Annotated in this window: 50 protein-coding genes (1 of these 50 cut by a window edge); 23 read left to right on the top strand and 27 right to left on the bottom strand. The window is 62.7% G+C overall.

Going from position 1 to position 56,431, the window contains the following annotated elements:
• On the top strand, positions 1-3,855 hold the 3' portion of the coding sequence (locus BM321_RS22875; RefSeq protein ID WP_092444920.1) for a dermonecrotic toxin domain-containing protein. 117 nt of this gene lie to the left of the window's left edge; the window shows 3,855 of its 3,972 coding nt (coding positions 118-3,972); the start codon falls outside the window, past its left edge; it ends in the stop codon at positions 3,853-3,855.
• A gap of 80 nt (positions 3,856-3,935) precedes the next feature.
• Here the strand turns inward: BM321_RS22875 and accC are convergent, their stop codons facing one another.
• From accC to BM321_RS22850, 5 genes are all read right to left on the bottom strand, one after another.
• Positions 3,936-5,291, bottom strand: coding sequence for an acetyl-CoA carboxylase biotin carboxylase subunit (gene accC, locus BM321_RS22870; protein ID WP_092331083.1), 1,356 nt, complete (start codon positions 5,289-5,291; stop codon positions 3,936-3,938).
• Positions 5,292-5,308: 17 nt separating this feature from the next.
• Positions 5,309-5,773, bottom strand: coding sequence for an acetyl-CoA carboxylase biotin carboxyl carrier protein (accB, locus tag BM321_RS22865; protein WP_053118072.1), 465 nt, complete (start codon positions 5,771-5,773; stop codon positions 5,309-5,311).
• A 48-nt stretch (positions 5,774-5,821) separates the two neighbouring features.
• Positions 5,822-6,274 carry a type II 3-dehydroquinate dehydratase gene (gene aroQ, locus BM321_RS22860; protein WP_092331086.1) on the bottom strand — a complete coding sequence of 151 codons (453 nt, stop codon included), beginning with the start codon at positions 6,272-6,274 and terminating at the stop codon, positions 5,822-5,824.
• Positions 6,275-6,720: 446 nt separating this feature from the next.
• Positions 6,721-7,614, bottom strand: coding sequence for a methyl-accepting chemotaxis protein (locus BM321_RS31375; RefSeq protein ID WP_371856645.1), 894 nt, complete (start codon positions 7,612-7,614; stop codon positions 6,721-6,723).
• A 1,105-nt stretch (positions 7,615-8,719) separates the two neighbouring features.
• On the bottom strand, positions 8,720-10,390 hold the full coding sequence (locus tag BM321_RS22850; RefSeq protein WP_092444916.1) for a GGDEF domain-containing response regulator: 1,671 nt from the start codon (positions 10,388-10,390) through the stop codon (positions 8,720-8,722).
• Positions 10,391-10,674: 284 nt separating this feature from the next.
• On the opposite strand from BM321_RS22850, the gene BM321_RS22845 reads away from it, so the two are divergent.
• The 6 genes from BM321_RS22845 (at position 10,675) to BM321_RS22820 (ending at position 17,322) form a co-directional block, all read left to right on the top strand.
• The gene (locus BM321_RS22845; RefSeq protein WP_092444914.1) at positions 10,675-11,742 is read left to right on the top strand and encodes a DUF2333 family protein; all 1,068 of its coding nucleotides are present in this window, start codon (positions 10,675-10,677) and stop codon (positions 11,740-11,742) included.
• A gap of 3 nt (positions 11,743-11,745) precedes the next feature.
• Positions 11,746-12,303, top strand: a complete 558-nt coding sequence (locus BM321_RS22840) for an NUDIX hydrolase (protein ID WP_092444912.1) — start codon at positions 11,746-11,748, stop codon at positions 12,301-12,303.
• A gap of 169 nt (positions 12,304-12,472) precedes the next feature.
• Positions 12,473-12,844 carry a translation initiation factor Sui1 gene (locus BM321_RS22835; protein WP_003197435.1) on the top strand — a complete coding sequence of 124 codons (372 nt, stop codon included), beginning with the start codon at positions 12,473-12,475 and terminating at the stop codon, positions 12,842-12,844.
• A 211-nt stretch (positions 12,845-13,055) separates the two neighbouring features.
• Complete coding sequence (speA, locus tag BM321_RS22830) at positions 13,056-14,969, top strand: arginine decarboxylase (protein WP_060739342.1); 1,914 nt, start codon at positions 13,056-13,058, stop codon at positions 14,967-14,969.
• A gap of 254 nt (positions 14,970-15,223) precedes the next feature.
• Positions 15,224-16,531, top strand: coding sequence for a type VI secretion system Vgr family protein (locus BM321_RS22825; protein WP_092444910.1), 1,308 nt, complete (start codon positions 15,224-15,226; stop codon positions 16,529-16,531).
• Positions 16,528-17,322: a DUF4123 domain-containing protein gene (locus BM321_RS22820; RefSeq protein ID WP_092444908.1), complete on the top strand. Its 795-nt coding sequence runs from the start codon at positions 16,528-16,530 to the stop codon at positions 17,320-17,322. The genes BM321_RS22825 and BM321_RS22820 overlap by 4 nt, the downstream gene beginning before the upstream one ends.
• A 2-nt stretch (positions 17,323-17,324) precedes the next feature.
• Here the strand turns inward: BM321_RS22820 and BM321_RS22815 are convergent, their stop codons facing one another.
• Positions 17,325-18,674, bottom strand: coding sequence for an MATE family efflux transporter (locus BM321_RS22815; protein ID WP_092331102.1), 1,350 nt, complete (start codon positions 18,672-18,674; stop codon positions 17,325-17,327).
• A gap of 179 nt (positions 18,675-18,853) precedes the next feature.
• Positions 18,854-19,147: a hypothetical protein gene (locus BM321_RS22810; RefSeq protein ID WP_060739338.1), complete on the bottom strand. Its 294-nt coding sequence runs from the start codon at positions 19,145-19,147 to the stop codon at positions 18,854-18,856.
• 164 nt (positions 19,148-19,311) lie between these two features.
• On the opposite strand from BM321_RS22810, the gene BM321_RS22805 reads away from it, so the two are divergent.
• The 4 genes from BM321_RS22805 to BM321_RS22790 are packed head-to-tail and all read left to right on the top strand — an operon-like array spanning position 19,312 to position 21,584.
• Positions 19,312-19,617, top strand: coding sequence for a MazG-like family protein (locus tag BM321_RS22805; RefSeq protein WP_060739337.1), 306 nt, complete (start codon positions 19,312-19,314; stop codon positions 19,615-19,617).
• Positions 19,614-20,363, top strand: coding sequence for a methyltransferase (locus tag BM321_RS22800; RefSeq protein ID WP_092444906.1), 750 nt, complete (start codon positions 19,614-19,616; stop codon positions 20,361-20,363). The genes BM321_RS22805 and BM321_RS22800 overlap by 4 nt, the downstream gene beginning before the upstream one ends.
• A 25-nt stretch (positions 20,364-20,388) precedes the next feature.
• Entirely contained in the window at positions 20,389-21,006 is a 618-nt protein-coding gene (locus BM321_RS22795; protein ID WP_092331107.1) for a DUF4136 domain-containing protein, read from the top strand.
• Between the two features lie 20 nt (positions 21,007-21,026).
• Positions 21,027-21,584, top strand: coding sequence for a DUF4136 domain-containing protein (locus BM321_RS22790; RefSeq protein WP_092171282.1), 558 nt, complete (start codon positions 21,027-21,029; stop codon positions 21,582-21,584).
• Positions 21,585-21,704: 120 nt separating this feature from the next.
• Here the strand turns inward: BM321_RS22790 and BM321_RS22785 are convergent, their stop codons facing one another.
• Both BM321_RS22785 and BM321_RS22780 read right to left on the bottom strand, forming a co-directional pair.
• Positions 21,705-22,559, bottom strand: a complete 855-nt coding sequence (locus BM321_RS22785; protein WP_092444904.1) for a MaoC family dehydratase — start codon at positions 22,557-22,559, stop codon at positions 21,705-21,707.
• Between the two features lie 2 nt (positions 22,560-22,561).
• Positions 22,562-23,914, bottom strand: a complete 1,353-nt coding sequence (locus BM321_RS22780) for a 3-oxoacyl-ACP reductase (protein WP_092444902.1) — start codon at positions 23,912-23,914, stop codon at positions 22,562-22,564.
• Between the two features lie 193 nt (positions 23,915-24,107).
• On the opposite strand from BM321_RS22780, the gene BM321_RS22775 reads away from it, so the two are divergent.
• Positions 24,108-25,385: an acetyl-CoA C-acetyltransferase gene (locus tag BM321_RS22775; RefSeq protein WP_092444900.1), complete on the top strand. Its 1,278-nt coding sequence runs from the start codon at positions 24,108-24,110 to the stop codon at positions 25,383-25,385.
• Here the strand turns inward: BM321_RS22775 and BM321_RS22770 are convergent.
• Positions 25,372-26,400 (bottom strand): bile acid:sodium symporter family protein, encoded by a 1,029-nt coding sequence (locus tag BM321_RS22770; RefSeq protein ID WP_092444898.1) that lies wholly within the window; start codon positions 26,398-26,400, stop codon positions 25,372-25,374. The genes BM321_RS22775 and BM321_RS22770 overlap by 14 nt on opposite strands.
• Positions 26,401-26,480: 80 nt before the next feature.
• Between BM321_RS22770 and BM321_RS22765 the strand changes: the two genes are divergently transcribed.
• On the top strand, positions 26,481-27,272 hold the full coding sequence (locus BM321_RS22765) for an AraC family transcriptional regulator (RefSeq protein ID WP_092205106.1): 792 nt from the start codon (positions 26,481-26,483) through the stop codon (positions 27,270-27,272).
• 240 nt (positions 27,273-27,512) lie between these two features.
• Positions 27,513-28,406, top strand: a complete 894-nt coding sequence (locus tag BM321_RS22760; protein WP_072410317.1) for a PA4780 family RIO1-like protein kinase — start codon at positions 27,513-27,515, stop codon at positions 28,404-28,406.
• A 147-nt stretch (positions 28,407-28,553) separates the two neighbouring features.
• On the opposite strand, the gene cueR is transcribed toward BM321_RS22760, so the two are convergent.
• The 3 genes from cueR to BM321_RS22745 all read right to left on the bottom strand — a co-directional run bounded on the left by cueR (position 28,554) and on the right by BM321_RS22745 (position 31,922).
• Positions 28,554-28,955, bottom strand: a complete 402-nt coding sequence (cueR, locus tag BM321_RS22755; protein ID WP_092444896.1) for a Cu(I)-responsive transcriptional regulator — start codon at positions 28,953-28,955, stop codon at positions 28,554-28,556.
• The gene (locus BM321_RS22750; protein ID WP_092444894.1) at positions 28,952-31,345 is read right to left on the bottom strand and encodes a heavy metal translocating P-type ATPase; all 2,394 of its coding nucleotides are present in this window, start codon (positions 31,343-31,345) and stop codon (positions 28,952-28,954) included. The genes cueR and BM321_RS22750 overlap by 4 nt, the downstream gene beginning before the upstream one ends.
• Before the next feature lie 193 nt (positions 31,346-31,538).
• A complete protein-coding gene (locus BM321_RS22745) occupies positions 31,539-31,922 on the bottom strand; it encodes a hypothetical protein (protein WP_092171257.1) in 384 nt (127 codons plus the stop codon).
• A 147-nt stretch (positions 31,923-32,069) separates the two neighbouring features.
• On the opposite strand from BM321_RS22745, the gene BM321_RS22740 reads away from it, so the two are divergent.
• Together BM321_RS22740 and BM321_RS22735 are read left to right on the top strand one after the other, a co-directional pair.
• Complete coding sequence (locus tag BM321_RS22740) at positions 32,070-32,267, top strand: heavy-metal-associated domain-containing protein (RefSeq protein ID WP_092444892.1); 198 nt, start codon at positions 32,070-32,072, stop codon at positions 32,265-32,267.
• 95 nt (positions 32,268-32,362) lie between these two features.
• Positions 32,363-33,565, top strand: a complete 1,203-nt coding sequence (locus BM321_RS22735; protein WP_092444890.1) for a multidrug effflux MFS transporter — start codon at positions 32,363-32,365, stop codon at positions 33,563-33,565.
• A 1-nt stretch (position 33,566) separates the two neighbouring features.
• Here BM321_RS22735 and BM321_RS30585 read toward each other — a convergent pair whose 3' ends face one another.
• Both BM321_RS30585 and BM321_RS22730 read right to left on the bottom strand, forming a co-directional pair.
• Positions 33,567-33,737 (bottom strand): hypothetical protein, encoded by a 171-nt coding sequence (locus BM321_RS30585; protein WP_175459516.1) that lies wholly within the window; start codon positions 33,735-33,737, stop codon positions 33,567-33,569.
• Positions 33,738-33,959: 222 nt separating this feature from the next.
• A complete protein-coding gene (locus BM321_RS22730) occupies positions 33,960-34,973 on the bottom strand; it encodes a zinc-binding alcohol dehydrogenase family protein (RefSeq protein WP_092331137.1) in 1,014 nt (337 codons plus the stop codon).
• Between the two features lie 114 nt (positions 34,974-35,087).
• Between BM321_RS22730 and BM321_RS22725 the strand changes: the two genes are divergently transcribed.
• The 3 genes from BM321_RS22725 to BM321_RS22715 all read left to right on the top strand — a co-directional run bounded on the left by BM321_RS22725 (position 35,088) and on the right by BM321_RS22715 (position 38,394).
• Entirely contained in the window at positions 35,088-36,017 is a 930-nt protein-coding gene (locus tag BM321_RS22725; RefSeq protein WP_092444888.1) for a LysR family transcriptional regulator, read from the top strand.
• A gap of 141 nt (positions 36,018-36,158) precedes the next feature.
• On the top strand, positions 36,159-36,893 hold the full coding sequence (locus BM321_RS22720; protein ID WP_092444886.1) for an ArsR/SmtB family transcription factor: 735 nt from the start codon (positions 36,159-36,161) through the stop codon (positions 36,891-36,893).
• A gap of 118 nt (positions 36,894-37,011) precedes the next feature.
• Positions 37,012-38,394 carry an MFS transporter gene (locus tag BM321_RS22715; protein ID WP_092444884.1) on the top strand — a complete coding sequence of 461 codons (1,383 nt, stop codon included), beginning with the start codon at positions 37,012-37,014 and terminating at the stop codon, positions 38,392-38,394.
• Between the two features lie 118 nt (positions 38,395-38,512).
• Here BM321_RS22715 and BM321_RS22710 read toward each other — a convergent pair whose 3' ends face one another.
• From BM321_RS22710 to BM321_RS22700, 3 genes are all read right to left on the bottom strand, one after another.
• A complete protein-coding gene (locus BM321_RS22710) occupies positions 38,513-39,466 on the bottom strand; it encodes an adenosine deaminase (RefSeq protein ID WP_060739317.1) in 954 nt (317 codons plus the stop codon).
• Between the two features lie 84 nt (positions 39,467-39,550).
• On the bottom strand, positions 39,551-40,516 hold the full coding sequence (locus BM321_RS22705; protein ID WP_092331148.1) for a 2-oxoglutarate and iron-dependent oxygenase domain-containing protein: 966 nt from the start codon (positions 40,514-40,516) through the stop codon (positions 39,551-39,553).
• A gap of 146 nt (positions 40,517-40,662) precedes the next feature.
• Positions 40,663-41,745, bottom strand: coding sequence for a BMP family ABC transporter substrate-binding protein (locus tag BM321_RS22700; RefSeq protein WP_092331151.1), 1,083 nt, complete (start codon positions 41,743-41,745; stop codon positions 40,663-40,665).
• Positions 41,746-42,036: 291 nt separating this feature from the next.
• Here BM321_RS22700 and BM321_RS22695 point away from each other — a divergent pair, with 291 nt between their 5' ends.
• Positions 42,037-43,128 (top strand): calcium:cation antiporter, encoded by a 1,092-nt coding sequence (locus BM321_RS22695; RefSeq protein ID WP_092444882.1) that lies wholly within the window; start codon positions 42,037-42,039, stop codon positions 43,126-43,128.
• 35 nt (positions 43,129-43,163) lie between these two features.
• Here BM321_RS22695 and BM321_RS22690 read toward each other — a convergent pair whose 3' ends face one another.
• The 3 genes from BM321_RS22690 to BM321_RS22680 form a co-directional block, all read right to left on the bottom strand.
• Positions 43,164-44,522, bottom strand: coding sequence for an 8-oxoguanine deaminase (locus BM321_RS22690; protein ID WP_092444880.1), 1,359 nt, complete (start codon positions 44,520-44,522; stop codon positions 43,164-43,166).
• A gap of 246 nt (positions 44,523-44,768) precedes the next feature.
• Entirely contained in the window at positions 44,769-45,455 is a 687-nt protein-coding gene (locus BM321_RS22685; RefSeq protein ID WP_092444878.1) for an SDR family oxidoreductase, read from the bottom strand.
• A gap of 25 nt (positions 45,456-45,480) precedes the next feature.
• A complete protein-coding gene (locus BM321_RS22680) occupies positions 45,481-45,831 on the bottom strand; it encodes a MerR family transcriptional regulator (RefSeq protein WP_053118143.1) in 351 nt (116 codons plus the stop codon).
• Between the two features lie 80 nt (positions 45,832-45,911).
• Here BM321_RS22680 and BM321_RS22675 point away from each other — a divergent pair, with 80 nt between their 5' ends.
• The gene (locus BM321_RS22675) at positions 45,912-46,340 is read left to right on the top strand and encodes a hypothetical protein (RefSeq protein ID WP_092444876.1); all 429 of its coding nucleotides are present in this window, start codon (positions 45,912-45,914) and stop codon (positions 46,338-46,340) included.
• Positions 46,341-46,416: 76 nt separating this feature from the next.
• On the opposite strand, the gene BM321_RS22670 is transcribed toward BM321_RS22675, so the two are convergent.
• The 6 genes from BM321_RS22670 to BM321_RS22645 all read right to left on the bottom strand — a co-directional run bounded on the left by BM321_RS22670 (position 46,417) and on the right by BM321_RS22645 (position 52,825).
• Complete coding sequence (locus tag BM321_RS22670; protein WP_092444874.1) at positions 46,417-47,343, bottom strand: ABC transporter permease; 927 nt, start codon at positions 47,341-47,343, stop codon at positions 46,417-46,419.
• Complete coding sequence (locus BM321_RS22665) at positions 47,343-48,449, bottom strand: ABC transporter permease (RefSeq protein ID WP_092444872.1); 1,107 nt, start codon at positions 48,447-48,449, stop codon at positions 47,343-47,345. Before BM321_RS22665 ends, BM321_RS22670 begins: the two co-directional genes overlap by 1 nt.
• A gap of 11 nt (positions 48,450-48,460) precedes the next feature.
• Positions 48,461-50,014 (bottom strand): ABC transporter ATP-binding protein, encoded by a 1,554-nt coding sequence (locus tag BM321_RS22660; RefSeq protein WP_092331166.1) that lies wholly within the window; start codon positions 50,012-50,014, stop codon positions 48,461-48,463.
• Between the two features lie 535 nt (positions 50,015-50,549).
• Positions 50,550-51,131 carry an IMPACT family protein gene (locus BM321_RS22655; protein WP_092444870.1) on the bottom strand — a complete coding sequence of 194 codons (582 nt, stop codon included), beginning with the start codon at positions 51,129-51,131 and terminating at the stop codon, positions 50,550-50,552.
• A 7-nt stretch (positions 51,132-51,138) separates the two neighbouring features.
• Positions 51,139-51,789 (bottom strand): TetR/AcrR family transcriptional regulator, encoded by a 651-nt coding sequence (locus tag BM321_RS22650; protein ID WP_060739307.1) that lies wholly within the window; start codon positions 51,787-51,789, stop codon positions 51,139-51,141.
• A gap of 115 nt (positions 51,790-51,904) precedes the next feature.
• Positions 51,905-52,825: a LysR family transcriptional regulator gene (locus tag BM321_RS22645; RefSeq protein WP_092331171.1), complete on the bottom strand. Its 921-nt coding sequence runs from the start codon at positions 52,823-52,825 to the stop codon at positions 51,905-51,907.
• A 123-nt stretch (positions 52,826-52,948) separates the two neighbouring features.
• On the opposite strand from BM321_RS22645, the gene BM321_RS22640 reads away from it, so the two are divergent.
• Both BM321_RS22640 and BM321_RS22635 read left to right on the top strand, forming a co-directional pair.
• Entirely contained in the window at positions 52,949-54,298 is a 1,350-nt protein-coding gene (locus tag BM321_RS22640; RefSeq protein WP_092444868.1) for an omega-aminotransferase AptA, read from the top strand.
• Positions 54,299-54,369: 71 nt separating this feature from the next.
• Entirely contained in the window at positions 54,370-55,863 is a 1,494-nt protein-coding gene (locus BM321_RS22635) for a CoA-acylating methylmalonate-semialdehyde dehydrogenase (protein WP_072410360.1), read from the top strand.
• Positions 55,864-56,431 lie beyond the last annotated feature (568 nt).

Below are 56,431 nucleotides of genomic sequence, written 5' to 3'. Positions count from 1 at the left end.
GACGCGCGACTGCACACCCAGATGAGCCTGCTGGAGGTGCTGGAAGAATACTTGCTGGTCGAGCTGCGCACCTACCATTACCAAGGCAACATCGATCCGCACTTCCTGGGCACCCTGCTCGATACCGTGCTGCAGCGCATGATCGACCAGGCGCCTTTGGTGTATGACGAGGAGCAGGACGCGCCCTACCGTTGGCCCGATGGGCCGGACTTGGGTTTTGCGGCCGAGCGCCGGGCGTTCGTTGTCCAGGCGGTGGAAGGCGCGGCCTCGAGGTTTGTCGATCACTACAAGGACTATCTGCGGCGGCATTGGCGAATGACTGCGTACGATGCCTCCCTCGAAGACGTGGTCAGGCAAAAACTGGATGAGCACAGGGTCGCGGTCGACGAGCTGTTCCGGCCTGACCGTCTGGCTGGCCTGGGTGTCGATGAGTTGCGAGAGCAGATCGAAGCACTCCAGGACGCCTGGCGCCGGACGAGTCGCTTGACTGTATTGGCAACCACGGCCGAGCGCCGGGACCTTGGCGCGCTGGCGCGATTGCAATTGCCGCATTGGCTGCGGGGGCTGAGCCCTCCTGATCGTGAATCGTTGCGGGCTTTCGAGAGCCAGGCCGCGCTGGCGCAGGCGCTGGTGGATGAGCGGGTCGATGGCCTGGGCTCGCTGCGGGCCTTCGCTCGGCAACTGGCCAGGGACTATGTCAGGCAGGAGTTGGACATGGGGGTCGAGCCGGACAGCATTCGTGTGCAGTTGCAGTGGCGAACGGTCGTTGGTCAGCCCGTACGCACCTACAGCCTGAGTGAACTGGTGGCGGCAGGCCCGGTCCGGCCGGACGCGGTGTCGGTGTTCCTGGTCGAGAACGGCGGCATGCTCCGTAACCAGCCTCTTTCACCGGCCTTCATTGCGCAGTTGTTGGCCAGCGTCGACGCGCCTGCCGGGTACTTGCCAGCCTTGGCCGAGCGGTATGAGGCGGGGGACCTGAAGGACGCCATGCTCGATTGGTTTGTGGCGCGGTTGCAGCACAGTGCGTTTGTCGCCCGTTGTGCGGGCCAGTTGTCGGTGACCAGCCATGACCGCCTCGCAGCCCTCTGGGAAGGCGACATCGCGACGCCCATCGCCGGCGGGTTGCGTGTCGCCAGCCTAGTGCTCCCCAATGGCCTGAAGTGTGCCGATCTACTGGTGTTTTATCGTGAAGACGGGGGCGGTGCTGTCAGTGGCCTGCTGCTGTTTGCCCCCGGCAAACCCGATGGCCAGGAATGGATCGAGTTGCCTTCGCTGCGGGCCCTGAGCGGCGAAGTCGGGGCCTGGACCCAACACCAGGCCGGTCGCGAGTACCTGTTGCAGCAACTCTCGCCGACTGATCGTGGACAGGCCCGGGCGTACTTTGCCCGTGTGATGGAAAAACCGGTCTCCTGGGATCTGGAACAAGACCTCAGGGGCGCGCAGGCAAGTTTCAAGGCCTGTCTGCAGAACGCTGTCTCGACCGGCCTGGCCAATAACCTGGCACACGTGGAGCTGAGCGAGTCGCCTCGCTGGTACTCGGCATTGCCGCTTGAGTCCCGGCGCAACATCAGCGGCCTGAGCCAGGAATTCTTGGTTCAGCGGCAAGTATTCGATGAGCAGTTCGTGGGCTATGAAGTGTTCATGGACTTCGCCAAGCGTACCTTCGCCGACATGATCGGGCCCTACATGCGCAGCAAGGGGGTGCTTGAGGCGGTCGATCCGGCCACGGTCTTCATCGACTACATTCCGGGGCTGGCCGCCGAGAAAAAAACCACCAGCCTGCTGGACCTGGCCATCTACGGATACGAGCGCAACGCGGACATCGACGACCCCGCCAAGGGCGTGCGTTCCTCTGTCGGGCAGGATTTGGCGCAGGTTCGCAGTGCCGATCTGGCCTCCTACATTCGGGTGGCCTACCTGGGCGAGCGATATGCCAGGCACATCCGTGCCGGATTCCTCGACGCCACGGCGCCCGAGTATGCCAAGCGCCGCGAGGCTTACTGCTACATGCTGTTGGCCAGGATGGACCGCGACCTGCGTGTGGCCTACGGCAAGTCGATGTTGAGCGCCGAAGTGTTCCAGTGGCTCACCCGGCAAGTCACGCTATTGAGCGACGGGCGGCCTGCAAACAGCGCCACGTACCCCGGTGTCGCCGTGACGCGCGAAGGCGTGATCAAGCTGACCGTCGCCGGTCATGTGGTGTTGGGCGTCTACGTGTTCACCTACTTCGATCCGAAGGCTTCTTACTGGTTGTACACACCCGACGCGCCGGACGGCATCCTGTTTCGCCCGTACCTGGCGTTTTCCGGGAGCATCGCCGCGCAACTGCACGATTACGTACTGGAGCGGGTCGCACTCGCCGCCCGTGCCGCCGTGGAGCGGACACTGTTGGCGCTGGCGGCCGGGACCACTCGCGTCGACACATTGCGTGAACTCAATCGGCTGATGGATATCCGTGCCGAGTTCGATGCAGGCATCGAGCGCGCTGTCACCGATGTGGAGGACATCACCACCAGTCGTGCCGAAATGATCCGCAACCAGGTATTCCAGGGCCTGGTCTTCGCGGCCGTTCCGGTGTGCATGGTTTATCCGCCCTTTACCTTGTTGCTGGACATCGGCCTGATTGCCGTCAGCGCCAGGCAGGCCATCCAGAGACACGTGCAAGGCGACACGGAGGGCGCGCTCGGTCATTGGCTGATCGCGACCTGGGGAGCGCTGTTCGCCACGCTCGGCGCCGCCAGCATGGCCACGGCACTGGGGCACGCGACCAGGCACTTGCAGCGTGCCGTGAAGCCCTTGTCATTGTCTGCGCAACGCTTGAGAAGCACCTCATCGGTGGTCGCCAAAGAGTCCGGGCCGCTGGTTCCGGCCATACGCCTCAAGCCGCAGCAGGCGGTCGGCAGAACGCCAGGGGATCTGCAGTTGGTGACGGAGGAGGGGATTTTTTTCGGCACCTATCGCAGCCCGCCCAGCGCTTCGCAACCGCAGAGCACTTACTACATCGCGAGCGGGGGCAGGTACTACCAGGTGAAGAGGGACCCTTACTTTGGCGGCCTGTGCCTGGTGGATGCCCGGCGTCCCGGCGCGTTTTACAAATTGCCCATTCGCAGGATGGCGAATGGCAAGTGGACCCATAACAGAGTCGGGTTGAGCGGTGGCAATGATGAGGTGCGCAATCTGGGGCGCATAGGCGATTTGCGCGAGGCGTTCCCCGGGCATGTCTCCCCGGACGTGACAAGGGGGGCGTTGCAGGGCGAGGCCGTGGTGGCGAAGTTCAGCGAGGCGGCGGACAACTACCTGTTCTCGCTCAATGCACAGACGTGCGTGATCGCTTCGTTGTACAACCCGACCACCCGGGTCGGGGCGGTCATTCATTTCGATCACAACATCCGTGCGCTGATCGAGCGAAGTGTCCGGGATGTGATGCGGCGCCTGGGGGGATCGGCCAAGGATGTCCGTGCCACCCTGGTCGGCGGGGACTGGTTGACGGGGGCTGACATCGGCGAGCCGGTCAGGCAGGTGATGAGGAGGCATGGGCTGCGACCGACCTGGGATCACTGGTCGTATTCTTCCTGCCTGGGCAATAACTATGGCGTGTCACTGGATTTGCGCACGGGGGTCACGTCGGTATTCAAGACGTCCGGCAGCCAGGTCGAACGCTTTTACATACCTGTCCTGGCGCGAGCGAAGAACAACACGGATCCGGTGTCCATGCGGGCTCGCGGATTCATGGCGCGCATGCGCAGCGACATCCTGGTGGAAAATGCCAACGGCGTCGTCCTCACCCAGCAGGGGAGGCGGGCGAATGCTGCGAAGATCGAATCACACGCCTACTCCATGGTGGCGTTGAAGTGATCCGTCACTTGCGCCTTTGAGGCGCGCGCAAAAAAAGACCCCGGCCAATGGACCGGGGTCTTTTTACATCACGTGAGGCATCAGTGCTGGTTGCCCAGCTTGTGCTCCAGGTAATGGATGTTGACGCCGCCTTTGCAGAAGCCTTCGTCACGTACGAGATCGCGGTGCAGCGGGATGTTGGTCTTGATCCCGTCTACCACGATTTCGTCCAGCGCATTGCGCATGCGCGCCATGGCTTCTTCACGGGTCGCCCCGTAGGTGATCAGCTTGCCGATCAGCGAATCGTAGTTCGGCGGAACGGCATAACCGCTGTACAGGTGCGAATCGACGCGAACGCCATTGCCGCCCGGGGCATGGAAATGCTTGACCGTGCCTGGGCTTGGCATGAAGGTTTTCGGGTCTTCGGCGTTGATCCGGCATTCCAGCGCGTGACCGCGGATGACCACGTCATCCTGGGTGAACGACAGCTTGTTGCCGGCGGCGATGCTGAGCATCTCCTTGACGATGTCGATACCGGTGACCATTTCCGAAACCGGGTGCTCCACCTGAACACGGGTGTTCATTTCGATGAAGTAGAAACGACCGTTCTCGTACAGGAACTCGAAGGTACCGGCGCCGCGATAGCCGATGTCGATACACGCCTTGACGCAACGTGCCAGGACTTCCTCGCGCGCTTTCTCGTCGATGCCCGGTGCCGGCGCTTCTTCGAGGACTTTCTGGTGACGACGTTGCAGCGAGCAGTCGCGGTCGCCCAGATGGATGGCCTGGCCCTGGCCGTCGGACAGCACCTGGACTTCGACGTGACGCGGGTTGGTCAGGAATTTTTCCAGGTAGACCATCGGGTTGCCGAACGCCGCGCCCGCTTCGGAGCGGGTCAGTTTCGCCGAGGAAATCAGGTCTTCTTCCTTGTGTACCACGCGCATGCCGCGACCACCGCCGCCGCCAGCGGCCTTGATGATCACCGGATAACCGACTTCGCGACCGATGCGCAAAGCGGTTTCTTCGTCTTCAGGCAGCGGGCCGTCGGAACCCGGAACGGTCGGTACACCAGCAGCGATCATGGCGTGCTTGGCCGAAACCTTGTCGCCCATCAGGCGGATGGTGTCGGCTTTCGGGCCAATGAAGGCAAAACCGGAGTTTTCCACCTGTTCGGCGAAGTCGGCGTTTTCCGCCAGGAAACCGTAGCCCGGGTGAATGGCGGTGGCGCCGGTCACTTCGGCAGCGGCGATGATCGCCGGGATGTGCAGGTAGGAGTGCGCAGCCGACGCCGGACCGATGCAGACGGATTCGTCCGCCAGGCCCAGGTGCATCAGTTCTTTGTCGGCCTTGGAGTAAACGGCGACGGTCTTGATGCCCATCTCTTTGCAGGCACGCAGAATCCGCAGGGCGATCTCACCGCGGTTAGCGATCAGAACTTTTTCCAACTTCGCAGTCATCAAAGGCTCTCCGCGGTTCAAACGATGGTGAACAGCGGTTGGTCGTACTCAACCGGCTGGCCGTCTTCGACGAGGATGGATTCGATCACACCGCTGGTTTCAGCTTCGATGTGGTTCATCATCTTCATGGCTTCGACGATGCACAGGGTGTCGCCTTTCTTCACGGTCTGGCCGACTTCAACGAAGGACGGCGAGGATGGCGAAGACTTGCGATAGAACGTGCCCACCATTGGCGAACGAGCGACAGTGCCGTTCAGCGTCGGTGCCGCCGGTGCGGCTGGCGCTGCGGCGGCAACCGGGGCTGCTGCCGGAGCAGGCGCGGCGGCCGGAGCCTGCATCGGGGCCGGTGCATAGAACTGCTGGGCCGGGGTCTTGCTGTGGCGGCTGATGCGTACGGACTCTTCGCCTTCCTTGATCTCAAGCTCGTCGATGCCGGACTCTTCCAGCAATTCGATCAATTTCTTAACTTTACGGATATCCATGAATCATCAACTCCCAAGGGTCGGTCAGGGGCGTTTAACGCTTGTTGTTCAAGCTGGTGCCTGTTTATCAAGCTGTTCTAGGGCGGCCTCCAGGGCCAGTCGGTAACCGCTGGCGCCAAGGCCGCAGATCACTCCCACTGCTACATCGGAGAAGTAGGAGTGATGGCGGAAAGGTTCGCGTTTGTGCACGTTGGACAAGTGCACTTCGATGAATGGGATGCTCACCGCCAGCAGCGCGTCACGTAATGCGACACTTGTATGTGTAAAAGCTGCTGGATTGATCAAAATGAAATCCACGCCTTCGCCGCGCGCGGCATGGATGCGGTCGATCAGTTCATATTCGGCGTTGCTTTGCAGGTAGAGCAAATGATGGCCGGCGTTGCGGGCCCGCTGTTCCAGGTCCTGGTTGATCTGGGCCAGTGTCACGGCGCCGTAGACGCCCGGTTCACGGGTGCCCAGCAGGTTCAGGTTGGGTCCGTGCAGGACCAGTAGGGTCGCCATCTGCTGTTCCTTGTTATCTGTGAGCAGGTATCAGAACCCGGCGACTATGCCGCAAAGCCTTAATGACTGTCCAGTTCTCGGCAATAGCCAGCACGATGAGCGATGTTTGCGCGAAATTTGTGACCCGGGTCTCTGATCCGGTCATGCGGTTGGATACCGCCCCCTGTGGCAGCCTCAATTCCCGGGTACCCGCCAATCAATGTGGGAGCGAGCCTGCTCGCGATGACTGCGGCACATCCAGCATCGATGCAAGCTGATCCACCGCTTTCGCGAGCAAGCCCGCTCCCACAGGGTGGACTGCGGTGAGCGGTAATTCCCGGGCCTCCCGAATCAATGTGGGAGCGAGCTTGCTCGCGATGACGGCGGCACATCCGACATCGATGCAAGCTGATCCACCGCTATCGCGAGCAAGCTCGCTCCCACAGTGATTCATGCAGTCTGTGGCTCTAAACCCGAAATGCCTGCACGGCGGTGTGCAAACGTCCGCCCAACACCAGTAGGTTATCGCCCTGTTCCCGGCCCTGGCCGATGCGCAGCAGGTTGTCTGCGCCCAGTTGGTGAATCCGCTCGCTGTGATCGCGGATTTCGCTGACGGCGCCGCTTTGCTGGGCGGTGACGTCGGCGATGCGTACCGCCGTGTCGGAGATGGTCTGGATGGCGCCGACGATCTCATCCAGCGCGCCGTCGGCCGCTTGCGCCTGGTTGGCGGTGGCTTCGGCGTGTTCGACCTGGGCGCGCATACCGTCCACCGATTGGCGCGCGGCCAGTTGCAGGCGGGCGATCAGTGTCTGGATTTCGGCGGTGGCGCCCGCCGTGCGCTGGGCCAGGGAGCGGACTTCCTCAGCCACCACCGCAAAGCCGCGGCCCATTTCCCCGGCGCGAGCCGCTTCGATGGCCGCGTTGAGCGCCAGCAGGTTGGTCTGGTCGGCAATCGAGCGAATCACCGTCAGCACGCCGCCGATGGTGGCCGATTCCTCGGCCAGTTGCTCGATCATCTGCGCGTTGCCTTGCACTTCCCCCACCAACGCGTGCAGGCCCGTGAGGCTCAGGCCGATGACTTTCTGCCCTTGCTCCACCGCTTGCCCGGCGCTGCGACTGGCGCCTGCGGCCTGGCTGGCATCGTCGGCCACTTGCTGGATCGTCGCTTCCAGCTCGCTGAGGGAATCCCGGATCAGCGCCGTATCGTCGGCCTGATCCTCCGCACCACTGTGCAGTTCGCCGCTCAGCTCGGCCAGGGCCCGGCTGCTGCCGGCGACCTGTTCGGCGTTCACCCGAATGGTGCCCACCAGGTCCACCAGGTAAGCGCGCAGGCGATTGAGCGAAGCCTCGATGTCCTGCATTTCGCGGTTGCTGGCGCCCACGTGGATGTCCCGGCTGAAATCTCCCTCGGCCCAGGTCGACAGAGCTGGAGCCAGGTGCGTCAGGGTACGGGCCAGGCGCCGCTGCAAGGTGTCGATGAGCAGCGCGATCAGCAGGATCAGGCCGATCATCACCCCCTGGATCATGCGAACCTCCCCCTGGATCTGCCCATGCTGGGCCCGTACCGCTGGTTCCAAGGTATCGATCGCCGTTTGCACGTCGGCGATTTTCAGGTGCGTGGCATTGCTCAACTCGGTGCGTTTCTGGATCAGTTCGCGGGTGCGGGTCAATTCCGCCGGGTAACGGCCGAGCAAGCTGTTGAGTTCGCGCTTGAGGGCGATGCCCGCATCTTCGGCGGCGGTTTTTTCCTGGGTCTCCAGGCCCATCAGCGCGGCGAAATCATCGCTGCCCGATTCGCTGCTGGCGGTGACACCCAACAGGGGCAGGCTGTCGAGGCGTTCGGCCTCGACACGGATGCTCGCCAGTTCCCGTTCGACATCGGCGGCCAATTCGCTGCGGCCGCTGCTGACCAGTTTGTCCCGCGTGAGGGACAACCGACCCAGGTGCTGCGAAGCGGCAAACAACGGAGGCAGGTAGGCCGGGGCACCATTGGCGTATTGGGCCAGTTGATCGAGGCTGGCGCTCAGTTCACGCTCGGCCTGCAACAACAGGGCCTGCGGATCGCCAGCCAGTTTGCCGGCGGCCAACAGATCGGTCTTGCTGAAACCGTCGAGGTTCGACAGGCTCGGGCGCAAGGTCTTGGCCAGCTCCGGGGGAAACTGGTCGAGGTCTTTCTGCAGCGTTTCCAAGGCCTGGGTGGCCGCGCTCAGGCGCAAGGCGTCGCCGCTGGCCAGGTAGTCCTCGGTGTTGCGCGCCACTTCGCCCTGGAACTGCCGCGACAGGCCCAGGTAGCGCTCCATCAGCATGTAGGGGCGCTCCAGGGCGATTTGCGACCACCACAAGGTGGCTCCGAGGCCCAGGCACACGGCAACTAAAAGAACGGTGTTGAGATTGGTCAGCAGCTTCAGGCGCATCAAGGGTCTACCGAGGGCAGAATCGTAAGTGCCTGAAGTTATTGCGTTTGCGTTACAGGTTTATGACCGAGTCAGTCGATTCCGATGAAAAGGTGGCACTTTGCTTTGATTGCCGGGCGCTTTGTACCCGGTTGCGTCCGGCGTGCTTGGCACGGTATAGCGCTTCATCCGCCTGGCTGGCCATCATCAGGCTGTCGGAGTCATCGCTCATCTCCACCACGCCAGCGCTGAAGGTGCACCACAAATCCTGGGGCTGGGCCGGATAGTGGATTTCGGCAAAGCGCTGGCGAATTTCATCCAGCACTTTGCAGGCGGCGTCGATATCGGTGTCGGGCATGACGATGGCGAACTCTTCGCCGCCGTAACGGCCGATGAAGTCGGTCTTGCGCAGGCGTTGCTTGAGAAACAGCGCCAGGCTCTTGATCACCCGGTCGCCCATGGGGTGGCCGTGGCTGTCATTGACCCGTTTGAAGTGATCGATGTCGAGCATGGCGAAGCTCAGGGGCTTGCCTTCGCGACGGGCGCGGAAGCTGCAATCCTCGAGCAGTTGCAGGATATGGGTGTGGTTGTACAGGCCGGTGAGGCTGTCGCGCACCATCCGCGCCTTGAGGTTGCGCGCCCGGGCGGCACGGTTGCGCACGGTGGTGATCAGGTGCCGGGGTTTGATCGGTTTGGTCAGGAAGTCGTCGCCACCTTCGCTCATGGCGTCGAGTTGCTTGTCCAGGTCGTCTTCGGCGGACAGGTAGATGATCGGCACGCTGACATAGCGGTCATTGTGACGGATGACCTTGGCCAGTTCCGTGCCGGTGCAGGCTGGCATGTACATGTCGAGGATGATCAGGTCGGGCTGGAAATCCGCCAGTTCGGCCATGGCCTGGATCGGCTCGATCAGCGTACGGGTGATGATGCCGGCGCTGTTGAGCAGGCGCTCGGTGTGCAAGGCCTGGGCGCGGGAGTCATCGATGATCAGCACTTTGTAGGGGTCGTACTGGGCAACGCAGGTCAGCACTTCGATCTTTTCCAGCAGGCTCGAGGCTTCGAGGGTGCCGGTGAGGAATTCCTGCCCGCCGGCGCGTACCGCGGCCAGGCGTGTCGGAGTGTCGGTTTCCAGCAAGCTGAAGAACAACAGCGGCAACGGTTGTTCCAGGCCTTCCTGGGCTTCGGCGGCCAGTTTCAGGCCGGTGCCCGGGCCGCTGAAGTCCACGTCCATGACAATCGCCGCCGGCAGGCGCTCGATCATCGAGGCCCGGAACGCCGCGACACTGTCCAGTGCCTGGGCGCTGAGGCCGAAGAACGCCAATTGCTTGGCCAGGCGTTCGGCGCGGTCATGGTCCTGCAGCATCACGTAGATGGGTTTGCGCAGCGGCGGCAGGAAGGTCTGTTCGAGCTGGTCGCCGTGGCGCAGGCCGGTGCGAGACAAGCGCTGCATCAGTCGGTTGAGTTCGGTGATCAGCTGGCTGCTCAGGCGCCCGCGATTGGCGTCCACCGCTTGCAGCGACTGGCTGATGTCTTGGGCCAGTTGGGAATGCTCGGGCTGTTCGAAGCGCTCGGCAAAGCGCAGCAAGCGCAGATTGGCTTCGCTGAGCTCCGACAGATCGGTGCTTGACCACTCACTGCGTTGCAGGCGCTGCCAAATCTCCAGCATCTGGCGAGCCTGATGAATTACCCGCTGGGCAAAGTGGTGCTTGAGGCGCTCGCGGCTGGGGTCTTCTGGCTCGGTCATATCCTGACTACTAGTTAGGGTGCATGCTGAGGTCGACTGGTGGCTCTATGCTAGCATCTCTTTTCCTCCTTATGAGTGTCATACGTCAATATTCTGTCCAGTCGCCTGATTCAGTTTGTGACCGGACAGTCTCGTAGGCCGATGACAACGCTTCCTTTATAGTGCTGTTCGATTGCCCTGTCGCGCCCGGCATGGTTGGCGCCGCATTATCGCGTTTCAAATCAGGCACGATGGCGTAGGGTTGTGGTCGAATCGAGAACTCAAGTGATTGAAGGAACATCGCCATGCTGGACTGGAAAAACCGCGCGGGCAGCGCGCCTGAACGTGCCACCGAGCCGAAATCGGACACCCGCAGCTACCTGGGTGGGCTTTTTTTCAGCCGCGCACTGGCCACGCTGATCGGCCTTTACCTGCTGGTGACCATTGCCCTCGGCTGGTACTGGAGCCAGGAGCCCGCGTTGTTCCCCGTGCAGCAGAACGCCCAGGCCGCAGCCGAGAGGGATGGCCGGCAAATGGTGGTGGGCTACACCACGGTCGAGACGCTCAAGACCGTGGCCGGGACCCTGCTGACCAAGCAAGGCGGCTACATTTCCAACGACCGCTTCCCGCCAGGCCTGTGGATGGACAACATGCCGAGCTGGGAATACGGCGTGCTGGTGCAGGTTCGCGACCTGAGCCGCGCCCTGCGCAAGGACTTCGCCCGTTCCCAGTCCCAGTCCGCCGAGGACGCCGACCTGGCCAAGGCCGAGCCGCGCTTCAACTTCGACAACCGCAGTTGGGTGCTGCCTTCCAGCGAATCCGAATACCAGGAAGGCATCAACTCCCTGAGCCGCTACCAGGCCCGGCTGTCCGATCCGAACCAGAAAAGCGCGCTGTTCTATGCCCGTGCCGACAACCTGAACAACTGGCTGGGGGACGTCGGCACGCGCCTGGGCTCGTTGTCCCAGCGCCTGTCGGCCAGCGTTGGCCGGGTCAAGCTCAACACTTCGCTGAAAACCGAAGTCACGGCCCCGGGCCAAGTGCCGCAGGTGGACGAAGAGGTGGTCGAGACCCCATGGCTGCAGATCGACAACGTGTTCTATGAAGCCCGCGGCCAGGCTTGGGCACTGTCGCACCTGCTGCGCGCCATCGAAGTGGACTTCGCCGATGTGCTGGCGAAAAAGAACGCCACGGTCAGCGTGCGGCAGATCATTCGTGAACTGGAAGCGTCCCAGGAACCGGTCTGGAGCCCGATGATCCTCAACGGCAGCGGCTTCGGTGTCTTGGCGAACCACTCGCTGGTCATGGCCAACTACATTTCCCGGGCCAACGCAGCGGTCATCGACTTGCGGCAACTGCTGAACCAGGGCTGATCCATGAGCGAAAGCCCCCGGGAGGTTGCTCACCGAGCGGCCTCGGATGCCGAGTTGATCGCGTGGGTCGACGAGCACGACAACCTGCTCGGCAGCCTGGTGCGTTCGCAACTGCGCGAGCGCGGCCTGATCGGGCGTGGCACCTACATCATGCTGTTCAATTCGGCCGGTGAGCTGTGTGTTCACCGGCGCACCCTGAGCAAGGCCATCTACCCGGGTTTCTGGGACGTGGCGGCGGGCGGCATGGTCCAGGCCGACGAGACCTACGCCGAGTCGGCCGCTCGTGAGCTGGCGGAAGAACTGGGCGTGAGCGGCGTGGAACTGACCGCCCACGACCATTTTTATTTCGAAGACCCCAGCAGTCGCCTGTGGTGCTCGGCGTTCTCGGCGGTGTGGGACGGCCCGCTGGTCCTGCAGCCTGAAGAAGTCCTCGAAGCGCGTTTCCTGCCGCTTGAACAGGTGCTCGATGAAATCCAGCGCATGCCTTACTGCCCGGACTCCCTGGCGGCGCTTGAACGCTATTTGCGTGCCCAGGGTGGCGACGTCGCAAAGAAGCTATAAATTGGCGCTGATTGGCCCTTAGCAAGTCGGCTTTTTGCCGTTACACTGCGCGACTTTTCAAGCTGAACCGCGTCTGCGGTCCAGTAGCGCTGCCCCTGCCTGAGTGGGGTTTCGCGGTCGAGGCACGTTCTCCCCTCGACCAGTCTTTGTCCTCCCAAGAGGATTGCCGGTGGCCAAAAAAGCCGCATCCTTCGCCGCCCTGGGCGGCCTGGTATTTTCTACCGACGCCGGTCGTCATTGTCCTGATTGCCGTCAACCGGTGGATGCCTGCATCTGCAAACAGACCGCCATCCCTGCCGGTGACGGCATTGCCCGTGTGCGCCGTGAAAGCAAAGGTCGCGGCGGCAAGACGGTGACCACGATCACCGGCGTGCCGTTGGCCGAAGACGCGCTCAAGGAACTGGCCACCACATTGAAGAAACGTTGTGGCACCGGTGGTGCGTTGAAAGACGGCATCATCGAGATCCAGGGCGATCATGTCGAGCTGCTGCTGGCGGAACTGGTCAAGCACGGCTTCAAGGCAAAGAAGTCCGGCGGCTAGCAGCTTCTGTGAAAACCACCCTCGGCTTGACCCGGACCCGACGTTGGAGGTCGCCCGCATGGTTTTCACAGAGCCTGTTCTGAACGGGTTTCTAAACTCACCGCTGGGAGCAGGGTCTACCTTGCTAACAGGCAATTCGTCATTTTCACTCTCTAGACTGCCCCAGCCTCCGACCGGATGGTGCATTTTGACTTCTTTATAGGGGACTTCGATGTCCGTACGACGCACACGCAAAGACGATGGCAGCCAATGGACAGTTGCGGACAGCCGCAGCGTTTACGGGATTCGCCATTGGGGGGCCGGGTATTTCGCGATCAATGAAGCCGGTCGCGTCGAAGTCCGTCCGAACGGTCCCGGCAGTTCGCCCATCGACCTGTTCGAGCAAGTCGACCAGTTGCGCCAGAGCGGCCTCTCGCTGCCCTTGCTGGTGCGCTTTCCCGACATCCTGCAAGACCGCGTGCGCCAGCTGACCGGCGCGTTCGACAGCAACATCGCGCGCCTGGAATACCAGAGCAAGTACACCGCGCTCTACCCGATCAAGGTCAACCAGCAGGAAGCGGTGATCGAGAACATCATCGCCACCCAGAACGTCTCCATCGGCCTGGAAGCCGGTTCCAAGCCGGAGCTGCTGGCGGTACTGGCCCTCGCGCCGAAGGGCGGCACCATCGTCTGCAACGGCTACAAGGACCGCGAATTCATCCGCCTGGCGCTGATGGGCCAGAAGCTGGGTCACAACGTCTTCATCGTCATCGAGAAAGAGTCCGAAGTCGGCCTGGTGATCGAAGAGGCCGCGGTGCTCAAGGTCAAGCCACAGGTCGGCCTGCGCGTGCGCCTGTCGTCCCTGGCGTCGAGCAAGTGGGCCGATACCGGTGGCGAGAAGTCCAAGTTCGGCTTGTCGGCTGCGCAACTGCTGTCGGTGGTCGAGCGCTTCCGTGCCGCGGGCCTGGACCAGGGCATTCGCCTGCTGCACTTCCACATGGGCTCTCAGATCGCCAACCTGGCGGACTACCAGCACGGTTTCAAGGAAGCGATCCGTTACTACGGTGAGCTGCGCAATCTCGGCCTGCCGGTGGATCACATCGACGTCGGCGGTGGCCTCGGCGTGGACTACGACGGCACGCACTCGCGCAACGCCAGTTCGATCAACTACGACATGGACGATTACGCCGGTGTCGTGGTCGGCATGCTCAAGGAGTTCTGCGATGCCCAGAGCCTGCCGCACCCGCACATCTTCTCGGAAAGCGGCCGCTCGCTGACCGCCCACCACGCGATGCTGGTGGTGCAGGTGACCGATGTCGAAAAACACAACGACGACGTTCCGGTTATCGACAACAAGCAGGAACTGCCGGAAACCGTGCAATGGCTGGTTGACCTGCTGGGCCCGACCGACATCGAGATGGTCACCGAAACCTACTGGCGCGCCACGCATTACATGAGCGATGTGGCGACCCAATATGCCGACGGCAAGCTGACCCTGGCGGAAAAAGCCTTGGCCGAGCAGTGCTACTTTGCCGTGTGCCGTCGCCTGCACAACTCGTTGAAGGCCCGCCAGCGCTCGCACCGCCAGGTACTGGATGAGCTCAATGACAAGCTGGCCGACAAATACATCTGCAACTTCTCGGTGTTCCAGAGCCTGCCGGACACCTGGGCCATCGGCCAGGTACTGCCGATCCTGCCGCTGCATCGCCTGGACGAAGAGCCGCTGCGCCGCGCCGTGCTGCAGGACCTGACCTGCGACTCCGACGGCAAGATCAAGCAATACGTCGACGAGCAGAGCATCGAGACCAGCCTGCCGGTTCACGCCCTCAATCCGGGTGAAGACTACCTGCTGGGTATCTTCCTGGTGGGCGCCTACCAGGAAATCCTCGGTGACATGCACAACCTGTTCGGCGACACCGACTCGGTGAACATCTACCAGAACGCCGATGGCAGCGTGTACCACGCCGGTATCGAAACCCACGACACCATCGAGGACATGCTGCGCTACGTGCACTTGTCGCCGGAGGAGTTGATGACTCACTACCGCGACAAATGCGCCAGCGCCCGTATCAGCGCCGCCGAGCGCACCCAGTTCCTCGATGCGCTGCGCCTGGGGCTGACGCGTTCGTCGTACCTGTCTTCCTGATGGAGGGATAGCGCCAATAGCCGTCCCCTCGATGCCCACCGGGGCTGTCAGAAAACGCACCGCACATTGCGGGTTTTTTCGGATAGTCCCGGAGGGCATTTTTATTTACGCCACGGCTATTTCTTCACACCGGTGCATTTAATCGGTGATGTCCTTATTTCGTGTAGTCCCTTTCCTAACCTGTACTTGGCCCCTCTACTCGGCCATGGCGGTCGGCGAGAATCCCCGGCCGCCCCTCCTGTAGAGAAACGCCGATGTCCGATCCAGCCTGCGAGCCAGCATTTCGTCTGGAGATAGCCGGTCTGCCCGAGCCTGTTGACGTGGTGGCCTTCACGGGTAGCGAAGCCATTAGCGAGCCCTTTGTCTATGAAGTGGAGCTCCTGTTGCACGATGCGAACCTGGACTTGGCGAGCCTGCTGTACCGCAGCGTCTGGTTGAGTTTCGGGCCCCCGGGCCGGGGCATTCATGGACAGCTCCATGAGTTGGTCCGACACCGTCACGGCGCCGGTTGCCGGGTGCGTATCGGGCCGAAGCTGGCCTGTCTGGCGCAGCGCTTCAGCCAGCGGGTATTCAGTGCCCGCTCGGTGCCGCAGATCATTCGTCAGGTGCTCAAGGCCCATGGCATCAGCGGCCGTCGCCTGTGCCTGGACTTGAGCGGCGATTATCCCCCCCAGGATTTCTGTACCCAGTATCGGGAATCGGACCTGCAGTTCCTCCAGCGCGTGTGCGCCCGGGCGGGTATCCACTTTCATTTCGAACACACGCGGGACGGGCATTGCCTGGTGTTCGCCGACAACCCCCACAGTTTTCCCCCCGCTGGCAAGGCGGTCTACGTGGACGACGGGTCGGTTGCCGCGGTGCGGACCTTCAGCGTCCACACCGATGTGTCGGGGCAGCAGGTCGCCCAGGGGCGCAGCGAACTGACGAGCCTGCGCAGTGGCCAGGTGCTGACGTTGACGGACCATCCGTTTGCCGGCTGGAACCGGCGCTGGCTGTTGACGAAGGTCGAGCATCGCGGCCAGGCGGGTGTGTATGGCAACCATTTCAAGGCCATTCCGCGGGGCGTGCTGTTCGTGCCGGACAGCGTCCCGGCCAAGCCACGCATGGTGAGCCGGCAACGCGGTTGGGTCGTGGCGGTGGACGAGCCGCCGGAACTGGGAGCGGGGCGCGTGGCGGTGGAATTTGACTGGGTCTACCAGGGCGAAGGTTCCAGCCCCAGTCATTGCTGGCTGCCCTTGGCGCCGGAGCTGGCTGCCGGCGGGGCGGCCGCGCTGTGTGACGGTACCGAGGTGCTGGTGAGCTTTATCGAAGGTGATCCGGATCGGCCGTTGATCAGTGCCTTTCTGAACACGCCTGCCTCGACAGCGGTCGTGGATGAGTCATCCTCAGGCGAAACACTTGGGCGGTCGGTTGTCGATCCGGTGCTGTTGTCGGCGATGCGGGAGGCCGAGCCGCTGGTCTTGTTGTGCCTGTTGCCCGAAGGCGGGCCTTTCAACCCCTGCGGCCAACCGCTGTGCACCTGCCGTATGCTCATGGGGCACGGCGCGGGCGTTGCTCGATGAGCGCGGCCGTGCCTGGATCAACGCCGCAGTGGTTGCTGCTGGACGTACCGAGTGCGCCTGAGGCGGTGCGGCTGGTGCATGCGCAGTTCGCCGAGGCCCGGCGTTTTGCCCTGTTCGAAGGCACCGAGTTGCATGGGCTTCGCGAGCACGGCCCGCTGTTGGTGGATCTGCGTCAATCACCCGCGCTGGTCAGCCTTTGTCACCTGGACCCGCGCGCCTGGCCGGGGTTGTTGTTGGCCAGTCCAAAGCCCGTCGTGCAATTGCTCACGCATCTGCGGCGCATGCTGACGGTGACATTGGGCCTGCATCACAAAGCCCTGTTGAATTACTACAACCCGCACACCGCCAGCTATTTTTTCGACGGTTGCGATTCCCATGAGCTCAGTTGCTGGCTGGGTCCGATCAGCCTGGCGCGCTGGTTCGGTGGCACATGGGCCGACCGGGCGATCGGCAGCCAGGGCTGGCAACAACTGTCCAACCCGGGACTGCCGGTGGCGGCGTTGGAGAAAGAACACGGCCTCAGCGACCGACAGCAGGGCCAGTTGCAACGATGCCTGTTGGAGCGCCACGCGTGGCAATGGTGCCGCTCCACCGGGCGTGATTACCGTCGGCTGTGGGAGGATTTGCAGCAGGGGCTGGCGTTGGGATTCACCGAGCGGACGGTGCTCGATGACTGGCTGTGGCTGCGCCTGCAATACCCCGATGCCCGGCCCATCCCAGGGCCGGAGGGAGGCTCGCAGCGCGAGCGTCTCGATCACCTGCGGCGGCGGTGGCAGGGTCGCCAGGATTGAAGTTATGGGGGCGGCGCGCCGAGCCAACGGTCGCGCCGCTGCAAGTGCCAGGCAAACCCACCGAGGGTCAGGCTGCGCAGGGCCATGAACAGCAGGAAGGTGATCCACAGTCCATGGTTGCCCAAGCCCAGCAGCATCCAGGCGATGGGCGACACGAGCAGTAGGGTCAAGACCATGCCGTTGCGCATTTCCCGGGCGCGGGTGGCACCGATGAACAGGCCGTCGAGCAAGTAGCTCCAGACCGCGATCAGCGGCAAGGTCGCCAGGTAGGGCAGATAGACGTAAGCGGTGGCGCGCACGTCGGGGATATCGGTTTGCATGTCGATGAACAAGTGGCCGGCGAGCAGGAACAACAGGGCAAAGCCGAGGCTTGCAATCAGTGACCAACCGCCGGCCACCACCAGCGAGCGGCGCAGGGCCAGGCGGTCGCGGGCGCCAATGGCATGGCCGCACAGGGCTTCCACGGCGTGGGCCAGGCCGTCCAGGGCATGGGCGGTCAGCAGCAGGCCGTTGAGCAGCAAGGCATTGGCCGCCACGGTGGCGTCCCCCAGGCGCGCGCCTTGCACCGTGATCAGGAAAAACACCGCTTGCAGTGCCAGGCTGCGAATGAAGATGTCCCGGTTCACCGCCAGCAGCGGACGCCAGTTCTGCCACACGCCCAGGGCCGCCCAGGCCATCTGCCCGGGCCAGGCCCGCAGTGTCTTGCGAGCCAGGGCCAGGCCGACCAGCGCTCCGGTCCACTCGGCAATCACCGACGCCCGGGCCGAACCGGTCACGCCCCAGTCCAGGCCGATCACGAACCAAAGGTTCAGGGCGATGTTGACCAGGTTGGTCACCAACAGGATCGCCAACGGTGCCCGGGCATTCTGGGCGCCGAGGAACCAACCCACCAGCGCATAGCTGGCCAGCGCCGCTGGCAAGCCGAAGAGCCGGGTGTGAAAAAAGTCGCGGGTCAACTGGTTGAGCTCGGCGGACGGCTGCATGAAATGCAGCGCCACGTCGCTCAACGGCACGCCGACGGCACCGAGCAGCAGCGCCAGCCCCATCGCTAAGAGCAGTCCTTGCCACAACACTTGCCGCAACGCCGCCCCGTCACCCCGCCCGGCGGCCTGGGCGGCGAACCCGGTGGTGCCCATGCGCAAGAAGCCCATGGCCCACGCCAACACCGTATACAAGCTCGCCCCGACCGCCACGGCGCCCAACTGATGGGCATGGGGCAAATGGCCGATGACGGTGCTGTCCACCAACGCCACCAGCGGCACGGAGATGTTCGAGAGAATCATCGGCGCAGCCAGTGCCCAGACCCGGCGATGGGTCAGGCGGTCGCGCCAGTCGGTGATCAGGTTGGACATGCGGGCTCCTTGATGGAGCGCGATTGTAGCGGGTTCTTGATCGTGCCCACGTCCCGCGTGGAAATGCCTCCATAAATCTGTGGGAGCAAGGCTTGCCCGCGATGAAGATGACGCGGTCTTTCAGGGAACCGAGGCGCCTGTATCGCGAGCAAGCTTTGCTCCCACAAGTGCTCTGGACCCTAGTGAATGATCCAACTCAACAACCACAACCCCAGCACCAGCCAGATGATGCCCATGACGATCGAGGCCCGCATGAAGGCGCGGATGGCCGAGTACAGCAGCATCAGCCCGAGGATCAGCGCGATGATGCTGATGATCGAAGTGTCCATGCCCAAGGTGCGTGACAGCCCATCGACGAAGTTGCCGCCGGCGTTGGCCAGGATGTTGAAGAGGCCGCTGAGCAGGTCGACGATGAAACGGATTACCGAACCGAGCGCCTGGCCGAGCCATTCGAAAAAGCTTTCTACCTGCATATGTGCATCCTGATGGGAGGGAATCCGAACTGAGCCGTTGGCTCCTGATTGTAGGAGCTGTGGCGGCCGAGTTGGTTCGATTATGGGGCAAACCGTTGCTTCGTACCGAGACGCTTGCCTTCCCCGATCATCCCCCTGAAGCTATGCGCATTCAGGAGAACCCGATGAACCTTGTTGAACTGACCGCACGCCTGCATGCCATTCGTGACCATAACGATTGGCGGCAATTCCACAGCCCGAAAAATCTCGCCATGGCCGCCAGTGTGGAAATGGCCGAGCTGGTGGAGATTTTCCAGTGGCTGACCGAGGACCAGTCGCGCCAGTTACCGGCGGACAAACTGGCCCACGCCGGGCAGGAAGTCGGTGACATCGTGTTGTACCTGTTGCTGCTTTGCAGCGAGCTGGGCCTGGACATGGACGCCGTGGTGCGCAGCAAGCTGGCCGACAGCGAACGGCGGTTCGGCCAATGAGCGACCGTCATTTCGATCTGCTCGCCACGCGCTTCGCGGAAAAAATCTACGGCGGGGCCAAGGGGGCGATCCGCCTGGCGGTACTTCAGGCCGATCTGCTGGAAACCTTGCCGCGCCGTCCATTGCGTGTGCTGGACATCGGCGCAGGCCTGGGCCACATGTCGTCGTGGTTGGCCGAGCGCGGTCACCAGGTGACCCTGGCCGAGCCGGCCGAGCCCATGCTCGAAGGCGCCCGCCAGCGTTTTGCCGAGGCCGGCCAGCAGGCCACGTTCATCCAGGCACCGTGGCAGGACCTGCTCGGCCAACTGACCGAGCCTTACGACCTGGTGCTGTGTCACGCGGTGCTGGAGTGGCTGGCCGAGCCCCACGCGATCCTGCCGGTGCTGCATCAACTGACGGCGCCTGGCGGTTGGCTGTCCCTGGCGTTCTACAACCGCGACGCGCTGATCTATCGCAATCTGCTCAAGGGGCATTTCCGCAAGTTGCGCAAAAATGACATGGCCGGCGAAAAACAGAGCCTGACGCCGCAACAACCCCTTGATCCGCGAGATTTGGCGACGCAACTTGAAGGCTTGTGGCAGGTCGAAAGCCAGAGTGGCGTACGGGTTTTCCATGACTATATGCCGGTGGAGTTCCAGGGCCGCGTGGAACTTGCGCAGTTGCTGGAAATGGAACTGGCCCACCGTCGCCATCCGGCGTTTGCCGGGTTGGGACGTTATCTGCACTGGATCTGCCGTCCCCTCTGATCCGCACGTGCAATTGGAGCGCGAAATGAAAGGTCGTTCAGGGTTGTTGGTGCTGTGCCTGGGGCTGGTGGCCTGCCAGGGCAGCAACCCCTATGTCGCCACCTCCAATCCGTTGCCGCCGGCACCACCGCAGGCCGCCACGGTGTTCGACCGCAGCGCCTACCCGGCGCCGCCTCGTGATTACGGGCGCTATCGCAGCTGGGCCTGGCGCGACGGGCGCCTGCCGCCGGGCACTGCCTGGGCGGATTCGGCCCAGGTGGCCGAAGCGGTGAGCAATGCCCTCGACCAGCGTGGCCTGCGGCCGCTGCATGACAACCGGCCCGCCGACCTGTTCGTCAGCGCCGACCTGCGCCTGGAGACCCGCGTGCGCCAGGTCCGGGATGATTATGATGCCGGCTATTACGGCGGCTATAACCGTTATGACCGCTACGGTCCGGGCTATGGCGTGTACCATCCGGTGCCGATGGTGCGCACGTATCGGGAGCAAGTCGTGGTGGTTCGGGTGGACCTGTTCGATGCTCGCACCGGTCAGCCGGTGTGGAGCGCCAGCGCCGAGACGGGCCAGCGGGGCAGCCAGAACGAACGCACCGATGCCATTCGCGAGGCAGTGGAAAAAGCCATGTCGGCGTATCCCCCAAGTTGATTACGCAACGGAGAAAAATCATGTTTCGCCGTCTTGCTCTATTGGCCTTCACCCTGTTGCTGGGAGCGTGTGCCTCTAACCAAGTCAACCATGACTTCGACACCAGCCGTGACTTTGCGGCGTATCGCAGTTGGAGCTGGAAAGACCCGGCGCTGCAATATCGCCCCGACGACCCACGCATCAAGAGCGACCTGACCGAACAGCGGATCCGCCAGGCGGTGGCCGATCAACTCGACCAGCGCGGCTTGCGCCCGGCTGCGGCGGGCGGGCGCGGCGATGTGCTGGTCCAGGCCTATTTGATCGTCGAGGACCGCCAGCAGCAGGTCACCACTAACTACGGCGGCGGTTGGGGTGGCCCATGGAATGGCTACTGGGGTGGGCCGATGTACAACGAAACCCGCAACATCAGCTACAAAGTCGCCACCGTGCAGATCGACCTGCTCGACGGCAAGGACGGCAAGTTGGTGTGGCGTGGCAGTGATGAACAACTGCTCAGCAATTCCCCCAACCCGGCCGACCGCAACACGGCTGTGCGCGAGACGGTGGGGCGGATTCTGTCCAACTACCCGCCGCGCTGACCACGGCGAATTCAAGATGGGTGGAGGCTGAGCCGCCGCCATTGCGAGCAAGCTCGCTCCCACAGGGATTGGCGGCGGACATCGTATCTATGAACACCCAGAACAAACTGTGGGAGCTGCTCAGGTCACCGGCCGCCACTCTCCCACCATATGCTCCAGCGCCCCGGTCCCCACCAGTTGCAGTTGTCCACTGGAGCCCACCGCGCTGGACAGCAGGGTCACTTCGCTGGGCAGGCGCACCGGTTTCTTGAAAGTCACCTCGATCTCGATGTTGTCTTCGGGCAGGTGGTCATCCAGCGCTGCCAGGGTCCTGGCCTTGTTCCACAAGCCATGGGCGATGGCGGTGGGGAAGCCGAACAGCCTGGCGCTGATACCGCTCAGGTGAATCGGGTTGTAGTCGCCGGACACCTTGGCGTACTGCCGGCCAATGTCGGCCGGCGCGGTCCAGTGCGCCACCTCCATCAAGGGCAGGCTGATGTCTGGCCGGTCTTCCACCAGCGCGCCGTCAAGCTGGACTCCCTTGCACAGCATCTGGCTCTCAGCCTCCCATAAAGGGCCCAACTGGTCATCGACGCGGGTCACGAGATTGAACACCGCGCCCTTGGGATGGGCTTGCAGGTTCTCGACATGGACGCTGGCCCGCACCTGGCCGACCCCGCCCATGGGCCGCAATACGCGAATGCGGTTGCTCAAGTGGATCAGCCCCAGCAGCGGAAAGGGAAAGTCCCGCCCCGTGAGCAATTGCATCTGCAGGGCAAACGCCAGAACGTGGGGATAAGTCGGCGGCAGCAGTCCGTTATCGACGAAACCGCACACTTTGCGATAGGCCGCCAGCCGTTGCGGGTCGACCTGAAGCACCTGGCGCAGGCCTTCCTCGGGCAAGGTCGTTCCGGTGACCTTGCGCCGCGTCGCCGCTTTTGAATAGAGCCCGGACATGGATGGCGGGCTGCTGACCTCATGCCATTGGATCGTCATGGTCATGCTCCCAAAAGGCTTTGCCCACATACCCGCAGGGCCTGCCCGGTCACGGCGCCCGTGCCCGGCTGCGCGAGCCAGGCCACGGCTTCGGCGACATCTTGAGGCAGGCCGCCCTGGCCGAGGGAACTCATGCGCCGCCCGGCCTCGCGCAAGGCGAAGGGGATCTCGGCGGTCATGCGGGTTTCAATGAAGCCCGGCGCCACGGCGTTGATGCTGATGCCCCGGGGTTGCAGCAGCGGGGCCCAGGCCTGGGCCAGGCCGATCAGCCCGGCCTTGCTCGCCGCATAGTTGGTCTGCCCACGGTTGCCGGCAATGCCGCTGATGGAGGCCAGCAGAACGACCCGGCCATTGTCGCGCAGGGTGCCGCTGTCGAGCAGGGCCTTGGTCAACACTTGCGGGGCGTTGAGGTTGACGGCCAACACGGCGTCCCAGAATTCCGGGGTCATGTTGGCGAGGGTCTTGTCCCGGGTGATGCCGGCGTTGTGTACCACGATGTCGACGCCGTCGGGCAGGTGCTCGATCAACTGGGCGGCGGCATCTTCGGCGCAGATATCCAGCGTGACGCTGCGCCCGCTCAAGCGCGCCGCCAGGGCATCGAGGTCGGTCTTGGCCTGGGGAACGTCGAGCAGGATCACGTCGGCGCCATCGCGGGCCAGGGTTTCGGCGATGGAGGCGCCGATCCCGCGGGCCGCGCCAGTGACCAGCGCCTTGAGCCCCGTGAGCGGTCGGGTCCAGTCCTGGACCTGGGTGCCACAGGCGTCGAGGCGAATGACCTGCCCGGAAATGAAGGCACTCTTGGGCGACAGGAAAAACCGCAGCGCACCTTCCAACTGGGCTTCGGCACCGTCGCCGACATACAACAGTTGCAGCGTCCCGCCGTGGCGCAACTCTTTGGCCAGGGAACGGCTGAAACCTTCCAACGCCCGCTGGGCACTGGCGGCGAACGGATCGCCAAGGCTTTGCGGCGCGCGTCCCAGGATGACGACATGGGCGCTGTGGTCGAGGTTCTTCATCAGCGGCTGGAAAAATTCCCGCAGCTGCTTGAGCTGGTCGACCTGCACCAAATGGCTGGCGTCGTACACCACTGCCTTGATTTTCGGGCCGTGGCCGGGGATCCACTCGGTGGCCACGGTTGGTTCGCCGCCGTAGATGAAAATGGTGTCGGTCAGGCGCTTGGCAAACGTGCCGATCTGTTCGGTCAACGGCCCGCCGCCCAGCAGCAGTGCGCCTTCGATCGGCCGTAGCCGCCCGGCTTGCCAGCGTTCCAGGCGTACCGGCGATGGCAGGCCGAGGGACCCGACCATGCGCCGACCAATGGGCGAATTGGCGAAGTCGATATAACGGTCAGACATGGAACACACTCCGGCTGATGAGGTTCCAAGTGTGGACCATGATTGGCAATCAGTCGTTCGATCGGCGAGATAAAGCCTAAGCTTGAGCGGGGGCGCTTTGTCCAGGGCACCGACCCCCTGTGGGAACCAAGCTTGGCTCCCACAGGGGGCGGTTGAGTTTTCTTAGTGCATCAGACCTACAGGGGAGTTCTTCATGACACAACCACGCCGCGTCGCAATCATCGGTGGTAACCGCATTCCCTTCGCCCGCTCCAACGGGCCCTATGCCACCGCCAGCAACCAGGCGATGTTGACGGCTGCTCTCGAGGGGCTGATCGAGCGCTACAACCTGCATGGCCTGCACATCGGTGAAGTGGCCGCCGGCGCCGTGCTCAAGTTTTCCCGGGATATGAACCTGACCCGTGAATGCGTGCTCGGTTCGCGGCTGTCGCCCAGCACGCCGGCCTATGACGTCCAACAGGCCTGTGGCACCGGGCTGGAAACGGTGCTGCTGGTGGCCAACAAGATCGCCCTGGGCCAGATCGACAGCGCCATTGCCGGCGGTGTCGACACCACGTCGGATGCGCCAATCGGGGTCAATGAAGGGTTGCGCAGGATCTTGCTGCAAGCCAATCGCGCCAAGACCACCGCTGAGAAAATCAAAACTTTCCTGCAATTGCGCCCCCAGCACTTGGTGCCGGACTTGCCGCGCATCAACGAGCCGCGTACCGGCCTGAGCATGGGCGAGCACTGTGAATTGATGGCCCAGACCTGGCAGATCCCCCGGGAGGCCCAAGACCAGTTGGCCCTGGAAAGCCATCAGAAAATGGCCGCGTCCTACGCCGAAGGTTGGCAGAACGACTTGATGACACCGTTTCTCGGCCTGACCCGGGACAACAACCTGCGCCCGGACCTGACCCTGGAGAAACTCGCCTCCCTCAAGCCGGCCTTCGAAAAAAGTGCCAAGGGCACGCTGACGGCGGGCAACTCCACGCCACTGACCGACGGCGCCTCGTTGGTGCTGCTGGGCAGTGAAGAATGGGCCAAGGCCCGGGGCCTGCCGATCCTGGCGTACCTGCGCGACGGTGAAACAGCGGCGGTGGATTTCGTCAATGGCGCCGAAGGGTTGCTGATGGCCCCGGTCTACGCCGTGCCGCGATTGCTGGCGCGCAACGGCCTGACCTTGCAGGACTTCGATTACTTCGAGATCCACGAAGCGTTCGCCGCCCAAGTGTTATGCACGCTGAAGGCCTGGGAAGACCCGGACTATTGCAAGACCCGTCTGGGCCTCGACGCACCACTGGGGTCCATCGACCGCGGTCGGTTGAACGTGAAGGGCAGTTCCCTGGCCGCCGGGCATCCGTTTGCCGCCACGGGCGGGCGCATTGTCGCCAACCTCGCCAAGTTGCTGGATGCCGCCGGGCGAGGTCGCGGGTTGATTTCCATCTGCGCCGCCGCCGGCCAGGGTGTGACGGCGATTATCGAGCGTTGACGAGGGCGCCCTCCTGGCGGGACGCCAGTGCCTTGTGCTGGCTGGCGTAGCGCTCGGCCAGGATCGAGCAGACGATCAACTGCATCGGGTGGTAGATCATGATCGGCAGCAGAATCAGCCCAAGGCCGGGATGGTTGCCGAAAATCAACGCCGCCATCGGCACCCCGGCGGCGAGGGATTTCTTGCTGGCGCAGAACACCGCGGCGACTTCGTCGGCGCTATTGAATTTCAGGGCGCGGGCGGTGCGGGTGGTCGCCCACAGGATGATTGCCAGCAGCACGGCACTGCCCACCACTGCGCTGAGCAACACGCCGTTGCCTTGCTGGCGCCAGATGCCGGACACCATCGAGTTGCAGAAGGCCGCGTAGACCAGCAGCAGGATCACCAGCTTGTCGATGACGCTGGTGTAGCGTTTGTACCGACCGAAAAAACCGGCCAGCCAACGCCGCAGGAACTGCCCCAGCACCAGCGGCAGCAGCAACATCATGCACAGGTCGAGCAAGGTCGAACCCAGGTCGATGCCACCGGCGCCGCTGCCGACCACGAAACTGACCAGCAACGGTGTCAGGAAAATGCCCAGCACGCTGGACAGGCTCGCGTTGAGAATCGCCGCCGGCACGTTACCTTTTGCACTGCCAGTCAGGGCCACCGAGGAAGAAATCGTCGAGGGCAGGGCGCACAGGTAGAAGAACCCCAGCATCAGCAGTGCCGGCACATGGCTGCCCAGCAGCCAGTTGCTGAGCAGCCAGAGCAACGGAAATACGCCAAAGGTGAAGGCCTGCACCATCACGTGCAGCCGGATGTTCTTCAGGCCATGGCGGATCTGCTCGCCGGACAGGTTGACCCCGTGCAGGAAGAACACCACGAAGATGCCGATGTTGACCACCCATTCGGCATGCATGGCACCGCCCGTGGCACCAAAGGTGGGAAAGAAGTACGCCAGCAGCGTGGCGAGCACCATGCCGCACAGGAACCAGTCGGTCGCCATGCGTTTGAGGTGTCTGAAGATATGCATAGGGCACCGCATGTTGTAAGAAAAGTCGACTTAGCCTAACGTCGCCCCTATTCAGTCGTCTTGCGACATAAGGCCAATCAATGCCGCCTAACGGACATCAGCAGCTGGAACGACGTATCCCCGACCTGGCGCAATTGCCGAGGCCGCTGTACGCCCGTGTCGAAAGTTTGAGCGCCGGTTCCTGGACGCAGGCCCATCGCCATGACTGGGTGCAATTTTCCTACGCCATCAGCGGCGTTCTCGGCGTACACACCGCCGCCGGCAGTTTCTTCGCCCCACCACAACGGGGTATCTGGATCCCCGCCGACCTGGAACATCAGGTGGTGACCTCCACCCGGGCGGAAATGCGCAGCCTGTATGTCCATCGTCACGCCTGCCCCTGGGCCGATGAGCGCTGTCGGGTGCTGGAAGTCACGCCACTGGCCCGTGAGTTGATCAAGGTGTTCTGTCAGCTGCCGGTCGATTATCCCCAAGGCGATACCCAGGAAGAACGGCTGGTGCAGGTGTTGCTGGACCAGTTGGCGACGTTGCCGGAAGTGGGATTTTCCCTGCCACTGCCGCGACATGCCCGCTTGCTGGCGCTGTGTAACGAATTGATCGAACAGCCTGAACAGAACGTCACCTTGCAAGCCTGGTCTGAACGTCTGGGCACATCGGAAAAAACCCTGATGCGTCTGTTCCAGCGTGAGACCGGCCTGAGCTTTCGTGCCTGGCGCCAGCGCATGCGCCTGTTGTCGTCCCTGGGCTCGTTGGAGAAAGGGGACAGCGTCACCAGCGCCGCGTTGTCGTGTGGGTACGATTCAACGTCCGCATTCATTGCCGCGTTCAAGGGGATGTTCGGGTATACGCCGGGGGAGTTGTTCAAGCATTGAGCTGGCGCACTTGCCTACGGCTGGCGGTAGACATGACTGTCAGCTCTTGTCGCAAATACCTGGATATTCAGTTGCCAACGCCAGCGCCGGTCTCGGCTATGATTCGACGCTGTCGATTGATCCGGCACATTGTGTGCATCACAGGTTCATAGGTCGGCAACCCCTCCCCGTGGAGGAAGGATTGCCGTATAACGACTGTCATTCGCGTGTTTGGTAATAAAGGACCCACAATAAAAGCTGATGAAGACTCCAAAACGCATTGAACCCCTGATCGAGGACGGTCTGGTCGACGAGGTGCTGCGCCCACTCATGAGTGGTAAAGAAGCAGCTGTTTATGTGGTGCGCTGCGGCAACGAGCTACGTTGCGCGAAGGTCTACAAGGAGGCGAACAAGCGAAGTTTTCGTCAGGCGGCCGAGTATCAGGAAGGCCGTAAGGTGCGCAACAGCCGTCAGGCCCGGGCCATGGCCAAGGGCTCGAAGTTCGGGCGCAAGGAAACCGAGGACGCCTGGCAGAATGCCGAAGTGGCGGCGCTGTTCCGCCTGGCAAGCGCGGGTGTGCGCGTGCCCAAGCCGTACGACTTCCTCGAAGGCGTACTGCTGATGGAGCTGGTGGCCGACGAGTACGGCGATGCGGCGCCGCGCCTGAACGATGTGGTGCTGGAGCCGGACCAGGCCCGTGAATATCACGCCTTTCTGATTTCCCAGATCGTGTTGATGCTGTGTACCGGTCTGGTGCACGGTGACCTGTCGGAGTTCAACGTGCTGCTGACGCCGACGGGGCCGGTGATCATCGACCTGCCGCAAGCCGTGGATGCCGCGGGTAACAACCATGCCTTCAGCATGCTGGAGCGGGACGTGGGCAACATGGCGTCCTACTTCGGTCGGTTTGCCCCGGAACTCAAGCGCACCAAGTACGCCAAGGAAATGTGGGCGCTGTACGAAGCTGGTACCCTGCACCCGGCCAGCGTGCTGACCGGCGAGTTCGACGAGCCGGAAGAACTGGCGGATGTCGGTGGGATCATGCGTGAAATCGAGGCCGCCCGCCTGGATGAAGAGCGCCGTCAGGCCGTCCGCGCCGCCGACGATGCCCCACCCGGCAAGACCGAAGAACCACCGCCGCCGTGGATGCAATGATCGGTTGAACAGAAACCCGGCCAACAGCCTAGTGCCAGTCAGTTAAGCCCCCAAACGACACAAAACCTGTGGGAGCAAGCTTTGCTCCCACAGGTGTGGGGCTTAACTGACTGGCATTAGGCTAATGGTCGGTTTTTTTTGTGGACATCAACTCTTGCAGCACCCCGACGCCAGTTCCTTGAGGATCGGGCAATCCGGACGGTGGTCGCCGTGACAGTGCTCGACCAGGTCTTGCAAGGTGTCGCGCAGTTCGGCCAGTTCGCGGATTCTCTGGTTCAGTTCATCGATGTGTTGCCGGGCCAAGGCCTTGACGTCGGCGCTGGCGCGTTGGCGGTCTTGCCAGAGAGCGAGCAATTTGCCGACCTCTTCCAGGGAAAACCCCAAATCGCGGGAGCGCTTGATGAACGCCAGGGTGTGCAGGTCATCGGCGCCGTAGATCCGGTAGCCGCTGTCGGTGCGATGGGCGGCCTTGAGCAGGCCGATGGATTCGTAATAGCGGATCATCTTCGCGCTCAGGCCGCTCTGGTGGGCCGCTTGGCCGATGTTCATCGCTTGTCCTCCAACTGCTTGGGTGTCCAGAACTTCAACAGTAACGCATTGCTCACCACGCTGACGCTCGACAGGGCCATGGCCGCGCCGGCCAGCACCGGGTTGAGCAAGCCGAATGCCGCCAGGGGGATGCCGATCAAGTTATAGACGAACGCCCAGAACAGGTTCTGGCGGATCTTGGCGTAGGTCTTGCGGCTGATGTCCAAGGCCGCCGGCACCAGTCGTGGATCGCCACGCATGAGGGTGATGCCCGCGGCATGCATCGCCACGTCGGTGCCGCCGCCCATGGCAATGCCAATGTCGGCGGCGGCCAGGGCCGGGGCGTCGTTGATGCCGTCGCCCACCATCGCCACCACCGAGTGGCGCTTCAATTGTTGGACGATGGCGGATTTATCCGCTGGCAGTACCTCGGCATGAACATTGGAAATCTCCAGCGCCTGGGCCACCACCCGGGCGCTGCCTTGGTTGTCGCCGGTGAGCAGATGGCTGACGATGTGCTGTTCATTCAAGGCCTGTACGGCGGCGAGAGCGCCGGGCTTGAGGGTGTCACCGAAGGCGAACAGGCCCAGCACCCGCGGCGTCGCGCCTTGTTCGAGCAGCCAGGACAATGTACGGCCTTCGGTTTCCCAGGCCTGTGCGGATTCGGCCAGCGAGCCGGGGTCCAGGCCCAGTTCGTCCAGCAGACGGCGATTGCCCAGGGCCAGGCGTTGCCCGGCGAGGTTGCCAGCAATGCCGCGCCCGGCCAGGGACTGGCTGTCGCTGACATCCGGCACATCCAGGCCGCGCTCGGCGCAGGCGTCCAGCACGGCTTTGGCGAGCGGGTGTTCGCTGCCGCGTTGCAGCGCGCCGGCCATTTTCAGCAACGCATCTTCATCGCCGTCCAGGGCGGTCAAGTGGGCGATGCGCGGCGTGCCGGAGGTCAGCGTGCCGGTCTTGTCGAACACCACGGTCGTGACTTCATGGGCGCGTTCCAGGGCCTCGGCATCCTTGATCAGAATCCCGTGGCGCGCCGCCACGCCGGTGCCGGCCATGATCGCCGTGGGCGTCGCCAGGCCCAGGGCGCAGGGGCAGGCGATCACCAGCACGGCGACGGCGTTGATCAGCGCGGTTTCCAGTGGCGCACCATACAGCCACCAGCCGATCAACGTCGCCAGGGCCAGCACCAGCACCACCGGTACGAAGACCTGGCTGACTTTATCCACCAGTTTCTGGATCGGCGCCTTGGCGGCCTGGGCGTCTTCCACCAGGCGGATGATGCGCGCCAGGACGGTTTCGGTGCCCAGGGCTTGCGTGCGGACCAGCAACCGGCCTTCGCCATTGATGGCGCCGCCGGTGACCTTGTCGCCGGGCTGCTTGGGCACCGGCAGGCTTTCGCCGCTGATCAGCGCTTCGTCGGCGTGGCTCTGGCCTTCCAGCACTTCGCCGTCCACCGGGAAGCGTTCGCCGGGCTTGACCAGCACCAGGTCATTCAAGCGCAGGGCACTGATGGCAACGTCCCGCTCCTGGCCATCGATCACCTGGATCGCCCGTTCCGGGCGCAAGGCTTCGAGGGCGCGGATGGCACTGGCGGTCTGGCGCTTGGCGCGGCTCTCCAGGTATTTACCGAGCAACACCAGGGCGATCACGACGGCCGAAGCCTCGAAATACAGGTGCGGCATGCTGCCGGGCCGGGCGATCGCCCATTCATAGAGGCTCAAGCCGTAGCCAGCGCTGGTGCCCAGGGCCACCAGCAGGTCCATGTTTCCGGCACCGGCCCGCACGGCCTTGAAGGCGGCGACGTAGAAACGCGCACCGAAGATGAACTGCACCGGCGTCGCCAGGGCGAACTGCACCCAGGCCGGGAGCATCCAATGCACGCCGAACGGCTGCAGCAACATGGGCAGCACCAACGGCACCGACAGCACAATCGCCAGCACCAGGGCCAGGCGTTCACGGTTCAGACGGTTGTTCTGCATGTCGGCGACCTGCTCGGCCTGCCAGACCGTGGCGTCATAGCCGGCGCGCTTGACCGCATCGATCAGGGTTTGCGCATCCACCTGGCCGAGCAGTTCGAGGTGGGCCCGCTCGTTGGCCAGGTTGACGCTGATGCTGTTCACGCCGTCGACCTTGCCCAGGGCACGTTCGACCCGGCCGACACAGGAGGCGCAGGTCATGCCTTCGATGTTCAGTTCCAGGGTGTGCACGGGAACGCCATAGCCTGCCTGTTCGACGGCGTGCTTCAAGGCCGGCAGGCTGCCTTCGGGGGCCTGGACACGTGCCAGTTCCGTCGCCAGGTTGACGCTGACGGCGCTGGCACCGGCGACTTTGCTCAAGGCCCGCTCGACCCGCCCGGCGCAGCTGGCGCAGGTCATGCCGGCAATGGGTAGGTCGAATGTGGTGGATTCGGACATCGGTCACGCTCCCTGTAGTGAATGACTACAGGATCAACCTTGCCATGCTGGCAAGGTCAAGCGCCAATCCTCTGTGGGAGCGAGCTTGCTCGCGATAGAGGTAGTTCAGTCGACATCCATGGTGGATGTTAGATCTCCATCGCGAGCAAGCTCGCTCCCACAGGGGCTCGCAACCACAAGTTCGAGTGGCGTGTCAGTAACCGAGCCCAGCCTGCTTGAGGTACATACCTTGTTCATTCATGGCGATGCGGAACTTCAAGATGTCCCCGGCCTTGAGGGTGATGTTCTGCGACCCAGGCGCGAGCATGCCTGGGTTGCAACCCGGCGCCTGTCCCGGCAGCAATTTCAGGCGCAAGGAAAACTGGCCCGGCGGCAGGTTGAACGAGGTGCTCTGCTCCTGGAACAGCCGGGCCGAGAGTTGATCCTGGATGTATATGCCGATTTCGCAACTGGTCGCCACTTCCAGGCGCTCGCGGGAAATGATCAACACGCCATAGTCTTCACCGACGGCCGAGGCCTGGGGCGCCACCGCTGAAAAACCGAGCATGCAAAACAGACTGAACGCTGACCAGCGCATGGCTGAACCTCCGGTGTGAAATCCTTGATATGTGCAGCTTGGCTGACGGCGATGCCGATTGCCAGCCCGGCAGTTTTTGTCAGAACTTGACCTTGCCATGATGGCAAGCTTGAGACTGGCGGCAACCTCAATCCAAGGAGTCATCTCATGCAAACATTCAATGTCCAGGGCATGTCTTGCGGTCACTGCGTCAAGGCCATCACCCAGGCTGTCCAGGCCAGGGATCCGGCGGCGGACGTGCAAGTGGACCTGGGTGCCAAGACCGTCCGGGTCCAGAGCTCGTTGGCGACCGATGCCGTGCTCGCGGCCATCAAGGAAGAAGGCTATGAGGCTAGTCCCGCCTGAAGTTTTTTAATCGTTAGCGACCTATCGGAATGTTCAAGAGCGCCCGGCACGGCTAGACTGTCGGGCTGTCGAACGACGCCTGAGCTGGACGCTTGATGAACCTTCGCACCATTCTGATTCTTGGCGCCTTGAGCGCTTTCGGTCCCTTGGCGATCGACTTCTACCTGCCCGCCTTTCCGGCGATGGCCACCGTCTTCGGTACTGACGAAAAACACATCCAGTTGACCCTGGCGGCCTACTTCCTCGGCTTGTCCATCGGGCAACTGGCCTATGGGCCGGTGGCGGATCGCTTCGGGCGGCGCATTCCGCTGCTCACGGGCGTCGGCTTGTTCACCCTGGCGTCCCTGGCTTGCGCCTATGCGCCGAACCTCGAATGGCTGATCGGTGCCCGCTTCGTCCAGGCCCTGGGCGGATGCGCCGGGATGGTGATTTCCCGGGCGGTGGTCAGCGACAAATGCGACGCGGTGGGTTCGGCCAAGGTGTTTTCGCAACTGATGCTGGTGATGGGCCTGGCGCCGATTCTCGCGCCGATGCTGGGCGGGTTGTTGGTGAACCTGCATGGCTGGCAGTCAATTTTCATTGCCCTGACCGTGTTCAGTGCATTGGCGTCGACGGCGGTGGCCTTGTGGCTACCGGAAAGCTTGCCGGATTATGTCCCTCGGCAACCGTTGTCGGGGGCGTTGCGCCAATATGGCCGGTTATTGACCGATGCCGTCTACCTCGGCCATGCGCTGACGGGAGGCATCGCTATCGCCGGGATGTTTTCCTACATCGCCGGTTCGCCTTTCGTCTTCATCAAGCTCTACGGTGTCCCGGCCGAACATTTCGGTTGGCTGTTCGGCACCAATGCGGCGGGCTTCATCCTGGTCGCCCAGGTCAACGCCCGGCTGCTGTCCAAGCGCGGCCCGGCGTTCCTGCTGAGCCGCGCGGTATGGGTCTACCTGGGCGCGGGGCTGAGCCTGCTGGCCGTCAGTTCATTGCAACCTGCGCAGTTGTGGCCACTGCTGGTTCCGCTGTTTATCTGCATCGCCAGTCTGGGTTGCATCCTGCCTAATGCTTCGGCCTGCGCCATGAACGGGCAGGGCGCCCGGGCCGGCAGCGCGTCGGCGATGCTGGGATGCCTGCAGTTTTCCGTGGCCGCCGGGGCGGCCGCATTGGTGGCGGCGCTGCATAACGGCACCGCCGTGCCAATGGCGCTGGTCATCAGCCTTTGCGGGCTGTTGGTGGTGAGCGCGGCGATGCTGACTCGTCGCCTGCAAAATGCCCGGGTATTGGCCCAGGCCAGTCGCGAGGGCTGACTCAGCCGGCCGCGCGCTGCTGCTGTTCGGGGAAATGATGGGGCGCGTGGATCCGCGCTTGCAAGGTTGTGGCGAAAGCCTGGGCTTCGGCCTCGGTACGGAAGGTGACGACGTGCCGGTCAAGACGCACTTGCCATTGGTTTTTTGCCACTTCTTTTATCAGGATCTTCATTGCTGACCTCCTCACGAAAAGATTACGTTGCAAAGGCCTCGAGTGTAGACCCGAATACGATCGGAGTTGTGACAACGGTCAATTCTCGGACTGACGGCATGGGTTTTGTGGGAGCAAAGCTTGCTCGCGATAAATGATGACGCGGTTTTATAGAGAACCGCGGCGCCTCCATCGCGAGCAAGCTTTGCTCCCACAAGCGCCAGGCCATCATCGTGTCTTGGGTCAGAAACCTTCAAGCACGATCTTGCCCTTGGACTGGCCGCTTTCCAGCAAGGCGTGGGCCCGGCGCAGGTTCTCGGCGTTGATGGTGCCGAAATGCTCGCCCACCGTGGTCTTCAGCGTACCGGCGTCGATCAGCGCGGCCACGCGGTTGAGCAGTTTGTGTTGTTCAAGCATGTCAGCCGTTTCGAACAGCGAGCGGGTGTACATGAATTCCCAATGCAACGACAGGCTCTTGCGCTTGAGCTTGGTCACGTCCAGCGCCTTGGGATCGTCGATCAGCGCCAGTTTGCCCTGGGGGGCGAGGGCTTCGACCAGTTGGTCCAGGTGCTGGTCGGTCTGGGTCAGGCTGGCGACGTGAGTCACCTGGGGCTGGCCTGCTTCCTTCAATACTTCGCTCAAGGGGCGGCTGTGGTCGATCACCAGGTCGGCACCCAGGCTGCGCACCCATTCCTGGGTTTGCGCACGGGACGCGGTGCCAATCACCTTCAACCCGGTGAGTTGGCTGGCCAGTTGCGTCAGGATCGACCCCACGCCGCCTGCGGCGCCGACGATCAACAGACTCTGGCCCTGGTTGTCCTGGCCTTCCTGGATATTCAGGCGCTCGAACAACAATTCCCAGGCGGTGATGGCCGTCAACGGCAGCGCCGCCGCGTCGGCGAAACCGAGGGTCTTGGGCATGTGGCCGACAATGCGTTCATCCACTACGTGCAATTCGCTGTTGCCACCGGCCCGGGCGATGGAACCGGCGTAGAACACCTTGTCCCCGGCCTTGAACAGCGTGACCTCGCTGCCCACCGCCTTGACCACGCCGGCCACGTCCCAGCCCAGCACCTTGGCGACGCCGTCTTCGGGCTGGACGTTCTGGCGGACCTTGGTGTCCACCGGGTTGACCGAAATGGCCTTGACCTCCACCAGCAGATCCCGGGGACCGGCGACCGGTTCCGGCAGCTCGATGTCCTGGAGCGATTGTGGGTCGGTGATGGGTAGCGAGTGGTAGTAGGCAATGGCTTTCATGAAGCGGCTCCGTAAGGTGAGTTTCGATGAAGGCCATGTTTAGCTATTTATAGCCGAGATAAAACCGGCTAAAACAACAGGCTCTTTCAATACTTTTTTGATAATGGGCGCGTGATGCTTCGCTTCGATGACTTGCAATTGTTTGTCCGGGCAGCGGACTTGGGCAGTCTTTCGGCCGCGGCCAGGGTCATGGACCTGTCGGCGGCGGTGGCCAGTGCCGCGTTGAAACGGATCGAGCAGCACCTCGGCGCCCGGCTGTTGGCCCGCTCCACCCGCAGCTTGCGCCTGACGGCCGAGGGCGAGAGTTTTCTCGAATATGCCCGGGCCGCATTGAGCAGCCTTGACGAAGGCCGGCGCTTGTTGACCAGCGGCCAGGACCAGGTCAGTGGGGTGTTGCAGTTGTCCGCGCCGTCGGACCTGGGACGCAACCTGCTATTGCCCTGGCTGGATGCGTTCCAGCGCGAGCACCCCGGGCTGACGGTGCGACTGCTACTGGGCGATCGCATGGCCGACCTGTTCAAGCAGCCGGTGGACATCGCCCTGCGTTATGGCGAGCCTGAGGATTCGAGCCTGGTGGCCTTGCCTGTCGCCCCGGACAACCGTCGGGTGCTGTGTGCATCGCCGGATTATCTGGCTCGCCGGGGCGAACCTCATCAACTGGAACAACTGGCCCAACACAACTGCCTGCTGTACATGCTGGGCAGCCGGGTCCATGACCGATGGGCTTTTCATGACGGCAAGCGAGAGGTGAGCCTCACCGTCAGTGGCGACCGTTTCAGTGACGACGCCGACGTGGTGCGCCGCTGGGCGGTGGCGGGGGCCGGGATCGCCTATAAATCGTGGCTGGATGTGTCCACTGACGTGCTGACCGGGCGTTTGAAAATCCTCTTGCCGCACCTGCAATGCGAACGCGCACCCCTCAATCTGCTGTGTGCCCACCGGGCGCAATTGAGCAAACCGATCAAACTTTTGCGGGACATGCTCCAGGCTCGCTGCGGTGAGTTGACGGCTCGATTTCCACTCCCGACGGGGGCCGGCCATTAGTCGCGCGCAAATAGAGACTTTTCCCTCATGAACAATCGCCTCCAAAGGTTTCCGGAGGACAGGAAAGCTCGATCGTCGCGCTTATACTAACGACCGCCTGCGCCAGAGCAGTAGACGAATGATTCAACAGGGAGTGAATACATGGAACATGCACCTTGCATCAGCCAGATCGCCACGCTGCTGGCTGACCCCAAGCGCAGCGCAATGATGTGGGCCTTGATGGACGGCACGGCCCGCCAGGCCGAAGAGTTGGCGTTGCTCGCCGGTTTGTCGCCGTCCTCGGCCAATGCGCACCTGGGGCGCTTGTCCGCCGGCGGCCTGTTGAAAGTCGAAGCCCGGGGGCGCAAGCGGTTTTTCCGCCTGGCCGCGCCTGAAATCGGCGCGGCCGTCGAAGCGCTGGCCAGCGCGACCCTGGTCAGTACGCCACGGCAGATTCCGGATGTCTTCAAGCGCCGGGCCATGCCGACCAAGGCCCCGTCGGCCCCCGCTTCGTTGATGCGGGCCAGGCTGTGCGACGATCACTTGGGGGGAACCCTGGCGGCGGATCTCTACCAGCGCCTGCTCGACGCGGGATGGATCGAGCAGTTCGAACAACGGGCGATCGTCACGCACAAGGGCGCCACTCAACTGGCCGAGCGTGGCCTGTTCATCCAGGCCCTGGCCCATCGCAACGCCCGTGTCGCCTGCCCTTGCCCGGACTGGAGCGAGCGTCGTCCGCATCTGGGCGGCGCGCTGGGGGCGGCGTTGCTGCAACTGTTCATGCAGTCGGGTTGGCTGACCTTGCCCAACGATTCGCGGGCCTTGCAGGTGACGACGCTGGGCCAGCAGGAAATCCACCGGTTCGCCCGGCAGGATGCCGTAGAGATGGCGTTCTAGGGAACTCGCCTGGCGCGTCGCTCAGGGCTGTCGACAGGTCGTATTCAGCAATAGCCGCCAGCAAGGTTCGCGCACACTCGATCCGGGGATTTTTTTTTGGATTGGGGGGGGCAGCAACATGAATACTCACGGTTACAGCGCGGCGGAACGCCTGGAGCGGTTACCTATCAGCGGGTATCACCGGGTGATTTTCATCATCATCGCCCTGGCGTTTTTCTTCGACTCCATGGACTTGGCGATGATGACGTTCCTGTTGGGCTCGATCAAAGCCGAGTTCGGCCTGAGCACCGCCCAGGCCGGTCTGCTCGCCAGCTCCAGCTTCTTCGGCATGGTGCTGGGTGCGTCGCTGTCAGGCATGCTGGCTGATCGTTTCGGGCGCAAGCCGGTGTTCCAGTGGAGCATCGTGCTGTGGGGCATCGCCAGTTACCTGTGCTCCACCGCCCAGGACGTCGAGACCTTGACGCTGTTTCGCGTCCTGCTGGGCATCGGCATGGGCATGGAGTTTCCGATTGCCCAGTCGATGCTCTCGGAGTTGATCCCGGCCAAGCGTCGAGGGCGCTACATCGCCTTGATGGACGGCTTCTGGCCACTGGGTTTCGTGGCGGCGGGGGTGCTGTCGTATTTTCTGCTGCCGGTGGTGGGCTGGCGCGACATCTTCCTGGTGCTGGCGGTGCCGGCAGTGTTCGTCCTGGCGATTCGCTTCTTCATTCCCGAGTCGCCGCGCTGGCTGGAGCAGGCCGGACGGGGTGATGAAGCGGACGCGGTACTCAAGCGAATCGAAGACAAGGTCCGGGTCTCGCTGGGGCGGCGCGACCTGCCGGAGCCGATTCGCCTGCCGAGGGTCGAGAGCACGCCGGGCAATTTCTTTTCGGCCCTGGCACAGATCTGGTCGCCGCTGTATCGCCAGCGCACGATGATGATCTGGAGTGTCTGGTTCTTTGCCTTGCTCGGTTTTTATGGCCTGACGTCCTGGCTCAGCGCGTTGTTGCAGCAGTCGGGGTTCGCCGTGACCCAGTCGGTGTATTACACCGTGCTGATTTCCCTTGGCGGGATTCCCGGCTTCCTGATGGCGGCCTGGATGGTGGAGCGTTGGGGGCGTAAGCCGGTGTGCATCATCACCTTGCTGGGCGGTGGGGTGATGGCGTTTCTGTATGGGCAGAGTGCGGTGTTTGGCGGCAACGTCGGCCTGTTGATCGGCACCGGTTTGCTGATGCAGTTTTTCCTGTTTGGCATGTGGGCGGTGCTCTACACCTACACGCCGGAGCTGTACCCCACCTCGGCGCGGGCCACGGGTTCGGGCTTTGCTTCGGCGGTGGGTCGTATCGGTTCGCTGCTCGGTCCCCTGGTGACTGGCCTGGTGTTTCCCATCACCGGCCAGGGCGGTGTATTCGCCCTGGGGGCGTTGTGCTTCGCCGTGGCGGCGGGGGTGGTCTGGGTGTTCGGCATGGAAACCCGGGGCAAGACCCTGGAGGAGTTGAGCGAGGGTACGGTGGCCGATTAAACACCAACCCCCTGTGGGAGCGAGCTTGCTCGCGATAGCGGTCTGGCATTCAACATCTATGTCGACTGATGTACCGCCATCGCGAGCAAGCTCGCTCCCACAGGGGTGATTGTCTGGCTTAAGGTTTTACCAGCCGCGCATCCAGGCTGTTCTGCGCCAGTCGCTTGGCCTGGTCCTGGGTCATGCCCAGGTGGGTGTGCAGGGCGTGGAAGTTTTCGGTGACGTAGCCGCCAAAGTAGGCCGGGTCATCGGAGTTCACCGTCACCTTCACACCGCGTTCGAGCATGTCGAGGATGTTGTGCTGGGACATGTCGTCGAACACGCACAGCTTGGTGTTGGACAGTGGGCACACGGTCAATGGAATCTGCTCGTCGATGATCCGCTGCATCAGTCGCTCATCTTCGATGGCCCGCACGCCATGGTCGATGCGCTGGATCTTCAGCAGGTCCAGGGCTTCCCAGATGTACTCGGGCGGGCCCTCTTCGCCGGCGTGGGCGACGGTCAGGAAGCCTTCGTTGCGCGCGCGGTCGAAGACGCGCTGGAACTTGCTCGGTGGATGGCCCATTTCCGAACTGTCCAGGCCCACGGCCACGAAAGCCTCGCGGAACGGCAGCGCCTGGTCGAGGGTTTTCTCGGCTTGTTCTTCACTCAGGTGGCGCAGGAAACTCAGGATCAGGCCGCTGGTGATGCCCAGTTGCTGCTCTCCGTCCTTGAGGGCGGCGGCGATGCCGTTGAGCACCACTTCGAACGGGATGCCACGGTCTGTGTGGGTTTGCGGGTCGAAGAACGGTTCGGTGTGGATCACGTTCTGCGCCTTGCAGCGCAACAGGTAGGCCCAGGTCAGGTCGTAGAAATCCTGGGAGGTGCGCAGCACATCGGCCCCCTGGTAATACAGGTCGAGGAATTCCTGGAGATTGTTGAAGGCATAGGCCTTGCGCAGGGTGTCGACGTCGTTCCATGGCAGAGCGATCTTGTTGCGTTCGGCCAGGGCGAACAGCAGCTCGGGTTCCAGGGAGCCTTCCAGGTGCAGGTGCAGTTCAGCCTTGGGCAGGGCGTTCAGCCAGTCGTACATGGTCTTTTCTCATCAGCGAAGCGATGGCGGGCATTCTACAGGGGGCTGGCCGCCCTGTCGGGTAAAACCTGACCGGCTGATCCACTACACGGCGTGGGGCTCCCGTCGGTAAGCATAGGTGTCGGCGAAGCGCGAGAGCAGGAATTCGGCGCAGGTGGTGGTCGGGTACTTTGGCGGGTGGGCGTCATCCTGGCAACCGGGCAGGCATTGGATCAGCGTGTCGGGGTGCGGCTCGGCAAAGAATGGCATCGAATAACGGTCCACTCCCAGCGGGCTGATCACCCGATGCGGCGTGGACAGGTAACGGTCGTTGCTCCAACGCGCCATCATGTCGCCGAGGTTGACCACGAAGGTACCGTCGATAGGCGGCGCGTCGATCCACTGGCCGTTGACGTTGCGCACTTGCAGACCGCCGGCGGCGTCCTGATAGAGCAGGGTGATGCAACCGTAATCGGTATGAGCGCCGGCACCTTGCTGTTCGGCGCAACTGGCGGCATCGCGGGGTGGGTAATGGATCAGGCGCAGCACGCTCACCGGCTCGTTGAAGCGCGTATCGAAAAAGTCCCGTTCGATGCCCAGGGCCAGGGTCATGGCCCGCAGCAGGGTTTGCGCAAGCGCCTGCATGTCACGGTAATGCTGCTCCATCAAGGTTGCCCAACCGCTCAGGTCGGGATGCCGGTTGGGGCCGCGCAGGGGTTTTTCCGCCAACACCTCGGGGTGATCGGCCGGCAAATGCAGGCCCATGTCGAAGGTTTCCTTCAGGTCGCTGGGCTTGGTCGGGTCCAGTTGTTCCGTGGCGACGGCGCCGTAGCCGCGATGGTGACGGGTCTGGGTGATGTCGATCTTGAGCTTTTCTTCGACGGGCAGGGCGAAGAAGCGTTGAGCATTGCCCAGTACCTCGGCGATGCGCGCCGGGCTGATGGGGTGGCCCTTGATGTAGAAAAAGCCCCACTGGCGGCAGGCGCGGTCGATTTGCCCGGCGACGGCTTGCCAGGCGTCGGGCTCATCGCCGTAGAGCGGGCTGATGTCGATGATGGGCAGGCTGTTCATGCGGCTTTCCTGAAATGGAATAGAGGCCCCATTGTGGGAGCGGGCTTGCTCGCGAAGACGGCGGTACATTCAGCATCAATGTTGACTGATGCGCCGCCTTCGCGAGCAAGCCCGCTCCCACATGGGATTGCTATTGGGCTTGAAGGCTATTTGGGAATCTCGGCCTTCATGCCTTCGACGTAATAATTCATCGACGCCAGCTCCGCGTTGGTGGCGCTCGCGCCCGCGGGGATTTTCTCGACGCCGGCCTGGTCCTTGATCGGGCCGGTGAACGGATGGAAGGCGCCGCTCTCGATGTCGGCGATGATCTGCTCGGCTTCGCCCTTGACCGCTGCCGGCACCAGGTCGCTGATCGGCAGTTTCACCGTGCCTTCCTTCAGGCCGCCCCAGTAGTCCTGGGATTTCCAGTCATGGTCGAGCACGCTCTGGGTCGCCTGGATGTAATGCGGGCCCCAGTCGTTGACGATGGAGGTCAGCACGGCCTTGGGCCCGAAGTGGGCCATGTCCGAAGCGTAGCCCACCGCATAGACGCCGCGTCGTTCGGCGGCCTGGATCGGCGCCGGGCTGTCGGTGTGCTGGAACACCACGTCCACGCCCTGGTCGATCAGCGCGTTGGCGGCGTCGGCTTCTTTGCCCGGGTCGAACCAGGAGTTGACCCACACCACCTTGATCTCGGTACCGGGGTTGTATTTGTTCAGGGCCAGTTGGATGGCGTTGATGTCGCGGATGACTTCCGGGATCGGGAAGGAGGCAACGTAGCCGATCTTCTTGGTCTTGGTCATCTTGGCCGCGAGGAAACCGCCGACGTAGCGGCCTTCGTAGGTGCGAGCCAGGTACGTGCCCAGGTTCTTGTCCTGCTTGTAGCCGGTGGCGTGTTCGAAGATCACCTTGGGGAACTGTTTGGCGACTTTCAGCGTCGGGTTCATGTAGCCGAAGGAGGTGGTGAAGATCAGGTCGTATTTGTCCTTGGCCATGTTGCGGATCACCCGCTCGGCGTCGGCCCCCTCCGGCACGTTTTCCACGTAGTTGGTGGTGATCCTGTCGCCGAATTTCGCCGCCAGCTCCTTGCGCCCTTGTTCATGCTGATAGGTCCAGCCGTGGTCGCCGATCGGGCCGATGTAGACGAAGCCGACCTTCAGCGGGTCGGCGGCACTGGCATTCAGGCCGGCGCCCAGGCCGACGGCGGCGACGACGGCGCAAAGCAACTTCTTCAAGGGGCGTTTGTGCATGAACTCGAACTCCATTTTGTTGTGAGGTTGGCTGTGCAGCACCAATGCAAAATGCTGACCAACAGGACAACAAAATCTGCGATCTTTTCGGGGCAGCCATCGCGAGCAAGCTCGCTCCCACAAAGGCATGCACAACCTGTGGGAGCGAGCTTGCTCGCGATGAGGCCCTCCAGATCGATAAAGGTGCACCTGCCAGCCACTCGCCACTGTCTGGTGCGTCACACTCGAACGAAACGTTCGCCGCCCCCTACAGTCTGTAGCTCATGACCCGCCCACGCTGACAGGCCCGCGATGCTCACTTTGCTCAAGCAAGAAAAACTGCTGTTGCTGGCGCTGATCGCCGCGTTCATCGCCTACCCGCTGGAACATTGGCTATTGGGCAACGGGCAACTGGTCGCGTTGATCGGTGGCCTGGTGCTGATCGGCTTCATCGTCGCCGCCTCCATGCGCGTGGCCCATCACGCCGAGTTGCTGGCGGAAAAAGTCGGTGATCCCTACGGCACGATGATCCTGACCCTGTCGGCGGTGCTGGTGGAGGTGGTGATCCTGGCGATCATGATGAGCAACGAAGCGTCGTCGACACTGGTGCGGGACACGATCTACTCGGCGGTGATGCTCGACATCAACGGCATCCTCGGGCTGGCGGCGCTGATGGGCGGGATCAAGCATGGCGAGCAGGCCTACAACGACGATTCGGCGCGCACCTACAGCGTGATGATCCTCACCGCCATGGGCGTGTCGATGGTGGTACCGGAGTTCATTCCCCAGCAGAACTGGAAAATGTATTCGGCCTTCACCATCGGCGCGATGATCGTGCTGTACACCCTGTTCCTGCGCATGCAGGTCGGGCCCCACAGTTACTTCTTCAGCTACAGCTACCCGGAAAAACGCCGCAAGAAAGAACCGGTGGAAAACGAGCCGGAACCCATCAGTCTGACGTTTTCCATCGGTGCCCTGGTGTTTGGCGTGGTGGTGATCGGCGCCCTGGCCGAAGTCATGTCCAAGGCACTCGACCTGGGCCTGGAAGGCTCGGGCGCGCCGCCGGTGGTCACGGCGATCCTGGTGGCCGCGATCTCCGCCGCACCGGAAATCCTCACCGCTCTGCGCGCCGCCCTGGCGAACCGCATGCAGTCGGTGGTGAACATCGCGTTGGGCGCGTCGCTGTCCACCGTGATCCTCACCGTACCGGTGATGGAAGCCATGGCCCTCTACACCGGCCAGCCCTTCCAGATGGCGATGACCCCGGTGCAGACGGTGATGATCTTCATCACCCTGATCGTCAGCGCGATCAACCTCAATGATGGTGAAACCAATGCCATCGAAGGCATGACCCACTTTGTGTTGTTCGCGACGTTCATCATGTTGTCCTTGCTGGGGCTCTAGGCCCAATACAGCTCCCACAGGGGATTTGGGGTGGGTCAGGCGCCGGCGATCAATTCCCGCGCCGCCTGGCTGTGATCGGCAATCAGCCCCTTCAAGTCCAGCCCCTCGACCTGCCCGTCGATCACTCGCCATTGCCCGCCGATCATCACCCGATCCGCCCGGTCCGCACCGCACAGCAGCAGGGCCGAGATCGGGTCGTGGCTGCCGGAGAAACGCAGCTCATCGAGCTTGAACAGCGCCAGGTCGGCCTGCTTGCCCACGGCCAGTTCGCCGATATCGCTGCGCCCGAGCAGTTGCGCCGAGCCCCGGGTCGCCCAGCCCAGTACGCGTTCCGGCGTGATCGCTTGAGCGCCATAGCGCAGGCGCTGGATGTACAGCGCCTGGCGGGTTTCAAGGATCATGTTCGAGGCATCGTTGGACGCCGAACCGTCTACCCCCAGGCCCACGGGGGCGCCGGCGGCGGTGAGCTCCAGGGTCGGGCAGATGCCCGAGGCCAGGCGCATGTTGGAAATGGGGCAATGGCAAATGCCGGTGCCGGCGGCGCCGAGGCGAGCGATTTCATCCGGGTTGAAATGAATGCCGTGGGCCAGCCAGGTACGGGGTCCGAGCCAGCCGACGCTGTCCAGGTAATCCACGGTGCGCAGGCCAAAGCGTTGCAGGCAAAAGTCCTCTTCATCGAGGGTCTCGGCCAGGTGAGTGTGCAGGCGTACGTCGAGTTGCTCCGCCAGCTCGGCACTGGCGCTCATGATCTGGGGCGTGACCGAAAACGGCGAGCAGGGCGCCAGGGCAATCTGGATCCGGGCGCCGTCGCCGCGCTCGTGGTACTCGGCGATCAAGCGCTGGCTGTCGGCGAGAATCACCTCGCCCTGCTGCACGGTCTGCTGCGGTGGCAAGCCTCCGTCGGCCTCGCCCAGGCTCATGGAACCGCGGGTCAGCATCGCGCGCATGCCCAGTTCACGGACACTTTGCACTTGCACGTCGATGGCCTGTTCCAGGCCTTGGGGAAACAGGTAGTGGTGGTCGGCCGCCGTGGTGCAGCCCGACAGCAGCAACTCGGCCAAGGCCACTTTGCTCGCCAGGGCGAGTTTTTCCGGGGTCAGCCGCGCCCATACCGGATAGAGGGTCTTCAGCCACGGGAACAATGGCTGATTCACCACCGGCGCCCAGGCGCGCGTCAGGGTCTGGTAGAAGTGATGATGGGTGTTGATCAACCCCGGCAGGATCACATGCTCGCGCGCGTCGAATATGTGGTCGCAGGGCTGGGCGGGTTGTTGGCCGGCGCTCAGCAGTTCGACGATCACACCGTCCTGCAGGACGAGGCCGCCACGGGCATCGAGGTCGTTGGCGGTGAAAATGGCGAGGGGGTTTTTCAACCAGGTACGGGTCGCAGGCATGGTGGCCGGCTCCTCTGAAAGTGGGTTCAGGTTAGCCAGCTCAGTGATGCCCTGTCTGCTGATCCAGGGTCGCCCGTTGGGTGGGCGAGGGTGGAGTTTACTCAGGTTGCCGGGCGCAGATCCAGTGTCAGGCCGAGAACCCTGTGGGAGCGAGCTTGCTCGCGATAGCGGTAGATCAGTCGACATCCCTGTTGGATGTGAGGCCGTCATCGCGAGCAAGCTCGCTCCCACAAAGGAAAGGTGGGGTTACCAGGGAATCGTTTCGCCCTTGTAGCTGACGAAGTGATGCCCACCCTTGCCGGCGAAGGCATTGACCTGGTCGATCAGCCCGCGGGTGCTGGTCTCGACATCGATGTCCGCGCCTTCACCGCCCATGTCCGTCTTCACCCAGCCCGGGTGCAGCGACAGCACGGTCAATGCCTGCTCGCCCAGTTGGCTGACGAAGCTGTTGGTCATGGAATTGAGCGCCGCCTTGCTGGCCTTGTACAGCGCCAGTTCCGGCGCGTCGGGCATGGTCACGCTGCCCAGCACCGAGCTCATGAACGCCAGCACGCCGCTGCCGTCGCGAATCTGGCTGACGAAGCGCTGGGCCAGGTTGATCGGCGCCACGGCGTTGGTGAAGAACAACTGGCCGACTTCCGCCAGCGTCGCGCCGCCTGGGTTCTGGTTGTCCGGGCCTTTGACACCGGCATTGACGAACAGCAGGTCGAAGGTCTCGCCCTTGAGCTGCTGGCTCAGGGCGATGACGGCTTGCTGGTCATCCATGTCGAGTTTTTCAATGCGTACCGGGCCTAGCGCCTTCAAAGCTTCTGCGTTCTGCGGGTTGCGCACGGTGGCGGTCACGTTCCAGCCATCGCTGAGCAGCGTCTTCACCAGACCGAGGCCCAGGCCCCGGGAGGCGCCGATGATCAATGCGTGTCTAGCCGAAGTCATGAGGGGCATCCTTGAAAGAAAGAGGTTACGGGTTTAATGGACAACGTTGCCCGAGCCGTTGTTTCAGCTCGTGACGCAACGCGTCGAGTTCGGTCATGCGGGTTTCGATCAGGTTCAATTTGTCTTGCAGCAATTGCGTCACCGCGCAGTCGGGGTCGGGGGCGTTCCACAGGGCGGCGACGCTGGCGCCGATCTCGCCCAGGGTAAAGCCCAGGCGCTGGGCGGTCTTGATGTAGAGCACTAGCTGGACCACGTCGGCGGGGTAGTCGCGATAGCCATTGGCACTGCGCGTTGCCGCGATCAGGCCCCGCTGTTCATAGAAACGCAGGGTGTCTCGACTGACGGCGCAGGCTTGGGCTAATTCACCGATACGCATGGACAATTCCGGAGGGCTTGACCTTGGAGCATACCCCAGGCTTTAGCCTTTTCGCTCCCCAATTATCTGGAGCAACGTGTATGTGGACTTCGATGCAATATCGCCAGGTGGTGCGCGGCAGCGCCTGGTACGACCTTATCGTGTCGGCCGTGCTGGCCACGCCGTGGAGCTTTGCGGCGTTGCATGGTGTGTTGATGAGCCTGTCTCAGCTCTTTGACCTGCCAGGAGAGTTGCCGCCGTTTGCGCCGGCGCATCTGCTGATGGTGAATTTGCTGGGCTCGATTGTCTGCGTGTGGGCGGTGCTGCGGATTCGTGATCCGCAACTGCTGTACGGACGGTATGACGCGGTGGGGCGGTTTCTGTTTGCGGCCTGGCAGCTGTATGCGCTGCTTCATGGGGCCAGTGCGGTGTTGTGGGTTTTCCTGTTTTTGGAGGTGGTGTGGGGGTTGGTTCAGGTGTTGCCTGTTCGGGCCTCATCGCGAGCAAGCTCGCTCCCACAGGGGGCCTGAGTCAAACCTGAACTCAGTGTTCACCTGGTCTAGTGTGGGAGCGAGCTTGCTCGCGATAGGTGCGCCGCGGTCTATCTCAATGCCCCGCCTGCCAAGGCTGCCCCAGTGACACCGGCGCATACAACCGGGTGCGTACGGCATCCCGGGACAGCAGCACCAGCACTATGATGGTCGCGGCGTAGGGCAGCATCGCCAGAAGACTCGATGGAATCGCCAGCCCCAAGCCCTGGGCCACCAGGTGCAGGATGCTGGCGAGGCCGAACAGGTAGGCACCCAGCAGCAGGCGCCACACCCGCCAACTGGCGAACACCACCAGGGCCAGGGCGATCCAGCCACGGCCGGCGCTCATGTTCTCGGCCCACATCGGCGTGTAGGCCAACGACAGATAGGCGCCGGCCAACCCGGCCATGGCGCCGCCAAACAGTACCGCCAGGGTCCGCACCCGCAACACCGGCAGGCCCATGGCGCTGGCGGCGTCGGGGTTCTCGCCGACGGCCTGGATGATCAATCCGGTGCGGCTTTTCATCAACACCCACGCCACCAGGGCAAACAGCGCGAAGGACAGGTAAACCAGCAAGTCCTGGGCAAACAGCATCCGCCCGATCAAGGGGATGTCACTCAGGTAGGGAATGGCCAGCGGCTCGAATCCCGCCAGCGGTTTGCCGACCCAGGCCGCGCCGACAAAACTCGACAGGCCCACCCCGAAAATCGTCAGCGCCAGCCCGGTGGCCACCTGATTGGCGTTGAACACCAGTGCCACTAGCGCGAACAATGCCGACAACAGCATCCCGGCGGCCATCGCCAGCAGCACGCCGAGCCAGAGGTTGCCACTGTTGAACGCGACGATAAAACCGATCACCGCCCCGAACAACATCATGCCTTCCTGGCCCAGGTTGAGGACGCCGCTTTTTTCGCAGACCAATTCACCCAGGGCCACCAGCAGCAGTGGCGTGCCGCAGCGCACCATGGCGTAGAAAATATTGCTCAACAGGTCGATATCCATCACAGGGCTCCTGCCTGTACCGCAGTGGTTCGGGCGCGCCGGGTCCAGCGCAGGTTCAAGCGTGGCCGGTACAGGATCAATACGTCGCAGGCCAGCAGGAAAAACAGCATCATCCCCTGGAACAACTGGGTGATCGCCTGGGGCAGGTTCAACGACATCTGCGCGCTTTCGCCGCCGATGTACAGCAACGCCATCAACAGGCTGGCAAACAGAATGCCGATGGGATTGAGCCGCCCCAGGAATGCCACGGTAATCGCCGCATAGCCGTAGCCCGGCGACACCTGCGGCACCAGTTGGCCGATCGGCCCGGTCACTTCGCAGACGCCGGCCAGCCCGGCCAGCGCACCGCTGATCAACAGCGCCAGCCACACCAGCGGCTTCTGGCGAAAGCCGGCGAAACCGGCGGCGCGGGCGTCGAGGCCCAGCACCTTGATCTGAAAACCGACGAAGCTTTTCTGCAGCAAGACCCACACCGCCACCAACGCCAGCAGGGCGAAGTACAGTCCGGCATGGACGCGGCCATCCTCCAGCAGCAATGGCAGGCGACTGGCCTCGCCGAACATCGCCGACTCCGGGAAGTTGAAACCCGCCGGGTCTTTCAACGGCCCGTGAACGCAAAACAGCAGCAGGTTCAAGGCGATGTAATTGAGCATGATGCTGGTCAGGATTTCGTTGGCATTGAAACGCGTGCGCAGCCACGCCGTGAGTCCGGCCCAAGCCGCCCCTGCCAGGGTGCCGGTCAGCAGGATCAGCACCAATGCCCAGCGGCTTTGCATGCCGATGATGTTCACCGCCAAGGCACTGCCGGCCAGGGCGCCCAGCAGCAGTTGGCCTTCGGCGCCGATGTTCCAGATCCGCGCCTGATAGGCCACTGCCAGACCGAGGGCGCAGAGCAGGATCGGCAAGGTCTTGACCAGCCACTCGGACACGCCGTACAGGTCGCTGATCGGGGCGATCAACAAGGTGTACAGCGTTTGCAACGGGTCATGTCCCAGGGTGATGAACAGCAGCGAACCGCAGCCCAGGGTCAACACGGCGGCCAGCAGCGGCGAGCACCAGAGCATCAGGCGCGATTGCTGGCCGCGGGGTTCGAGAGAAAGCAGCATGTGGAACTCCGTTATACCGGCGCGGGGGCAGGGGGTTGAGGGGCGTCGAACTGGCCGGCCATCCAGCCGCCGACGTCGCTGAGTCGGGTCTCGCCCGTGGGGCGCAAGGCTGACAGGCGCCCGCCGCACAAGGCGCCGAGGCGGTCGCTGATCTGGAACAGTTCGTCGAGGTCTTCGGAGATCACCAGAATGGCCGCGCCCGCATCGCGCAGGGCGATCAGGGCACGATGGATGGTCGCCGCCGCCCCGACGTCCACGCCCCAGGTCGGGTGCGCGGCCACCAGCAGTTTTGGCTGTTGGAGAATTTCCCGGCCAAGAATGAATTTCTGCAAGTTGCCCCCCGAAAGGCTGCGTGCCGGGGTTCGGGTGTCAGGTGTCTTCACGCCGAAGCGACGGATGATTTCCTCGGCCAGGTGTTCGACCTGCCGACGTCGAATCAGCCCATGGCTGACCAGGCCCTGTTGGAACGCGCTGAGCAAGGCGTTATCCGCCAGGCTCAATTGCGGCACGGCGCCGTGGCCCAGGCGTTCGGCGGGGACAAATGCCAGGCCGAGCCGACGACGGGCATCGGGGCGCAGATGCGCGACGGGTTGACCGGCGAATCGGATCGTTTCGCCTTGCTGGCGGGGAAGCTGCGTTTCTCCGCTGAGCAACGCCAGCCATTCGTCCTGGCCGTTGCCCGCCACCCCGGCGATGCCGACGATTTCGCCGCTGCAGACCTCAAGGTCAATGTCCCTCAACGAGCAGCCGAACGGGTCCGGGTTGTGCCAGGACAGCTGGTTGATTTGCAGGAAGGCTTTGTCTGCGCTGACCTTGGGGTAGTCCGTGATCAGTCCGGCCGCTTCGCCGACCATCAGTTGTGCCAGTTCCCGGTCCGAGCAGTGCGCCGGGGTGCAGTGCCCCGAAACCCGCCCGCCCCGCAGCACCGTGGCGCTGTGGCACAAGGCTCGCACCTCTCCGAGCTTGTGGCTGATAAACAAAATACTGCAGCCCTCGCTCGCCAGGCGGCGCAGGGTCACGAACAGCTCTTCGGCTTCCACGGGCGTGAGCACCGAGGTCGGCTCATCAAGAATCAACAGCCGAATGTCCTGCATCAGGCAGCGAATGATCTCCACCCGCTGGCGCTCGCCGATCGACAGGCTGTGAACCAGCCGCTGCGGTTCCAGCGCCATGCCGTAGCGCCGGGACACTTCGCGAATCCGGGGTTCCAGCTGTGCTGGCGAACCGGCTGTCGCGCCCATTGCCAGGGCAATGTTCTGCGCAACGGTGAGGGTCTCGAACAGCGAGAAATGCTGGAACACCATGCCGATGCCCAGGCTGCGAGCCTGGGCCGGGTTACGCAGGTTGACGCGCTGGCCTTGCCAGATCACTTCACCTGAATCGGCAGGGGTGACGCCGTAGATAATCTTCATCAGGGTGCTTTTGCCCGCACCGTTTTCGCCGAGCAGGGCGTGGATTTCGCCGGGCTGGATGCTCAGGTCGATGGCGTCGTTGGCCAGGCAACCGGGGTAGCGTTTACTGATCTTGCGCAGTTGCAGGCGCGCGATGGAGTCGGGGTTGGACATGACAGGCTCGGGCCGATGGACAGGAATGCCTGTGGATAAAGCAATTTCCTGGCCATAAGGTCAGGAAATTGCCTTGGCCCCGCCGCCAAGGCCCTCTGCGTATGGCCTGGATACCTGTAACAGGAAAATTCTGCACCGGGTTGGAGCGCGCACGTTTTATGCAGGCATTGGTTTGCTCTGAAATGGGTGGTTAAAAATTGAACAAGCGACCGCGAGCCGTGATCTTCTTGGGGCGGGAGGAGCCATGAACGGGTTATCCACAGGTTGCTCCACAGTTATTGTGCGCAAGCTGCAGACTCGGGCATAAGCACTGCGAGGCTTTCTTCTAAAGGTGATAAACCCCTGCAAGCATTTGTTTTGCAGATGGATTTGTCGATTGGGCAGGACTTTGGACGAAAAATGAGCAACCCTCTGAAACCCGCATGACAGAAGGGTTACAGAGGAATGTGCTCAGGTTATCCACAGTCGGGTGCACAGTGGATGTGGGCAAGTTGAACGATTGCGCGATGCCCTGAAAGGTTGCAAGCCTGCGAACTCAACGCTCCAGCAGGATCCGTCCACGGCTCAGGCCGGCCAGTTGCGCTTGCAAGGTTTCGATGTGAGCTTCACCCACGGCCAATTCCAGGTCTACGCCATTGGCCGTGAAGCGTTCTTCGTTCACCAGCCCGCTGCACTCGGCGACGCGCAATTTCACCAGGGGCAGTTCGGCGAACCCGCAGCTACAGTGCAGCGGCACACGGCTGATCAGTTCGATTTTTTCGGCGTTTTGCAGGCATTTGTTCGCACCGCCGCCGTAAGCCCGGGCGAGCCCACCCGTGCCCAGTTGAATCCCGCCGTACCAGCGAATCACCAGCACCACGACTTGATCGCAGGCCTGGGCTTCGATCGCCGCCAGGATCGGCCGCCCGGCGGTGCCACCTGGTTCGCCATCGTCGTTGCTGCGGTATTGGTCGCCGAGTTTCCAGGCCCAGCAATTGTGCGTGGCATCCAGGTCGCTGTGCTGCTCGATGAACGCTTGGGCATCGGCGGGGCTTGTGATGGGCGCGGCGAAGGTGATGAAGCGGCTTTTGCGAATTTCTTCGCGGTACTCGCAAAAACCGGCAAGGGTAAAGGGCATGGCGATCTTAAAGGGTGGGTGTCAGGCCGCAGCCCTTGAGAATGATGCGGATCAGGTTGTCACCCGCGTCGATCATGTCTTGCTTGGTCAACTTGCTGCGACCGGTCACGCGACAGATCTGGGTGGCGAAGTCGGCGTAATGCTGGGTGCTGCCCCACAACAGGAAAATAAGGTGCACCGGATCGATCGGGTCCATCTTGCCGGCGTCGATCCAGGCCTGGAACACGGCCGCACGACCATTGAACCAGGCGCGATAATCCTGGTTGAAATATTCGGTCAGGCATTCGCCACCGCTGATCACTTCCATGGCAAACAACCGCGATGCCTGGGGCTGGCGACGAGAGAACTCCATTTTGGCGCGGATATAGCGGGTCAAGGCTTCGGCTGGATCATCCTCGGCGGTGAGGGTATTGAAGGTGCTGTCCCACAATTCGATGATGTTGCTCAGCACCGCCACGTACAAGCCGAGTTTATTGGTGAAGTAATAATGCAGGTTCGCCTTGGGCAGCCCAGCCTTGAGGGCGATGGCATTCATGCTGGTACCTTTGAACCCGTGGCGAGCGAATTCATCTTCGGCAGCCTTGAGGATCGTCTCTTCGTTCTTTTGACGAATGCGACTGGTGGGCTTGCCACTGTGGGCTGGGACTTCAAAGGTCATGGGCGTTTCCGGGCTGGGTCTGTGGGCAAGCAAGTGCGTTGATAGCGCACCGGCATCAATCCGACAAGTGCCATCACACTAAAAGCCGGCTAAACATCTGTGGGAGCTGAGGCGATCAGCGGGTGGCCGCCAGGCTCTCGAGGAAACTCTCCAGCACCAGATGAGGCCGGCGACCCTTGCGCGTAACCGACGCCAGGCTCAGGTCATAGAACCGTGCCGCGGGCTTCAAGGCCCGCAACCGACCTTGCTGGACCCAGAGGTTGGCGTAGTGATCAGGCAGGTAACCGATGTAGCGCCCGGTGAGAATCAGGAACGCCATGCCTTCGCGGTCCGATGCACTGGCGGTGCAATTGAGCGCCTGGTAGTGGGCCTGGATCTCGGCCGGCAGGCGGAAGGTCGGTGCGATGGCGTCCTGGCTATTGAGGCGAGCGTCTTCAAGCTGTTGGTCATCGACATAAAACAGCGGATGCCCGACCGCGCAGTACAGCAGCGACCGCTCACTGTACAGCGGTTGATATTCCAGCCCTGACAGGGCACTGGCCTGGGGGACCACGCCGACATGCAAGCGCCCGTCGAGCACGCCTTGCTCGACTTCGTTGGGTGCGATCATGCGGATCTGGATCTGTACATCGGGCCCGCGCTCTTTCAATTGCGCCAGGGCGTGGGTGATGCGCATGTGGGGCAGGGTGACCAGGTTGTCGGTCAGGCCGATGGTCAACTCACCGCGCAAGTGCTGGTGCAGGCCGTTGACCTCGGTGCGAAAACTTTCCAGTGCGCTTAATAACTGCAACGCCGACTGATACACCTCGCGGCCTTCCTCGGTCAGGGAAAACCCCGCGCGCCCGCGTTGGCATAGACGCAAACCGAGGCGTTGTTCGAGATCGCTCATCTGCTGGCTGATGGCCGAGCGGCCGATGCCAAGCACGGTTTCCGCGGCGGAAAACCCACCACATTCCACGACGCTGCGGAAAATACGCAGCAGGCGAATATCAAAGTCGCTGACCTGGGGCAGTGGATCGGGACGACGCGCGCTCATAGTTTAGTGATCCGCCGACTAAAGGTTACAAAAGTTGCATTTCATCGACTTTATCGCCGTGGCAACTTAGCTGCAAGAACGCTTTCGATTCCCTGTCGCTTATGACCTGCGAGGTTTTTGTCGATGAACATGCCCGAACACGCTGCCGGTTCCCTGGCCAGCCAGCTCAAGCTCGATGCCCACTGGATGCCTTACACCGCCAACCGTAATTTCCAGCGCGATCCGCGCCTGATCGTCGCCGCCGAAGGCAGCTGGTTGGTGGATGACAAGGGGCGCAAGGTGTACGACTCGCTGTCGGGGCTGTGGACATGCGGCGCCGGGCACACCCGCAAGGAAATCCAGGAAGCGGTCGCCAAGCAACTGGGCACCCTCGATTACTCGCCGGGGTTCCAGTACGGTCATCCGCTGTCGTTCCAGTTGGCGGAAAAAATCACCAGCCTGACCCCGGGCAATCTCAATCACGTGTTCTTCACCGATTCCGGCTCCGAGTGTGCCGATACCGCGGTGAAGATGGTCCGCGCCTACTGGCGGCTCAAGGGCCAGGCGACCAAGAGCAAGATGATCGGCCGTGCCCGTGGTTATCACGGGGTGAACATCGCCGGTACCAGCCTCGGCGGCGTCAGTGGCAACCGCAAGTTGTTCGGCCAGGCGATGATGGACGTCGATCACTTGCCCCACACCTTGCTGGCCAGCAACGCCTATTCCCGTGGCATGCCGAAAGAAGGTGGCATCGCCTTGGCCGATGAGCTGCTGAAGCTGATCGAACTGCACGATGCGTCCAACATTGCCGCAGTGTTCGTCGAACCGATGGCTGGCTCGGCCGGCGTGCTGGTGCCGCCTGAGGGGTACCTCAAGCGTCTGCGGGAAATCTGCGACCAGCACAGCATTCTCTTGGTGTTCGACGAAGTGATCACTGGTTTCGGTCGCACCGGTTCGATGTTCGGTGCCGACAGCTTTGGCGTGACGCCGGACCTGATGTGCATCGCCAAGCAAGTCACCAATGGCGCGATCCCCATGGGCGCGGTGATCGCCAGCAGCGAGATCTACCAGACGTTCATGAACCAGCCGACGCCTGAGTACGCGGTGGAATTCCCCCACGGCTACACCTACTCGGCGCACCCGGTGGCTTGCGCGGCGGGTCTGGCGGCGCTGGACCTGCTGCAAAAGGAAAACCTGGTGCAGAGCGTGGCCGAGATCGCCCCGCATTTCGAGAATGCACTGCACGGTTTGAAGGGCGCGAAGAACGTCATCGACATTCGTAACTATGGCCTGGCCGGCGCGATCCAGATCGCCGGGCGCGATGGCGATGCGATCGTGCGTCCGTTCGAGGCCGGCATGGCGTTGTGGAAAGCCGGGTTCTATGTGCGCTTCGGCGGCGACACCTTGCAGTTCGGGCCGACGTTCAACAGTAAGCCGCAGGACCTGGATCGCCTGTTCGACGCCGTCGGTGAAGTGCTGAACAAGCTCGACTGATGCGTCCTTCTCTATAGCTTTCGATAACGGGCGCCGGTCAACGGCGCCTGTGGATAATTCCGGAGTCCCCCATGAGCCTCATCCCGCATTTGATCAATGGCGAACTGCTGAGCGACAGCGCTCGCACCGCCGATGTGTTCAATCCGTCCACTGGCCAGGCCATCCATAAGGTGCCGTTGGCTGATCGCGCGACCATCCAGCAGGCTATCGACGCTGCCAAGGCGGCTTTCCCGGCCTGGCGCAATACGCCGGCGGCCAAGCGTGCGCAGGTCATGTTCCGTTTCAAGCAATTGCTGGAGCAAAACGAGGCGCGTATCGCCCAGTTGATCAGCGAAGAGCACGGCAAGACCCTGGAAGATGCAGCCGGCGAACTCAAGCGCGGCATCGAAAACGTCGAGTTTGCCTGTGCAGCGCCAGAAATCCTGAAAGGCGAATACAGCCGTAACGTAGGACCGAACATCGACGCCTGGTCAGACTTTCAGCCCTTGGGCGTGGTGGCGGGCATCACGCCGTTCAACTTCCCGGCGATGGTTCCGCTGTGGATGTATCCGCTGGCGATCGTCTGCGGTAACTGCTTCATTCTCAAACCGTCCGAGCGCGACCCGAGTTCGACGTTGCTGATCGCCCAATTGCTGTTGGAAGCCGGGTTGCCCAAGGGCGTCTTGAGCGTGGTCCATGGCGACAAGGCCGCGGTGGATGCGCTGATCGAAGCGCCGGAAGTGAAGGCGCTGAGTTTTGTCGGTTCGACGCCGATTGCCGAATACATCTATGCCGAGGGCACTCGACGTGGCAAACGCGTCCAGGCACTGGGTGGGGCGAAGAACCATGCGGTGCTGATGCCGGATGCCGACCTGGACAATGCCGTCAGCGCGCTGATGGGTGCGGCGTACGGTTCGTGCGGCGAGCGTTGCATGGCGATTTCGGTGGCAGTGTGTGTCGGCGACCAAGTGGCGGATGCACTGGTGGCCAAGCTGGTGCCGCAGATCAAGGCGCTGAAGATCGGCGCCGGCACGTCTTGCGGGTTGGACATGGGGCCGTTGGTGACCGGTCAGCACCGGGACAAGGTCAGTGGCTATATAGAAGAGGGTGTGGCGGCGGGTGCTTCGCTGATTGTCGATGGTCGCGGCTTGAGTGTGGCTGGGCACGAGGAGGGCTTCTTCCTCGGTGGCTGCCTGTTCGATCGTGTGACCCCCGAGATGCGCATCTATAAGGAAGAGATCTTTGGGCCGGTGCTGTGCATCGTCCGGGTCAACAGCCTGGAAGAGGCGATGCAACTGATCAATGATCACGAGTATGGCAATGGCACCTGCATCTTCACTCGCGATGGCGAGGCGGCGCGGTTGTTCTGCGACGAGATCGAGGTCGGCATGGTGGGCGTCAACGTTCCATTGCCGGTGCCTGTGGCCTATCACAGCTTTGGCGGTTGGAAGCGTTCGCTGTTCGGCGACCTGCACGCCTATGGCCCGGACGGCGTGCGTTTCTATACCCGGCGCAAGGCGATCACCCAGCGCTGGCCGCAGCGTGCCAGCCATGAGGCTTCACAGTTCGCGTTCCCCAGCTTGTAATCGGTCAGAGAAGAGGCCGGCGCCGTCAGGCGCCGGCCTCTATGTTTGTGGGGCTTTTTGATCGATGTGACAGAATTATGAAGAAAGCTGTTGACGGCAGGTTCTGGACGTCTATAATTCGCCCCACTTCCGGCGCAGTCGAAACGGAAAAATCCTTGAGATTCAACGAGTTAAGTAGGTTTCGAAGGTGCGGGGCTTCAGTTCATCGAAGCCCGGAAGGAGCAGATAGAGCGGTGTTGTTTGGCTCTATATGCGGTTCGATCTTCTCGGTCGAAAGCGGTGAAAAAGAGGTGTTGACAGCAGCGAGTAACGCTGTAGAATTCGCCTCCCGCTAACGAGAGATCGGAAGCGCAAGTGGTTGAAGTTGTTGAGGTTTCCGAGGCGAAACTTTGAAGATTTCTGAAAATAACCGCTTGACAGATGCACGGGGCGCTGTAGAATGCGCGCCTCGGTTGAGACGAAAGGCTCAGCCAACCGCTCTTTAACAACTGAATCAAGCAATTCGTGTGGGTGCTTGTGGAGTCAGACTGCTAGTCAACAGATTATCAGCATCACAAGTTACTCCGCG

The organism is Pseudomonas sp. NFIX10 (genome assembly GCF_900111955.1).
GTDB lineage: Bacteria > Pseudomonadota > Gammaproteobacteria > Pseudomonadales > Pseudomonadaceae > Aquipseudomonas > Aquipseudomonas fluorescens_AA.
This window is presented reverse-complemented; position numbering and strand designations above follow the sequence as displayed.

What these genes read in the sequence shown, in the direction of transcription:
- accC (WP_092331083.1), bottom strand. Translation starts at nt 5,291, where the DNA reads ATGACTGCGAAGTTGGAAAAAGTTCTGATCGCTAACCGCGGTGAGATC.
- accB (WP_053118072.1), bottom strand. Translation starts at nt 5,773, where the DNA reads ATGGATATCCGTAAAGTTAAGAAATTGATCGAATTGCTGGAAGAGTCC.
- aroQ (WP_092331086.1), bottom strand. Translation starts at nt 6,274, where the DNA reads ATGGCGACCCTACTGGTCCTGCACGGACCCAACCTGAACCTGCTGGGC.
- BM321_RS31375 (WP_371856645.1), bottom strand. Translation starts at nt 7,614, where the DNA reads ATGCAGGACATCGAGGCTTCGCTCAATCGCCTGCGCGCTTACCTGGTG.
- BM321_RS22850 (WP_092444916.1), bottom strand. Translation starts at nt 10,390, where the DNA reads ATGACCGAGCCAGAAGACCCCAGCCGCGAGCGCCTCAAGCACCACTTT.
- BM321_RS22845 (WP_092444914.1), top strand. Translation starts at nt 10,675, where the DNA reads ATGCTGGACTGGAAAAACCGCGCGGGCAGCGCGCCTGAACGTGCCACC.
- BM321_RS22840 (WP_092444912.1), top strand. Translation starts at nt 11,746, where the DNA reads ATGAGCGAAAGCCCCCGGGAGGTTGCTCACCGAGCGGCCTCGGATGCC.
- speA (WP_060739342.1), top strand. Translation starts at nt 13,056, where the DNA reads ATGTCCGTACGACGCACACGCAAAGACGATGGCAGCCAATGGACAGTT.
- BM321_RS22825 (WP_092444910.1), top strand. Translation starts at nt 15,224, where the DNA reads ATGTCCGATCCAGCCTGCGAGCCAGCATTTCGTCTGGAGATAGCCGGT.
- BM321_RS22820 (WP_092444908.1), top strand. Translation starts at nt 16,528, where the DNA reads ATGAGCGCGGCCGTGCCTGGATCAACGCCGCAGTGGTTGCTGCTGGAC.
- BM321_RS22815 (WP_092331102.1), bottom strand. Translation starts at nt 18,674, where the DNA reads ATGTCCAACCTGATCACCGACTGGCGCGACCGCCTGACCCATCGCCGG.
- BM321_RS22810 (WP_060739338.1), bottom strand. Translation starts at nt 19,147, where the DNA reads ATGCAGGTAGAAAGCTTTTTCGAATGGCTCGGCCAGGCGCTCGGTTCG.
- BM321_RS22805 (WP_060739337.1), top strand. Translation starts at nt 19,312, where the DNA reads ATGAACCTTGTTGAACTGACCGCACGCCTGCATGCCATTCGTGACCAT.
- BM321_RS22800 (WP_092444906.1), top strand. Translation starts at nt 19,614, where the DNA reads ATGAGCGACCGTCATTTCGATCTGCTCGCCACGCGCTTCGCGGAAAAA.
- BM321_RS22795 (WP_092331107.1), top strand. Translation starts at nt 20,389, where the DNA reads ATGAAAGGTCGTTCAGGGTTGTTGGTGCTGTGCCTGGGGCTGGTGGCC.
- BM321_RS22790 (WP_092171282.1), top strand. Translation starts at nt 21,027, where the DNA reads ATGTTTCGCCGTCTTGCTCTATTGGCCTTCACCCTGTTGCTGGGAGCG.
- BM321_RS22785 (WP_092444904.1), bottom strand. Translation starts at nt 22,559, where the DNA reads ATGACGATCCAATGGCATGAGGTCAGCAGCCCGCCATCCATGTCCGGG.
- BM321_RS22780 (WP_092444902.1), bottom strand. Translation starts at nt 23,914, where the DNA reads ATGTCTGACCGTTATATCGACTTCGCCAATTCGCCCATTGGTCGGCGC.
- BM321_RS22775 (WP_092444900.1), top strand. Translation starts at nt 24,108, where the DNA reads ATGACACAACCACGCCGCGTCGCAATCATCGGTGGTAACCGCATTCCC.
- BM321_RS22770 (WP_092444898.1), bottom strand. Translation starts at nt 26,400, where the DNA reads ATGCATATCTTCAGACACCTCAAACGCATGGCGACCGACTGGTTCCTG.
- BM321_RS22765 (WP_092205106.1), top strand. Translation starts at nt 26,481, where the DNA reads ATGCCGCCTAACGGACATCAGCAGCTGGAACGACGTATCCCCGACCTG.
- BM321_RS22760 (WP_072410317.1), top strand. Translation starts at nt 27,513, where the DNA reads ATGAAGACTCCAAAACGCATTGAACCCCTGATCGAGGACGGTCTGGTC.
- cueR (WP_092444896.1), bottom strand. Translation starts at nt 28,955, where the DNA reads ATGAACATCGGCCAAGCGGCCCACCAGAGCGGCCTGAGCGCGAAGATG.
- BM321_RS22750 (WP_092444894.1), bottom strand. Translation starts at nt 31,345, where the DNA reads ATGTCCGAATCCACCACATTCGACCTACCCATTGCCGGCATGACCTGC.
- BM321_RS22745 (WP_092171257.1), bottom strand. Translation starts at nt 31,922, where the DNA reads ATGCGCTGGTCAGCGTTCAGTCTGTTTTGCATGCTCGGTTTTTCAGCG.
- BM321_RS22740 (WP_092444892.1), top strand. Translation starts at nt 32,070, where the DNA reads ATGCAAACATTCAATGTCCAGGGCATGTCTTGCGGTCACTGCGTCAAG.
- BM321_RS22735 (WP_092444890.1), top strand. Translation starts at nt 32,363, where the DNA reads ATGAACCTTCGCACCATTCTGATTCTTGGCGCCTTGAGCGCTTTCGGT.
- BM321_RS30585 (WP_175459516.1), bottom strand. Translation starts at nt 33,737, where the DNA reads ATGAAGATCCTGATAAAAGAAGTGGCAAAAAACCAATGGCAAGTGCGT.
- BM321_RS22730 (WP_092331137.1), bottom strand. Translation starts at nt 34,973, where the DNA reads ATGAAAGCCATTGCCTACTACCACTCGCTACCCATCACCGACCCACAA.
- BM321_RS22725 (WP_092444888.1), top strand. Translation starts at nt 35,088, where the DNA reads ATGCTTCGCTTCGATGACTTGCAATTGTTTGTCCGGGCAGCGGACTTG.
- BM321_RS22720 (WP_092444886.1), top strand. Translation starts at nt 36,159, where the DNA reads ATGGAACATGCACCTTGCATCAGCCAGATCGCCACGCTGCTGGCTGAC.
- BM321_RS22715 (WP_092444884.1), top strand. Translation starts at nt 37,012, where the DNA reads ATGAATACTCACGGTTACAGCGCGGCGGAACGCCTGGAGCGGTTACCT.
- BM321_RS22710 (WP_060739317.1), bottom strand. Translation starts at nt 39,466, where the DNA reads ATGTACGACTGGCTGAACGCCCTGCCCAAGGCTGAACTGCACCTGCAC.
- BM321_RS22705 (WP_092331148.1), bottom strand. Translation starts at nt 40,516, where the DNA reads ATGAACAGCCTGCCCATCATCGACATCAGCCCGCTCTACGGCGATGAG.
- BM321_RS22700 (WP_092331151.1), bottom strand. Translation starts at nt 41,745, where the DNA reads ATGCACAAACGCCCCTTGAAGAAGTTGCTTTGCGCCGTCGTCGCCGCC.
- BM321_RS22695 (WP_092444882.1), top strand. Translation starts at nt 42,037, where the DNA reads ATGCTCACTTTGCTCAAGCAAGAAAAACTGCTGTTGCTGGCGCTGATC.
- BM321_RS22690 (WP_092444880.1), bottom strand. Translation starts at nt 44,522, where the DNA reads ATGCCTGCGACCCGTACCTGGTTGAAAAACCCCCTCGCCATTTTCACC.
- BM321_RS22685 (WP_092444878.1), bottom strand. Translation starts at nt 45,455, where the DNA reads ATGACTTCGGCTAGACACGCATTGATCATCGGCGCCTCCCGGGGCCTG.
- BM321_RS22680 (WP_053118143.1), bottom strand. Translation starts at nt 45,831, where the DNA reads ATGCGTATCGGTGAATTAGCCCAAGCCTGCGCCGTCAGTCGAGACACC.
- BM321_RS22675 (WP_092444876.1), top strand. Translation starts at nt 45,912, where the DNA reads ATGTGGACTTCGATGCAATATCGCCAGGTGGTGCGCGGCAGCGCCTGG.
- BM321_RS22670 (WP_092444874.1), bottom strand. Translation starts at nt 47,343, where the DNA reads ATGGATATCGACCTGTTGAGCAATATTTTCTACGCCATGGTGCGCTGC.
- BM321_RS22665 (WP_092444872.1), bottom strand. Translation starts at nt 48,449, where the DNA reads ATGCTGCTTTCTCTCGAACCCCGCGGCCAGCAATCGCGCCTGATGCTC.
- BM321_RS22660 (WP_092331166.1), bottom strand. Translation starts at nt 50,014, where the DNA reads ATGTCCAACCCCGACTCCATCGCGCGCCTGCAACTGCGCAAGATCAGT.
- BM321_RS22655 (WP_092444870.1), bottom strand. Translation starts at nt 51,131, where the DNA reads ATGCCCTTTACCCTTGCCGGTTTTTGCGAGTACCGCGAAGAAATTCGC.
- BM321_RS22650 (WP_060739307.1), bottom strand. Translation starts at nt 51,789, where the DNA reads ATGACCTTTGAAGTCCCAGCCCACAGTGGCAAGCCCACCAGTCGCATT.
- BM321_RS22645 (WP_092331171.1), bottom strand. Translation starts at nt 52,825, where the DNA reads ATGAGCGCGCGTCGTCCCGATCCACTGCCCCAGGTCAGCGACTTTGAT.
- BM321_RS22640 (WP_092444868.1), top strand. Translation starts at nt 52,949, where the DNA reads ATGAACATGCCCGAACACGCTGCCGGTTCCCTGGCCAGCCAGCTCAAG.
- BM321_RS22635 (WP_072410360.1), top strand. Translation starts at nt 54,370, where the DNA reads ATGAGCCTCATCCCGCATTTGATCAATGGCGAACTGCTGAGCGACAGC.